A 55772-nucleotide genomic window follows, 5' to 3' on the forward strand; every position below is an offset into this window, starting at 1 on the left:
TGCGTTGAAAACTCTGCCCCACTCCCTCTACTTCAAAACGCGCCACTCTGCATGGGCCCTGTGGGGTGGCATGGCGCTCAGCGCCCTGGTGCTAGCTGGCTGTGCTGGCGACGGCGATAGCAACGGTGTCAACATCCAGGGCGTTGCCGCCACCGGTGCGGCCATGGCCAACGCCAGCGTGGTCGCCAAATGCACAGCGGGAACGGCATCGGGCAAAACAGCGGTCAACGGCAGCTATGCGCTGTTTGTGCCCAACGGTGCTTTCCCGTGTGCCATCGAAGTGTCGGATGGCAGCCGCAAGCTGCATTCGGTGGCGAACAGCAGCACACTCAGTGCGGTAGCCCATGCCACACCACTGACCGAGCAACTGGTGGGTCAACTGTCTGCCGACACGGCGGCATTTTTTGACGGCTACAGCGCCACTACCGCGGCCAGCCTGAGCCCCAGCACTCTCAAGGCAGCGCAGGATGCCGTGTTTGCGTCGCTGGCCGCCAATGGGCTGGCGGTGCCCAGCAGCCTGACCAATCTGCTGGAGGGCGCTCTGGTCGCCAAAACGAGTGCCCAAGCGGGCAACGACTACGACCAATTTCTGGACACCGTGGCCGCCAAGCCGGTCAACGTGAAAATGATTGCGCTGAACGATTTCCACGGCAACATCGAACCCACGTCAGAAACCAATGGCGGCTCGGTGGTACTGCCCAATGGCGGCTCGGGTCAGCGGGTGGCGGTGGGCGGAGCCGCCTACCTGGCCACCGTGGTGAAGAACCTGAAGGCCAAGAACCCCAACAACATCATGGTGGGCGCGGGCGACATGGTGGGTGCATCCCCATTTGCCTCCAGCATCACCCACGACGAAGCCAGCATCGACGTGCTGAACCAGATCGGGCTGGAAGTGACATCGGTGGGCAACCACGAGTTTGACCACGGCATCGCCGAGCTCAAGCGCCAACAAAACGGCGGCTGCTACCCGGCATCGGGCAGCGTGGGTGTGGTGGGCAAAGACACCTGCCTGATCGACGGCAAGTTCCCCGGAGCCAAGTTCAAATACCTGACGGCCAACGTGGTGGACACCGCCACCGGCAAGCCCATCTTGGCGGCCACTTACATCAAGCGCTTTGGTACCGTCAGCGTGGGATTCATTGGTCTGACGCTACAAGGCACATCGGCCCTGGTGGGCTCCACCGGCGTGGCCGGGCTGCGGTTTGACGAAGAATCGGCCACCATCAACCAGTACGCAGCCCAGCTCAAGGCCAACGGCATCACTGCCGTGGTGGTGCTGATCCACCAGGGTGGCCAAACCACCGCCACCACGGTCAACGACAAGACCTGCCCCGGCCTGAGCGGCGATATTCTGCCCATCATGGACAAGCTGAGCAGCAATGTGGACGTGGTGGTCAGCGGCCACACCCACCAGGAATATGTGTGCAACTACGCCGCCAAAGCCGCGGGTAAAAACATTTTGCTCACCTCCACCGGCTTTTACGGCGGTGCCGTGAGCGAAATCGACCTGACCCTGCAGCCCAGCAAGGGCATGGTGGCCTCGGTGGCCAACACGGTGCCGGTGATCCGTGCTGCCGGCAGCTACACGGTGGCGACCTCGAACAACACGGTCATCCCGACCGGGTTCACCGCCGTGGCCCGTGACACGGCCATCGACGCGCTGGTCACCAAGTACGTGGCCATCTCCAAGATTGCCGGTTCGCAAGCCGTGGGCAGCATCACTGCCAGCATTACCCGCGCTTTCTTGCCCAATAGCACCACCCGCGACGAAACCACCGAAGGTGCCATGGGCGACCTGCTGGCCGACACCTATCTGGCCGGTGTGCCCGGCGGCGCAGACTTTGCGCTGATGAACCCGGGCAGCGTGCGAGCCGATCTGGTCTATACCGGCACCGGTACCGTCACCTTCAGCGACCTGGCCACCATCGAACCCTTTGGCAACACGCTGGTGACGCTGAACCTGACCGGCGCGCAGATCGTGCGGCTGCTAGAGCAGCAATGGGAATCGCCCAACCACACCGCCAAAACCAACACCGCCACCGGTGCGGTAGGCCGCTTGCTGCTGCCGTCGCAGGGGCTGACCTATACCTACGACAACAACCAGCCCGCCGGTGCCGCCTCGGGCCAGGGCAACCGCATCGTGGCGGGCACCCTCAAGCTCCGTGGCGTGGCGATCGACCCGGCCAAGACCTACAAGATCGCGACCAACAGCTTCCTGGGCACTGGCACCGGTGGTGACAACTTCACGGTGATGGCCACCCAGGGCAGCAACATCCTGGACACCAAAGTGTTGGACCTGGATGCCTTCATTGCCTACATGGGAGCCCACTCGCCCGTAAGCCCGCCTGCCGCACGGATTACCCGGCTTAACTAGCAGGCCCTGCGGAATGCCCCGTCAAAAGCTTCTTGTGTGCGCCCTGCTGTGGGCCCTGCCCTGCCACGCCCTGTGGGCCCACGCTCTGACCGAAAAAGAGCGCCAAACCGTGGCCGACGGGGCCCAGCAAGCGCAAACCAGTTGCTACAAAACCATCTACCGCGACACCAACGCCTACAGCCAGTGCATGCGTGACCTGGTGGAGCCGGAAAAGCGCAGCTCCTACAAACGCCTGGGCGCGGAGTACTTTGCCTATGTGGGCGCAATGGCCTATGTACGGGTGAGCCAAGCGGGTGCCGAGCAGGCGGCGGTCGAGTTCTTGCAAAAATACCGCAGCACCCAAAAACGCTTGGGCGTGGAAGACGAGGCCTTGTGCGCCACCGTGCCGGGCAACTGCACGGTGCGCATCGCGCAAAGCAAGGCGATGGAGGCCGCACCGCCCAAGGCACCGGCCATGGGTGTGCAATGCCTGGGCGGCGTGTGCCGCATTGCGCCCAAAGAATAAGCGCCATGCTCTTGTTATAAAAAGCATAGCGCTATGTGTAGGCAGTACCTACGCTAGATGGCAATTTAATGCCTTAAATCAGCTTGACGCCGGTTTGGGCTTGCAGGTCTTCCAGGGTGACGCCGGGGGCCATTTCCACCACTTTCAGGCCAGCGGGAGTGACGTCCATCACGGCCAGGTCGGTGATGATGCGGTCCACCACGCCCACGCCGGTCAGCGGCAAGGTGCAGTTGGGCAGAATTTTCAGGTCGGTGGTGCCATCGCGCTTCTTGGCAACGTGCTCCATCAGCACGATGACGCGCTTCACACCCGCCACCAGGTCCATCGCGCCGCCCATGCCCTTAACCATCTTGCCGGGAATCATCCAGTTGGCCAGGTCGCCTTTTTCGCTGACCTGCATGGCTCCCAGAATGCTCAGGTTGACCTTGCCGCCACGGATCATGGCAAAGCTGTCGTGGCTGCCAAAAATGGACGAGCCAGGCAGCGTGGTCACGGTTTGCTTGCCCGCGTTGATCAGGTCGGCATCGACCTGGTCTTCGGTAGGGAACGGGCCGATGCCGAGCATGCCGTTTTCGCTTTGCAGCCACACCTCTTTGTCGGCGGGCACATGGTTGGCCACCAGCGTGGGGATGCCGATGCCCAGGTTCACATAAAAGCCGTCTTCCAGCTCCAGGGCCGCGCGGGCCGCCATTTGGTCTTGGTTCCAGGCCATATCAGGCTCCTTTCACGGGTTGGGTTGGGGATGCGGCCGACACGTCCACCTTGGGGACGGCCAACTCTTCGGTGCTAACTGCAGCAGCCAGTGCAATCACCGCCTGGGCTTCCACCTTGGCGGCAATCGGATCCACTGCAGCCGAGGCCGACAGGGTGCGCTTTTCAATCCGCTTTTCGGGGTTGGCATTGAGCACGATGCGGTGCACGTAAATGCCGGGCAGGTGCACCTGGTCGGGCACCATGCTGCCGGTCTCCACGATTTCTTCCACTTCCACAATACAGATCTTGCCCGCCATGGCGACGGCAGGGTTGAAGTTGCGGGCCGTCAGGCGGAACTGCAGGTTGCCGGACTTGTCGGCGCGGAAGGCTTTGACCAGCGACACCTCGGGCACCAAAGAGCGCTCCATCACATAGGTTTGGCCGTCGAATTCGCGCAGTTCCTTGCCCTCGGCCACCAGGGTGCCGACACCGGTTTTGGTGAAAAAGGCCGGAATGCCCGCGCCACCGGCGCGCAGCTTTTCGGCCAGCGTGCCCTGGGGGGTGAATTCGAGTTGCAGTTCACCCGCCAGGTACTGGCGCTCGAATTCTTTGTTTTCACCGACGTAGCTGGAGATCATTTTCTTGATCTGCCGCGTCTCCAGCAGCTTGCCCAGGCCAAAGCCGTCGACACCTGCATTGTTGGAGATCACCGTCAGGTCTTTCACGCCGGAATCGCGCAGTGCGTCGATCAGCGCTTCAGGGATGCCGCACAGGCCGAAACCGCCCACGGCCATGAGTTGGCCGTCTTGCACAACGCCTTCGAGTGCCTCGGCGGCAGAGGGGAAAATTTTGTTCACACAGTTCTCCGGTTAAAAGATCAAGCGCAACGATACTACCTATTCAGCTACGTAGTTTTTCGTAAAGGGTTTTTCCGATGGCAACCGCAACCGGGGTGGATTACGCACTGGCGTTTGCATTGGCGCCGGTGGGCCTGGTGGTGTCGCGCAACCGCGCCATTGTGGACTGCAACCAGCACCTGTGCGAGATGTTTGGGGCCGACCGCGACCAGCTCATCGGCCAGTCTTTCCAGGTGCTGTACCCCACCGCCGTGGAGTTTGAGCGCACGGGGGCCCGCATCGCGCTGACCATGGATGCCAAGGGCCATTACGCCGATGACCGCATCATGCAGCGCGTGGGCGGGCGGCTCCAGGGCGAGGCTTTCTGGTGCCACGTGATGGGCCGCGCCTTTGACCGCAACGCGCCACACGCCGCCGGGGTGTGGAGCTTTGAAGACCTGTCTTCGCGCCGCCCGGTGCAGGCCGCCTTGACCCCGCGCGAGCGCGAGGTGGCCGCCCACGTGATGACCGGCCTGACCTCGAAAGAAATCGCCAAACTGCTGGGCATCAGCCACCGCACGGTGGAAATCTACCGGGCGGGGCTGATGCGCAAGTACAAAGCCTCTACCACCGCCGATTTGGCGCAGCGCTTGCTGGGTGGGTAGATTTAAGAAAAATCGGCCTCTAGCGTATATTCCACCTGTGCAAGCAGCTATACAATACATAGCAAATCAATCTCTGAGATTTTTATGAGCAGCCTGGGCCTGACGCGCGACAAGATCTATAAAACCGTGGCCCGCCAGCTGCATGGCGTGGTGCCCTGCTGGGTGTGCGGTGAACACGTGCTGCCCGCCGCGGCCACGCTAGAGCACATCCAGCCCCTGAGCGAGGGCGGCAACAGCCACGTGAAGAACCTGGCCATCAGCCACGATGTGTGCAACAACCAGCGCCATGCCACGGGCGTGGTGCCGGTATCGACCGCGCTGCCCGGAAAGGTGCAGCGGGGCTAGCGTACGCCGCCAAACACCCCGCGCGCCACGGATTTGCGGCCCAGCTTGACTTGTTCCATGGCGGCATCGGCGGCCTGGATGATCTGGTCTACGCTGCCGTTGCCGCCCAGCCGCAGCTGGATGCCAATGCTGGCCGTGCAGCGCACATGCAGCGCACCCACCGGGTAATCGCGCTCCAGCATGTCCCAGATTTTGTCGGCCACGGCGTTCACGTGGTGGGCCGCAGAGGGCTCCTTGCCGCCCAAGTCTTCCAGCAGCACCACGAATTCATCGCCACGCACCCGGGCCACGGTGTCGTTTTGCCGGATGGCGGCCATCAGCCGCACCGACACTTCTACCAGCACCTGGTCGCCCACCGTGCGGCCATGCACGCTGTTAACGGCTTTGAAGTTGTCCAGATCAACGTACAGCACCGCAAAGTAAGTGCGCTGCCGACCACTGTTGAGCTGTGCCCGCCAAATCCGGTCGCGCAGCAGCCGCCAGTTGGGCAGGCCGGTCAGGGCATCGTTGAACGCCATGGACTGGATCAGTTCGGCCGACACCTGCTGGCGCGTGGTGTCGCGCACTACCCGCGCCACGCCGGTCCGCCGCCCCTTGGCATCCACCAGGGCCACCAGGGCGATGGATACCGGCACCAGGTTGCCATTCTGGTGCAGGCGCACGGTATCCAGGGTCTGCACGGCGGTGCCCAAAGCCTCCAGCAGTGCGTCTTCCTCCCATTGGCGGTCGGGGGGGATGAGGCGCTGCAGCGTCTGCCCCAGCATTTGCTGGGCGGTGTAGCCAAACATGGCCTCGGCTTTGGGGCTCCAGCTGCGCACCGTACCGTCTGGGGCTTCAAAGCTGATGGCATCTGTGGAGGCCAGAAGCAGCGCATCCAGACGCTGCTGCAGGTGGCCGATGCGTCTGCGGTAGACGGCGTACAGGCCGCCCCCCACCAGCAAGGCGGTCAACAAAACCAGGGCTATGACAGAAGGCTGCAACTGCATGGAACCATCTTAGTGCCGATGCCGCCGTTTTGCCTACCGGCAGGGAATTACACCCAGTGCGGTTCACAGGCATCCCCGAATGGGTGCGCGGGGTGCCGAATCGACACCGAATAGGTGCACGGATCTTGTATATCAGTTGGCACAGTTTCTGCGTAATCCGTGGCAATGACCACCGCCGCCGACATCAGTACCCGCATCATCGAAGCCGTGATGGCGCAAAAACTCGCCCCCGGTGCGCGCCTGGGCGAGCAGCCGCTGGCCATGCTGTTCGACTGCAGCCGCACCATCGTGCGCGAGGCACTCACCCGGCTGGCCGCACGCGGCATCGTCACAGTCAGCGCGCGCCGCGGCTGGTACGTGATTGAGCCCTCGCAAGACGAAGCCCGCGAGGCATTTGAGGCCCGCCGGGTGATCGAAACCGGCCTGATCCGTAGCCTGCAAGGTATTGAAAAGCCCGCCCTGAAGCGTCTCAAACAACACCTGAAGGAAGAGCAGGCGGCCATCAAGGGCAATGACGTGGGCACGCGCAGCTTCCTGCTGGGCGACTTCCATGTGTGCCTGGCCGAATGCCTGGGCAACAGCCTGCTGGCCGACACGCTGCGCGACTTCACCGCCCGCACCACGCTGATCGCCATGCTCTACCAGTACTCGCACAACGCCGAACAGTCCTGCGAAGACCACGTGCAGATCGTCGCCGCCCTGGAAAAAGGCGACACCGCCCTGGCCGAAAAGCTCATGGCCGCCCACATTGGCACGGTGCAGCAGGCGCTGAGATTGCCGGTGGCCACCGACCCGCTGGCCCAACTGCGCGATGCCCTGGCCCCGGTAGGTGCCTCGGCCAAGGCAGCATCTGCGGCACAAGACTTGCGTACAAGATCCCGAAAAGCCAAGCCCTTATTGGGCACTGACACGGGCGCTGGCATTGAATCGCCCCCCGACGACCCATCCACTTACCTAGGAGCCCTGCTATGACACTCTCGTCCACACCGACCCGCCGCCACTTCCAATCTGGCCTGGCCGCCATCGCCCTGCTCGCCAGCCTGGGTGCCCACGCCCAGACTGCCTTGGACGACGTGCTGAAGGCCAAAAAGATCACCATCGCCATCCTCACCGACTTCCCTCCCTACGGCTTTGTCGGTACCGACCTGAAGCCCCAGGGCCTGGACATCGACATGGCCAACTACATCGCCACCAAGCTCGGCGTGGCGGTAGAACTGGCCCCCGTGACCAGCGCCAACCGCGTGGCCTACCTGCAGTCCAAAAAGGCCGACCTGGTGATCTCGTCGATAGGCAAAAACGCCGAACGCGAAAAAGTCATCGACTTCACTGTTGCCTACTCGCCCTTCTTCCAGGCGGTGTTTGCCGCCAAGACCATGAGCATCAAAAGCTTTGCCGATCTGGCAGGCAAGTCGGTGGGCGTGACCCGCGGCGCGATCGAAGACCAGGAGCTGACCAAGCTGGCCCCGTCGGGCACCGACATCAAGCGCTTTGAAGACAACAACGTCACCGTCTCGTCCTTCGTCTCCGGCCAGGTGCAGGTGATTGCCACCGGCGCGTCGGTGGCGGGCAACCTGATGGCCAAGAACCCGCAATTGGGTGCCGAATACAAGCTGCTGCTGAAAGATTCGCCCAACTTCATCGGCGTGGCCAAGGGCGAAGACGCACTGCGCGCCAAGGTCAACGAAATCATCATCGCCGCCAAAAAATCCGGCGATATCGACAAGATGGCCGTCCGCTGGCTGGGCCGCCCCGCTGGCAATTTGCCTGAATAAACCCACCGCCCACCGGAGCTGAGCCATGCGCATCGCATTCGACTTCTACGCCGTACTGGAGCAGTGGCCGCTGCTGGCCAAGGGCATTGTCTGGACGCTGGGCCTGACGCTGATCGCCACGGTGATCGGCGCGGTGCTGGGTATCTCCTGCGCCTGGGTGCGCAGCCAGAATACGCGGGCTCCGCTGTGGCTGCAGGCGCTGGTGGGCGCGTGTGTGGAGCTGATCCGCAACACGCCGTTCATCGTGCAACTGTTCTTCATCTTCTTCGGCCTGCCCGCACTGGGCTTCAAGCTGTCGCCCGAGGTGGCCTCCATCCTGGCCATGGTGATCAACCTGGGGGCCTATGCCACCGAGATCATCCGCGCCGGCATCGATGCCACGCCCAAGGGCCAGATCGAAGCCGCCTCCAGCCTGGCGCTGAGCCAGATGCAGATCTTCACCCGGGTGGTGCTGCCGCCCGCCTTGAAGAAGGTCTGGCCCGCGCTGGTCAGCCAGATCATCATCGTCATGCTGGGCTCGGCGGTGTGCGGGCAAATCTCTACCGAAGAGCTGAGCTACGCCGCCAACCTGATCCAAAGCTGCAATTTCCGCGCGTTCGAGGCCTTCATCATCGCCACCGGCATTTACCTGGCGCTGTCGATGTCGGTGCGCAAGCTGCTGAACTGGCTGGGTCCGCGTTTTGTCTACGGTCGCTAAGGACGCACACCATGGTTGATTTCGCCATTTGGGATATTTTTCGCAACCTGCTGCTGGCGGCACGCTGGACGATAGGCTTGTCGCTGATGGCATTCATCGGCGGCGGCATCGTCGGCGTACTGCTGCTGGTGGCTCGTCTGAGCCAGGTGCGCGGCACCGAGACGTTTGTGGTCGCCTACGTGCAGGTGTTCCAGGGCACGCCGCTGCTGATGCAGTTATTTTTGGCGTACTTTGGCATTGCGCTATTCGGCATCAACACCAGCGCCTGGGTGGCGGCGGCTGCCGCGCTCACGCTGTACACCAGCGCGTTTTTGACCGAGATCTGGCGCGGCTGCGTGGCCTCCATCCCCAAGGGGCAGTGGGAGGCCTCGGAAAGCCTGGCGCTGAACTTCGGTGAGCGGCTGCGCTACGTGGTGCTGCCCCAGGCCGTCAAGATCGCCATCGCGCCCACCGTAGTCTTCCTAGTGTAGGTAATCAAGGGCACGGCGCTGGCCTCGGTGATCGGTTTCATCGAGCTCACCAAGGCCGGCACCATGATCGCCAACGCAACTTTCAAGCCCTTCGTGGTCTATAGCTGCGTTGCTTTGATGTACTTCGCCCTGTGTTTCCCGGTCAGTTTTTACGCCAAATTGTTAGAGAGGAAGATGCATGCAGCCCGCCGCTAAACCCACTATGTCGCCCAGTACAGCACCCGCGATCGTCGAGATCAAAGGCCTGCGCAAGTCCTTCGGTACGAACGAGGTGCTCAAAGGCATCGACCTGCAGGTGCAGGCCGGTGAGGTCATTGCCATCATCGGCAAAAACGGCTCGGGCAAGAGCACGCTGCTGCGCTGCATCAACGGGCTGGAAGTGTTCCAGAGCGGCAGCCTCACGGTGGACAGCAAGCCACTGCTGCACGACAACGCCTTGGCCATGCGGGCGCTGCGCCAGCGCGTGGGCATGATTTTTCAGGGTTTCGACCTGTTCCCGCACCTGACGGTAGGCAAGAACGTGATGCTGGCCCCGCGCCTGGTCAAGCAGCAAGCCGACGATGCAGGCACGGCCCAGGCCAAGAAACTGCTGGCCCGCGTGGGTCTGGCCGAAAAATTTGATGCCTGGCCCGACCAGCTCTCGGGCGGGCAGTAGCAGCGGGTGGCGATTGCCCGCGCGCTAGCCATGGAGCCGGCCGTGCTGCTATGCGACGAAATCACCTCGGCACTCGACCCGGAACTGGTCGGCGAAGTGCTGCGCGTGGTGGAGGGCCTGGCCGACGAGGGCATGACCTTGCTGATGGTGACGCACGAAATGAGCTTTGCCCGCAAGGTGAGCAACCGTGTGATCTTTATGCATCAGGGCCGCGTGCACGAGATGGGCCCGCCGAACGAGCTGTTTGGCAACCCGCAAACGCCGGAACTCAAGCAATTCTTGTCTTCACTGACCGATTAAGCGATTGCTCTTTTATTGATAGCTACTAGCGTAGGCGCTGCCTGCACTAGTAGCTATTTTTACTTAAAAATGCTTAGGCGTATTCGCGCTGAGGTTCGCGCTTGACTTCCAGTTTTGCGTCGTCTTCCTTCTGGATTTGCAGCATCGCGGCTTCCAGCTTGCGGTAAGTGGCCACAAACAAATCCTGGCAGGTGACACGGTGGCCGGTGGAGCTGCGGTCGGCTTCGGTAGAGATCAAGGCCGCGACGATGGTAGCGGTGGGTTGCATAAGTTCGATTCTCATGGCGGATCCTTTCAAAATTAATAATTACATTTAACGCACAAGCCATTTCAATCCTATTTGGGGCGCATGGCAATCGGGTACACACTAGGGTGGCGGCCATCCGCCGTTTCTTTACCTCTGCGACACACCGAAATTGCTACACGATATCTTCACCCGGCAGTGGATTACGCTGCACAGTGCGCTGGTCTTGCTCGGCCTAGGCATCTACATCACCGGCTCCCACACACTCAAGCAGCGCCGCCACCCATCGGCCGCCATCGCCTGGACGATTTCCCTGGTGCTGCTGCCGTACATCGCCCTACCGTTGTACCTGGTGTTTGGCCGCCGCAAGCTGGCCAGCACCCGCCGGGTGCTGAAACCGGTGACCCACACCAGCCCGCAACCAGCTACGGCCCAGGAGCATCTGGCCACCGCCCTGGGCCTGGGTGCGGCCGCCACATTCGAATCACTGGCAATCCACCAGAACGGCCATGAGGCCCGGCACAGCCTGCAAAAGCTGATTGCCGAAGCCCGGCACACATTGGACATCTGCACCTTTATTTTGGGACGGGATGTGCTGGGTGATGCCATCACGGCGCAGCTGCTGCAGCGTACCCGCCAGGGCCTGAAAATTCGCCTGCTACTGGACGGCATCGGCATCTATCTCGGCGGCCACCCGAACCTGAAACGCCTGCGCGCTGCAGGCATCCAGGTGACCTTGTTCGTACCGCCCTTCCGCTCGCCCCTGCGGGGCCGTACCAATCTGCGCAACCACCGCAAAATGGCCGTGGCCGACGGCATCTGGCTCTGGTGCGGCGGCCGCAACCTGGCCGCCGAATACTTTGAAGGCGACACGGTGTCGGTGTTGAAAAAGCCGGTCTGGATCGACCTGAGTTTTGACCTGCAAGGCGACTTGGCTCGGCACGCCCAGCAGCGATTCGAGCAGGATTGGACCTTTGCCACCACCGGCAAAGCCGCCATCGCCCCACCTTGGGTCGCGCCCGACAGCCCCACCGCGGGCCAGCGCGCCCGGCTGGTGCCCAGCGGCCCGGACCAGGCCGACGACACCTTCTACACCCTGCTGGTGTCGGGCTGCTTCACCGCGCAGACCCGCATCCTGGCCGTTACGCCTTACTTTGTGCCCGACCAAAGCCTGCTGATGGCCCTGACCCTGGCGGCACGGCGCGGTGTGGCGGTAAATCTGGTGCTACCGCGCCAGTCCAACCACCGCCTGGCCGACATCGCCCGCCATGCCGCCCTGCGCGAGCTGGTGACTGCCGGAGCCCACATCTGGCTGCTGCCCACCATGGTCCACGCCAAAGCAGTGCTGATCGACCATGACCTGGCGTTGGTGGGCTCGGCCAACCTGGATGAGCGCAGCCTGTTCTTGAACTACGAGCTGATGGTGGCCTTCTACGACCGGCCGGTGGTGCAGCAATTTGCCGACTGGATCGGGCAACTCCAAAGCCGCGCCCTGCCCTACCAACCCAAGCCGCCCAGCCTGCGGCGGGAGCTGGTCGAGGGCTTGGTGCGGTGGGTGGCTTTTCAGCTGTGATCCAAAATGTGCTAGGGCTGCAAGAGACTTGTCAACTGCTTAAATAACAAGCAGCGCAAGGTTTACCCTTATAGATCAAGGGTTTACCCTCTCTATTCTGGCCAATTACAGAGTTATCCCCAAAGTTATCCAGTGCAACCGGGGAGAACTTTTACAGCCAGTTACAGGCGTTGGCGCAGTGCTTCGTACAGGCACACGCCACTGGCCACCGATACGTTCAAGCTCTCTACCGCGCCGTGCATGGGAATGCCGACCAGCTCGTCGCAGGTCTTGCGGGTGAGTTGGCGCATGCCGTCGCCTTCGTTGCCCAGCACCAGCGCCACCGGGACCTTCAGGTCCACCTGGTACAGGGTTTTGGGAGCGTTGTCGCTGGTGCCTATGCACCAGATGCTTCGTTCTTTGAGTTCACCCAGGGTGCGCGCCAGGTTGGTGACCATGAAGTACGGCACCGTCTCGGCCGCGCCGCTGGCCACTTTGGCTACCGTAGCGTTGATGCCTGCGGCATGGTCCTTGGGGGCAATCACCGCGTGGGCACCGGCACCGTCGGCCACGCGCAGGCAGGCACCCAGGTTGTGCGGGTCGGTCACGCCATCGAGTACCAGCAGCAGTGCGGGTTCGGTCAAGCTGTCGAGCAGATCGTCGAGCGAATGCACTTGCGGAATGTGCTCCACCCGCGCCGCCACGCCCTGGTGGCCATGGCTGCCGCACAGCTTGGCCAGGCGCATGCTGTCGCCCTCGATCAGGCGGGCACCGGCCTCGTTGGCTTTTTCCAGGAACTGGCGCATACGCGCATCGCGCCGGGTGGGCTCGTAATAGATTTCGATGATGGATTGCGGCGCGGTTTTCAGGCGCACGCCCACGGCATGGAAGCCGAAGAGAACTTTAGGGGAAGACATGGGGAGATTATCGACGCTGGCGCGCCCCCTGCGTCACACTATTCTTTTGATAGCTCTTGGTGTAGGCAGTACATGCGCTAGAAGCCTATTTCTTATAAATTTCAGGCGTGGGCGATCTGGCCTGCTTCGATGGTGATGCGGCGTTCGCACTGGGCGGCAATGCCACGGTCGTGGGTCACCAACACCAAAGTTGTGCCCTGTTCGCGGTTCAGCTCGAACATCAACTCCATCACCTTTTCGCCGGTGGCAAAGTCCAGGCTGCCGGTGGGCTCGTCGGCCAGCAGCACAGCGGGCTGAACCACGAAGGCCCGCGCCAGAGCCACACGCTGCTGCTCGCCGCCGCTGAGCAGCTTGGGGTAGTGGCCCAGGCGTGCCCCCAGGCCCACGCGCTCTAGCATCTCTGTGGCGGCTTTGCGGGCATCCTTGCGGGCGGCCAGCTCCAGCGGCAGCATCACGTTCTCCAGCGCGGTCAGGTTGCCCATCAGCTGGAAGCTCTGGAACACAAAGCCCATCTTTTGCGCCCGTACTGCGGCACGCTGGTCTTCGGTCAAAGCAAAAATATCCTGCCCGGCCACGCGCACCGTGCCCTGGGTGGGCGTGTCCAGCCCGGCAATGATGGACAGCAGCGTGCTTTTGCCCGAACCCGACGCGCCAACGATGGCCACAGTCTCCCTGGGCGCGAGTGAGAAATCGATATCGCGCAAAATAGCCAGAGACCCGGTGGAATCCGTGACGGATTTGGAGATGTGTTCAACCGCAATGACGGCACCGGTGGACAGAGTTGGCATGAAAGGCTTTGAGTTTTGAAACGTAGACACTTTATCGCGCTAGCGACCCTGGTCCTGGCCGTAGGGGCATCGGCCGCCCAAACACCCTCCATTTTGGTGGTGGGCGACAGCCTGAGCGCCGAATACGGCCTGGCCCGCGGCACCGGCTGGGTGGCCTTATTAGAAAAACGCCTGGCCGACGAAAAAATCACCGCCACGGTGCATAACGCCAGCATCAGCGGCGATACCACGCCCGGTGGCCGCGCGCGCCTGCCCGCCCTGCTGACCAGCGTGAAGCCCAGCGTGGTGGTGATTGAGTTGGGCGGCAACGATGCCTTGCGCGGCCTGCCCTTGCAGGGCACCGAAGACAATTTGCGCACCATGACCGAAGCAGCCCAAAAAGCCGGGGCCAAGGTGCTGCTGGTGGGCATGCAGGTGCCGCCCAATTACGGACGCGACTATGCCGACCGCTTCAGTGGCCTGTTTGCCAAGGTTGCCAAGGGGGAGAAAGCCGCGCTGGTGCCGTTTCTGCTGAAAGGCGTTGCGGATGTGCCGGATGCGGTAAACCTGTTCCAGCCGGACCGCATCCACCCCAAGGCGGAAGCGCATCCTACGTTGCTGAACAACGTGTGGCCGGAGCTGAAGAAGCTGTTGAAGTAATCAGGATCCCGGTGATCAGGATTCGGTAGGTGCCTCGGGCGGTTGGCCGTCTACAGGGGTGCTGCCATCCTCGGGCGCATGCTCGTCGTGCTTGCGTTCGCTTTTGGATTTGAGCTTATCCTCTTTCTTCTTCTTCTTGGCCAGCTCTTTTTGGCGCTTTTCGTATCCGTAATTAGGTGTTGCCAAGGTCTTCTTCTTTCAAATAATGAAGAGACACTTTAACAGCTTGCAACCATCTGTTGAAGCGCTTGCGCCAAGTCGGCTTGCAGATCCACCACCGACTCCAATCCCACCGCAAAGCGCACCAAGGTACCTTGCGCAATGCCCGATGGCCACTTCTTGCGCATGCTGGCCAGCTCGTACGGCACTACCAGGCTCATGGGGCCGCCCCAGCTGTAGCCGATCTTGAAAAGCTGCAGGGCATCGCAAAACGCATCGACCTGCGCCACCGTGTACTTGGCATCCAGCACCACACTGAACAAGCCTGCCGCCGCATCCGTACGGCACAGCGTGCGCCAGTGGGCGTGCCCCGGCGAGTCAGGCAAAGCCGGGTGCAGCACCTGCGCAAATGCGGGTTGTTGCATACACCACTGCGCCAACGTACGGGTGGCGGCATCGTGCGCGTGGTAGCGCAGCGCCATGCTGGACAGGGAGCGTAGAACCAGCTCTGCATCATTGGCCCCCACGGCCAGCCCGAGGTGCATGTGGGTGCGCTGGATCTTGCGGTGCAAGGCCGGGTCGCGGGTGATGACGCTGCCCATCAGCACGTCACCGCCGCCACTGGGGTATTTGGTCAGGGCGTGGGCCGAAATATCTACGCCTAACGCCGGGCTGGTGCCGGGCAGCAGATCGAACGGGTTAAAGGCCAGGCCTGCGCCCCAGGTATTGTCGAGTGCGCAGACCACACCGCGGTCGTGGCAGATGCGCACCAGGGCGGGCAAATCAGGGAACTCCAGCGTGACCGAACCGGCGGCTTCAACCCAGACCAGCCGCGTGGTATCGGTGATTTTGGCGGCCAGATCGGCCGGATCCATCGCGTCGTACACCTGGGTGGTGATACCCCAGCGCGCCAACTGCCCATCGGCAAACGATTTGTTGGGGCCATAGACGTTGTCGGGCACCAGCATGCTGTCGCCGGTCTTGAGCAGGGCCAGGGCCACATTGGCAATCGCCGAGAGCCCGCTGGGCACCAGAACGCAGTATTTTCCGCCCTCTATGGTGCACAGGCGCTCTTCCAGCTGGTAGGTGGTGGGCGTGCCGTGCAGGCCGTAGGTATAAGCGGATTTGTCCTTCCAGTCGCGTTCGCGCATGGCGGCAACGCTAGGGAAAATGACGGTAGAGGCTTTGAACACCCCCGGCTGCGGGGCCGCAAAATCAGCCGGTGGTTGGTACGGGTGATGGATGAGTTGGGTGGTCAGGTCAGGCAAGCTACATCTCCGTCAAACGTGCATCAAAGCTTCCACTTTTCCATCAATTGTTCTGGGCGCAAGGCATCGTAGCCTTCGAAAGGCTGGTGGATCCACGGGTTGGTAGGCAAAAACTCCACCGAGTAGTCGGGGGTGAATACCGATACTGCCTTGGTCCAGACCACGGCGCTGCGCAGCTCGGTGATGGGCGGGTAGTTGGTTTTGAGCTGCTCAATCACCGAACGCAGGGTGTGGCCGGTATCGGCCAGATCGTCCACCAGCAGCACTTTGCCGGCAATCTCTCCCTTGGGCGTGGTGATGAAACGGGCGATGTCCAGCGTGCCCTGCTGCTTGCCGGCATCTGCGCGGTAAGAGCTGGTGGACATGATGGCCAGCGGCTTGTCGAAGATGCGCGACAGCACGTCGCCAGGGCGCAAACCACCACGCGCCAGGCACAGGATGGTGTCGAACTGCCAACCTGACTGGTGCACTTTGAGCGCCAGTTTTTCGATCAGGTTGTGGTACTCGTCATAACTCACGTACAGGTGCTTACCGTCTTCTGTCAACATGGGAACTACTCCTGAAACTATAGCTACTCGCATAGGCACTAATTGCGGTGAGTGCCTATTTTTTATAAATTTAACTTACGCTTGGTAAGGGTGCTTCAGCAGGATCGTGTGGTCACGGTCCGGGCTGGTGGACACCATCGCGATGGGCACGCCGGTCACCTGCTCGATGCGGCTGAGGTAGCGCTTGGCGTTAACCGGCAGCTTCTCGTAATCCGTCACACCAACCGTGGAGTCGGTCCAGCCGTCGATGGCTTCGTACACCGGCACGCAGCGGGCAATGTCGTCCGCGCCCATGGGCAGGATGTCGATGAGTTCGCCGTCCAGCATGTAGCCGGTGCAGAGTTGCAGCACGTCAATGCCGTCCAGCACGTCCAGCTTGGTGATGCACAGACCGCTCAGGCCATTGACCTGGGCGCTGCGCTTGAGCAAGGCCGCATCGAACCAGCCACAACGGCGACTGCGGCCGGTGGTCACACCTTTTTCTGCGCCGATGGTGCTCATGTGGTAGCCAGGGGTGCCGGGCTTTTCCCATTCAAGTTCGGTGGGAAACGGGCCGCCGCCAACGCGGGTGCAGTAGGCCTTGGTGATACCCAGGATGTAGTGCAGCATGCCCGGGCCCACGCCGGAGCCTGCCGCCGCGTTACCGGCCACGCAGTTGCTGGAGGTGACGTACGGGTAGGTGCCATGGTCCACGTCGAGCAACGTACCCTGCGCGCCTTCAAACAACAGGTTGGCACCGGCGGCATGGGCATCGTTGAGCTCACGCGACACGTCGGCCATCATGGGCTTGAGCAGCTCGGCGTGGCGCATGGACTCGGCGTAGACCGTGTCGAAGTCGATAGCCGGGGCGTGCAGGAACTGGGTCAGCACGAAGTTGTGCAGCTCCAGCAGTTCGCGCAGCTTGTTGGCAAAGCGCTCGGGGTATTTCAAATCTTGCACGCGCAGTGCGCGGCGGGCGATTTTGTCCTCATAAGCCGGGCCAATGCCGCGGCCAGTGGTGCCGATCTTCTCGGTGCCACCCTTTTCGCGCAGGCATTCCCGGGCTATGTCGATGGCCGCGTGGAACGGCAAAATCAACGGGCAGGCTTCGCTGATGCGCAGGCGCGAGCGCACTTCCACACCGGCTTTTTCCAGGCCTTCGATTTCTTCGAACAGCTTGGCCGCCGACAGCACCACGCCGTTGCCGATGTAGCACTTCACACCCGCACGCATGATGCCGCTGGGGATCAGGTGCAAAGCCGTTTTCACGCCGTTGATGACCAGCGTGTGGCCGGCATTGTGGCCGCCCTGGAAGCGCACCACGCCCTGGGCGCTCTCGGTGAGCCAATCGACCAGCTTGCCTTTGCCTTCATCGCCCCACTGCGTGCCAACGACGACGACATTGCGACCTTTGGTCACTGCGGCTAAATTGTTTTGGGTGTTCATCTCAGAAATTTTCTTAAATAGCTTGCACGATCCACTGGCCCGCAGCTGGGATCAGCATGCGGTCGCAATGGAATTCATCAACTTCACTTTCGTGGCCAGGCAGTATGCAGACCACGGTTTCGCCCTGCGCCCGCAGCGCGGCAATGGCACCACGCAAATCTGCCGCATGGCCCCAGGGTGCACGGATCGCCGCACGCAGCGGGCGTGCGCCCACCGCGCCCACGACCTGCTTCAGGTCCAGACTAAAACCCACTGCCGGGCGGTTGCGGCCAAATACCGCACCCACTTCGTCATAACGGCCGCCGCGGACCAGGGCGTCGCTGGCACCTTGCGCATAAATCGCAAAGCGGGCACCGCTGTAGTAGGCATACCCACGCAGATCAGCCAAATCAAATGTGACCGGTGTGTCCTCTAGCTGCGCCGACAACCATTGCAGGTCGCGCAGAGCATCCTGGATGGCCGGCAAGGCAGGCAGCACGCGCTGAGCGGTCTGCAAGATGCTGGCATCGCCATAGAGCTGCACCAAAGCCAGCACGCCATCGCGCGAAGCTTTGGGAAAATCCTGGCACAGGCTGGCGAGTTCGGTCGCATCCTTGTTGGCCAGCGCGGCATGCACGCGGGCCAAATGTTCGGGTGAGAGCGCCAGATCGGCCAGCAGCGCCCGCGCTATACGGGCATCGCCCATATCCACAGCCAGACCCTGCACATTGGCGGCCCGCAGGCAATCCAGCGACAGCTGCAGGATTTCCAGGTCGGCTTCCAGCCCAGCATGGCCGTAAATTTCGGCCCCCAGTTGCAACGGCTCGCGAGTAGCATGCGGACGGTCGGGCCGGGTGTGCACCACCGGGCCGCAGTAGCACAGGCGCGTGACACCCCGACGGTTCAACAAATGGGCATCGATGCGGGCCACCTGCGGTGTGGTGTCGGCCCGCAAGCCCATCATGCGACCCGAAAGCTGGTCTACCAATTTGAAAGTTTGCAGGTCCAGCGCTTCGCCGGTGCCAGTGAGCAAGGATTCCAGGTGCTCCAAGAGCGGCGGCATGACCAGTTCATAGCCATAGCCACGGGCGGCATCGAGCAGGGCGCGACGCAGTTCTTCGATGTGCCGAGCCTCGGAAGGCAGAACATCGGCAATGTGATCCGGGAGGACCCAAGCAGACATGGAGTTTTGGGAGGCTGTTAAAAAAGAGATTTTACCGGGCTGAAACACTGGGTTTCAAAACCATGACAGGTTTTGACCAACATCGCCCCGAAATACCGCAGAACCGGCTCCGCAGGAGCGCCGGTATTACCCTCTTTAAAAGGGTTAGTGCTGCCAAATGCAATGGGCAACCCTAAGGATGTTCGTCAGCTCACCAGCCAGAGGAGCAATAGGCCGGCGACGATGCTACACAAGCCAAAAAAGCGCAGTTGGCCATCTTGCAAGGCTAACATTTGCTGGAACACGCGCCGCCAGCCGCCCGGCGACAGAAGTGGCAACAGCCCTTCTATCACCAGCACCAGAGCCAGCGCAGCCCAAAGGCTATTGCCTGCGTCTTCCAAGATTACTTCTTAGCCGGTGCGGCAACCGTATTACCGGTGCTGCCGCTGCCACGCATGGCTTTGAAGAAGTCAGAAGATGGGTCGAGCACCATCACATCGCTCTTCTTGCTGAAGCTGGATTTGTAGGCATCCAGGCTGCGGTAGAACTGCGCAAAACTCGCATCCTTGCCAAACGAATCGGCGTACAGGCGGGAAGCCTCGGCATCACCCTCGCCCTTGATTTTTTGCGCATCGCGGTAGGCGTTGGCAATCGTCACTTCGCGTTGCTTGTCGGCATCAGCTCGGATTTTTTCGCCTTCGGCTGCGCCCGTGGAGCGCAACTCGTTGGCCACGCGCTTGCGTTCGGCTTCCATGCGGCGGTATACCGATTCGGTGATGGCCTCCACGTAGTCCACGCGGGTGATGCGCACGTCCACCACATCCACGCCCCAGGGTTTGGCACCCTGCACGGCTTCCAGCACTTCACGTTTCACATCGGCCATTAAAACTTCGCGCTTGAGCGACAGCAGGTCTTTCACCGTGTGCTTGTTGACTTCCTCTTGGAAGGCATTGCGAACCACGCGGTTGAGCTGGTTGGCACCGGCGTTTTCATCCAGACCCACGTTACGAATGTAGTCCGACGGAGCTGTGATGCGCCAGCGTACATACCAGTCGATCACCACACGTTGCTTTTCTGCCGTCAACACGGGCTCGGCATCGGTGCTGTCCAGCGTCAGCAGGCGTTTGTCGAGGTAGCTGACGTTTTGGAACGGCGGCGGCAGCTTGAAGTTCAAGCCCGGCTCGGTGATCACGTCCTTGATCTGGCCCAACGCATAGACCACACCAAACTGGCGCTGGTCCACCACAAACAACATTGAGCTCAGCAGTGCCAGCACCACTAGCAAGGAAGATCCAATAAAACCAATTCTGTTCAAAACATTCTCCTAGCGTACGTCGCGGTCGCGCGAGCGCGAAATATCGCGCGAACGGGCATCGTTAGACAAAGAAATAGGTGCAGCAGGTACCACCGGTACGGCGGTAGTTGCGTCAGCAGGGACCGTTGCAGTCGCCCCCGTCTGGCCCGACATCTGCATGATTTTGTCGAGTGGCAAATACAGCAGGTTAGAACCTTGGCGCGAGTCCACCAGCACCTTGGTCACGTTGCCGTAAACCTGCTGCATGGTGTCCAGGTACATCCGGTCGCGGGTGACCTGCGGAGCTTTTTGGTATTCGGTCAGTACCGAGCGGAATCGCTGTGCGTCACCATCGGCCTGGGCCACGATGCGGGCCTTGTAGGCTTCGGATTCTTCTTTCAGGCGCGAAGCGGAGCCCACGGCACGGGGCACCACGTCATTGGCGTAGGCTTGCGCGTCATTTTTGGCGCGCTCACGCTCTTGGCCAGCTTTGAGCACATCGTCAAACGCAGCTTGCACCTGTTCAGGTGGACGCACACCGCTTTGCTGCATATTGATGCCGACCACTTCGATACCGACGTTGTAGCGGTCCAGAATGGTTTGCATCAAGGTGCGCACGCGGGGGCCGATCTGGTCGCGCTCATCGGCCAGTGCCGAGTCCATCTTCATCTTGCCGACCACTTCGCGCACTGCGGTTTCGGCCGCTTGCACGACCGCACCGGTGGGGTCCTTGCTTTCAAACAAGAAAGCGCGGGCATTGCTCAAGCGGTATTGCACGGCAAATTTGATCTCGACGATGTTTTCATCTTCGGTCAGCATGGCCGATTCGCGCAGGCCGGTGGCCTTAATGATGGAGTCACGCCCCACATCGACGGAGCGGATCTGCGTCACAAACACCAGTTCGTGGCGCTGAATCGGGTACGGCAGGCGCCAGTTAAAACCGGCACCCACGGTCGATTTGTACTTGCCAAACTGGGTAATCACCGCCTGCTGGCCTTCTTGCACGATGAAGAAGCCTGTGCCCAGCCAGATCAACACCACCACGGCAGCGATCAGGCCTACGCCGATACCGGCGCTCTTCAAGTCGGGTTGAAAGCCGCCACCAGAGCCGCCATTGCCACCGCCGTTGTTGCTGTTATTCGGACGTTGACCGCCCTTGGCACCGCCAAACAGGCCACCCAGTTTGCGGTTGAAATCACGCCACAGCTCGTCCAGATCGGGTGGACCCTGGTTCGGACCCTGGCCTTTGTTGGGCGTATTTTTAGCAGGTTCATCCGGTTTGGGTGCACCGTCGGCTTCTGACTTGTCGTCGCCACGGCCCCAGCGGGGATCGTTCAGATTGAACATGCCCCGGATGCGGCCCGGCAAAGCGGCCAGGTTAAAAGTCCGTAAGTTGAGATTCATTCGCGCAAGTCTCTTGGTTGTCATTCGTCTATTGTGCCCAATCGGGCAGCATCCTCATTCCATTCAGGGTATTGGGTTGCTGCATCCGCGATAGGTATTTTGGCGATCGCCAGCTCCGCCAGCTTCAGACGCAGCGCGGGCAACCCCTCGCCGCTCTGGGCACTTAAAAATATCCGAGGGACCGGCTGACCGTCCACCTCAAACATGTCTTGCAGTTGGAGCGGCCAACGGGCTTTATCAAGTGCATCCAGCTTGTTAAACACCAGCAACTGGGGCACATCGGCTGCACCAATCTCGCGCAGCACCAGGGCGACCTCGGCCATCTGCTCGGGAAAATTCGGGTTGGACGCGTCCACCACGTGCAGCGACAGATCGGCATCGGCGGCCTCTTGCAGCGTGGCGCGGAAGGCATCCACCAAACCGTGCGGCAGATCGCGGATGAAACCCACGGTGTCCGACAACGATACCGAACGCCCGGCCTCGCCCAGATAGAGCTGGCGGGTGGTGGTATCCAACGTGGCAAACAACTGGTCGGCGGTGTAGGTACGGGCCTTCACCAAGGCATTGAATAGCGTGGACTTGCCCGCGTTGGTGTAGCCCACCAGCGAAATGGTGAACGCCTCGCGGCGGGCACGTTGGCGGCGCTGGGTGCTGCGCTGCTTCACCACTTTGGCCAACCGCTCTTTGGTGCGTTTGATGGATTCACCCAGCATGCGGCGATCCAGCTCGATTTGTTTTTCGCCGGGGCCACCGCGCATGCCGATACCGCCGCTTTGCCGTTCCAGATGCGACCAGCGGCGCACCAACCGGGTGCTCAGGTACTGCAGCCGCGCCAGCTCAACCTGCAATTTGCCTTCGTGGCTGCGGGCGCGCTGGGCGAAGATGGTCAGGATCAGCATGGTCCGGTCGTTAACCGGCAATTCGCAATGGCGTTCCAGGTTGCGCTGCTGGGCGGGGCTGAGGCTTTGGTCGAACAAAATCTCGGTCGCGCCGTGCATTTGCGCCAACAGTTTGATTTCGTCGGCCTTGCCGCTTCCGACAAACAGGGCCGCATCGGGTGCCTGGCGCTTGCAGGTGATGCGGGCCACGACGCGCATGCCAGCGGTATCCGCCAGCAAGCCTAGCTCTTCGAGCTCTTTGTCAAAATGGGGAGTGCCTAGATCAACGCCGACCAGAACGGCCAACGGCATGTCAGGAGTATCAGCAGAACTCAAATCGGGATGTAGGTAAGGAAAAGAGGCTGTGGTGGGCCGGACACCGAAACAGGCACCCAGCCACCAAGAGGATGAACCGCGGATTAAGCCGCTGGCTCTGCTGCCGTCGTGTCGTCTGCAGCCGAGAAATTGACTGCGCGACCGGGGACGATGGTAGAGATAGCGTGCTTGTAGACCATTTGGGTCACGGTATTGCGCAACAGCACAACGTACTGGTCAAAAGACTCAATCTGGCCTTGGAGCTTGATGCCGTTGACGAGGTAAATCGACACGGGTACATGCTCACGGCGCAAGGTATTGAGAAATGGGTCTTGAAGAAGCTGCCCTTTATTGCTCACGATATTCTCCGTGTTGTGAAGATGTTAAAGAAGATATGGACCTTACCACAGGGTTACCCGCAAGCGCCCCAAAATAAGGGAAGCCCCCATTGAATTGCGGAGACTTGGCTGTGCTGTATCAGTCGTCTTTGTCGGAATAGGGATTGGCCGCCGACTTCATCTGGATACGCAGCGGTGTGCCCGTCAGGTTAAAAGCCTTGCGGAAGCGCCCTTCCAGGAAGCGCTTGTACGCCTCGGTCACATGCTCCAGCGAATTGCCGTGGATGATGATGATGGGCGGGTTCATGCCGCCCTGGTGGGCGTAGCGCAGTTTGGGGCGGAACATACCGGCGCGCTGCGGGCTCTGGAAAGCCGTGGCCTCCAGCAGCAAACGCGTCAACACTGGGGTGGACATCTTGCACATGGCCGCTTGGTGGGCTTGCAGAATCGAGGTCCACAGCGGGCCCAGGCCCTGGCGCTTGATGGCCGAAATAAAGTGCATGGAAGCAAACTTCAAGAAAGCCAAGCGCGTCTCGATGGAGCGCATCACCAACTGGCGCTGGTAGGCATCGATTGCATCCCATTTGTTGATCGCCAGCACCACCGAGCGGCCGCTTTCCAGGATGTAGCCCGCAATGTGGGCATCTTGGTCGGTCACGCCTTGGGTGGCGTCAATCAGCAGCAGCACCACGTGGCAAGTCTCAATGGCCTGCAGGGTCTTGACCACCGAGAATTTCTCAATGGCTTCAAAAACTTTGCCCTTGCGGCGCAAACCGGCGGTATCGATCAGCTCAAACTTGTGGCCGTTGCGCTCGAAGGGCACGCTGATGGCATCGCGGGTGGTACCAGGCATATCGAACGCAACCAGGCGCTCTTCGCCCAGCCAAGTATTGATCAGGGTGGACTTGCCCACATTGGGGCGGCCGGCCACGGCCAGTTTGGTCACGCCAATGTCTTCGGCTTCGACCTCTTCGTCCGGGTCGGCCAGGTTCAAGGGGGCCAGCGCCAGATCGACCAAGTCGCGGATACCTTGCCCGTGCGCGGCCGAAATCGGGTACACCGCGCCCAGACCCAGTTCGTAGAACTCGATCAACTGGTGGCCTTCGGTCATGCCCTCGGCCTTGTTGGCCGTCAAAATGCAGGGCTTGCCCAGGCGGCGCAGGTACTTGGCGATGTCGTAATCTTGCGCAGACAGGCCACCCCGGGCATCGACCACAAAAATCACCACATCGGCTTCGGCCACGGCCTGGCGGGTCTGCTTGGCCATCTCTTTGTAGATGCCGCTGTCCGCATCGGGCTCGAAGCCGCCGGTATCGATGACGATGTATTCGTGCTTGCCCTGGCGGCCATTGCCGTAGTGGCGGTCGCGGGTCAAACCGGCGAAGTCCGCCACGATCGCATCACGCGTCTTGGTCAGGCGGTTAAAAAGGGTGGATTTGCCCACATTGGGGCGACCGACTAAGGCCAAAACTGGTTTCATAGGATGGCGCAGATCGGCTGACGCAAATAGTTATTCAGGCTGGAAGCCAAAAACACCGCCGTTGTGGGTCACCACAACAACCGTGTTGCCCGCAAGCACGGGATCGGCCGCGATGGCAGAGCCGTCGGTGGACACACGGGTCAACGCTGACCCGTCTTCGCGGGACAGGAAATGTACCAGACCCGTGCCATCGCCCACCACCACCGAGCGGCCCACGGCCAACGGTGCCGACAAAGTACGGTAGCGCAGACGCTCCGACGACCACAGACGCTCGCCGTCCGCACGGCTCCAGGCCAGCACATTGCCATCGTTTTCGGTGCCAAAGACCGCAGTGTCGTTGCCACCCACGCCTTCGGAGGCCAACGCGGGCTTAGTCCACAGCAATCGGCCCGTCAGTGCATCTACGCAGCCTACCGCCGACTGGAACGCGCGGGCGCAAACCACATTGCCGACGCGGCTGACGCTGCCGACCAAATCCACTAGGCGCTCGACTTCGTTGGTGCCACGCGGCGCGGCAATAGCGGCTTCCCAGCGGGTGCTGCCATTGGCCGGGTTCATGCCGACCAAGCGGCCCGACATCCCTGCCACCAGGCTATCGCCGACCGCCAGCAAGACGCTGGACTGGCCCAGCACCAGGGCCTCGCCCGTACGCTGCTGGTTCCATAATTTGCGACCGGTCTGGCCATCAAAAGCGACCACCGAACGGTCTGCCGCCAGCAAAAACACGCGCCCCCCGGCTACCAGCGGTGCGGTATAGGTTTGTGCGCCCAGGCGCTGGCGCCATAGCACGCGGCCGGCTTCCAGTGCGACGACTTCATTCTCGCGGGTGACGACGGCGGTGACTTTGCCGTCGCTGCCTACGCCTGCTGACAGGGGTGCCCCCACCGAGGCACGCCACAATTCGCGACCAGTCGCGCCATCCAGCGCCAGTACCGTGCCGTTGTTGCTGGCCACGGCCACCGTGCTGCCGCTGACACCTACCGTCAGCGGGAAACTGACATCGCCCAACTTGGCGTTCCAGGCCTGGCGCACGCCTAGCAAGGCCACGTTAGCAGGCAGATCGACCGGTTTAGGCTTGTCTGGCGTACTGGAACATGCAGCCAAAGCCGCTACCAAAAAACTAGCTACTGATGCACGCAGAACATGCGCTGGAAGCACTTTTTTCATTATTTTTTGATTTCTACAGTGACGGGACTGGCGGCGCTAACCACAGGAGCAGCAGGACGGGGATCGATCCCCAGGCTGTTAAGTTTGATTTCGACGATGCGGCGGTAGTCGTCCAGCGCGTCCAGGCCGGTGTAGGCGGCTTTGTACTGGGCAATCGCCTCGGCTTTGTTGCCTTGCAGGGCGAACACGTCGCCTTTGCGGTCGGCCACCAGGGGCTCGAATTCTTTGGGGAAACTACCCGACAACTGCTTCATCGCTTCGTCATACGACTTGGATTCGAGCAGCACGCTGGCCAGACGCAGGCGCGCCACAGGCTGGTAGCCGTCTTCGGACGACTGTTCGGCCACCCAGGTCAGGGCTGCTTTGCTGGCATCCACATTGCCTTTGTCAAACAGGGTTTTGGCGGCGAGCAGACCGGCTTGCTGGGCAAAGGTGGTGCGGCCGAACTTGTCCTTCATGTCGGCGAAGGCGCGCTCAATTTTGGCGGTATCCCCGGCCTTGGCGGCGCGGTCTACCTCGTCATACAGGGCGGCGGCCTGGGCGGATTGGCTGCGCTGCCAGTATTGATAGCCGTTCCAGCCCGCAAAACCGGCCAGCACCACGATGAGTGACCAGGTGATGAGGTTGCCAAAGCGGTTCCAGAAAGCTTTGAGTTCGTCAAGCTGTTCTTGTTCTTCAAGGTCGAGGTGGTTTGCCATAGGGTTCTGTAGTCGAATTTACGATTGTAGGGTGGTGGCCCAAGCGGCCACGTCGGCCTCACTGCCAAGACGCTGGGTGGTTTGTACACCGCTGCCGTCGCGCAGGGATTTCACCAGCACCAGGTTTTGTGCCAGTTCGTCGGCGCCAAAAATCAACGCGTACCGGGCCCCGCTGCTGTCGGCCTTTTTGAGTTGCGACTTCATGCTGCCCATGCCCTCTGAGGCACCGGCGTGCATCTGCACCTGCACACCGGCACGGCGCAAGGTTTGGATGGTTTGCATGGCTACGGCCAAGGCAGCAGCATCGGGCACCACGGCGTAGGCATCGGCCACCAGCGCGGGCAGCTCCGCGCCCTGCTCCTTGATGAGTTCCAGCACGCGCTCGATGCCCATGCCCCAGCCGACCGCCGGGGTCGGTTTGCCACCCAACAGCTCGAACAGGCCGTCGTAGCGCCCTCCTCCGCACAGCGTGCCCTGGGCACCCAGCTCGTCGGTGATGAACTCGAACACGGTGTGGCTGTAGTAGTCCAGGCCACGCACCAAGCGCGGGTTGATGGTCCACTGCACGCCGCAGGCGGTGAGCAGGCTTTGCACGGTGTCCAGGTGCTTGCGCGAGGCATCGCCCAGATAGCTAAGCAGCTGCGGTGCGTCTTGCACCATGGCTTGCATGGCGGGGTTCTTGGTGTCCAGAATGCGCAGCGGATTGGTCAGCAGGCGGCGCTGGGCATCGGCATCCAGCAGCTCGCGGTGCTGCTCAAAGTACGTGATCAAGGCGGCGCGGTGGGCCTGGCGCTCGGCGGGTACGCCCAGGCTGTTGAGCTCGACCCGCACATTGCGCAGGCCCAGACCGGCCAGCAGCTCGTGGGCCAGCAGCATCAGCTCGGCATCGACCTCGGGCCCGGCAAAGCCCAGGGCTTCGGCACCCAGCTGGTAAAACTGGCGGTAGCGGCCACGCTGGGGCCGCTCGTGGCGGAACATCGGACCCATGTAGTACAGGCGCTTGCCACCGTCGTAGGTAAGGTTGTGCTGGATGGCAGCGCGCACCACGCCGGGGGTGTTCTCGGGGCGCAGGGTGAGCTGCTCCCCGTTCAGTCGGTCTTCGAAGGAGTACATCTCCTTTTCGACAATGTCGGTGGTTTCGCCGGTGCCGCGCACAAACAAAGCAGTGGGTTCGACGATGGGCGTGCGGACCATGCGGTAGGCCGAGCGCGCCATCTGCGTGCGGACCTTGTCCTCCAGCCATTCCCAACGTGCAGAGTCGGGCGGCAGTATGTCGTTCATGCCTTTAACGGCACTGATTTTGTCAGCCATACATCCCATTCACTATTATTTTTATAGCTATAAGCGCATATGAAATATACGCCAGAGGCCGATTTAATACTTAATTTCCACCTAGGCCAGCGCAGGGCTGCCAAAGCGTTTGGCGATGTAGTTTTCTACGATCACCTGGAATTCCTGGGCGATTTTGTCGCCCCGCAAAATGACGCTTTTCTCGCCGTCGATATAGACCGGCGCAGCGGGCGCCTCACCGGTGCCAGGCAGGCTGATACCGATGTCGGCATGCTTGCTCTCGCCGGGGCCGTTGACGATGCAGCCCATCACCGCGACCTTCATGGCCTCGACGCCGGGGTACTGCTCGCGCCAGACGGGCATCTGCGCGCGCAGAAAGTCGTCGATCTGCTTGGTCAGCTCCTGGAAGGTGGTGCTGGTGGTACGGCCACAGCCGGGGCAGGCGGTGACACTAGGCACAAAGCTGCGCAGGCCCAGCGACTGCAGAATTTCAGAAGCTACCACCACCTCTTGCGTGCGGGCCTCGCCGGGCTGGGGCGTGAGCGAGACTCGGATGGTGTCGCCAATGCCTTCTTGCAGCAGCACCGCCAGCGCGGCGCTGGAGGCCACCGTGCCCTTGGTGCCCATGCCTGCTTCGGTCAGACCCAGGTGCAGGGCGTAGCGGCAGCGTTGGGCCAGGGCGCGGTAGACCGAAATCAGGTCCTGCACACCGCTGACCTTGCACGACAAAATGATTTGCTCGGGCGGCAGGCCCATGGATTCGGCCAGCCGGGCGGATTCGATGGCCGAGGTGATCAGCGCCTGGTACATCACCGGCTTGGCATCCCAGGGCACCGCACGGCGGCTGTTTTCGTCCATCAGATTGGCCAGCAGTTGCTGGTCCAGGCTGCCCCAGTTCACGCCAATGCGCACGGCTTTTTTCCAGCGCACGGCGGCTTCGATCATCTGGCCGAACTGGCGGTCGCGCTTGTCGCCCTTGCCCACGTTACCGGGGTTGATGCGGTATTTGGACAAGGCTTCGGCGCAGGCCGGGAAGTCGGTCAGCAGGCGGTGGCCGTTGTAGTGGAAGTCGCCGACCAGGGGCACGTCGATGCCCATGCGGTCGAGCTGTTCACGGATATAGGGCACAGCCTGGGCGGCTTCGGGGGTGTTGACGGTGATGCGCACCATCTCCGAGCCCGCCAGCGCCAGCTCTTTGACCTGGATGGCAGTGCCGATGGCATCCACCGTATCGGTATTGGTCATGGACTGCACCCGCACCGGCGCATCGCCACCCACGGTCACATCTCGGTCGCCCCAGCGCACATGGGCCTGATAGGTGTTGCGCACGCGGGGTGCAGCAGCGTCGATCGGGGTAGAAAAGTCCAGATCTGAGTGCATCACTTCACCTCGAAACGGGCGACACGGTCTTTGGGGAAAGCCGCCATGTCATAAGGCTGGCCGCGCACCTGCAACTGCACGGCATCCACACGGCCCACCACCACGGCCATGGGGAAGGGGCCGGTCACTTCCACGGTGTCACCGGCCTTGAGGGTGCGGCCCACGCCGACCACGCCTTTGGCATCGGTCACCTTGACCCAGGACTCGGCCTGGGCGGTCAGCACCACGGCCTGGGTTGCAGACGCAGCAACCACTGCCGCAGGCGCAATCACCGGCTCCACCGGCAAACTGACGGGCACGGGTTCCGATGCGTCGGCCATCGGCACGGGGACCACTGGGGTTTCCGTCGCCTCGGCACCGGGAGCCAACACGGTCGCTACGTCTTTGGGGGCATCGGAGGATTTGGGCCACAGCACCACCGCCACCGCGGCGACGAGCAAGGCGGCTACCACCAATACCGATGGGTTCAGCATTTGCCCGCGAAGCGATATACGCGGGCCCGATTCCGTGGGGCGGTACGGCGTGTTGATGGACGGAGCCTCGGCACCCAAACGGGACACGCCGGTGGCCGGAAAGTGCGCCAGCACCGGAGCGGGGTCGATTTTGAGGGTGCGGCAAATGCTGGCGGCCAGCGCCCGCGCAAAAGTCAGGTCGGGCAGCAGGTCGATGCGCCCTGCTTCCAGCGCTTCCAGCTTGTTCACCGGCACCTTCAACGACACGGCCAAGGCGGCAACGTGCAGGCCGGTGGCTTCGCGCGCCTTGCGCAGCAAATTGCCAGCCTCTACAGCGGAAGCAGCGGTATCCGGCACCGGGTTCAACGCAATTCCATCTTGCCCCACTGGCTCACTCATCAAATGCCCCTCTGTCATAAGCGGCCAACTCACGCGATTGGCCAAAACGTTTTTTCAATTGATCCACCAGCTGCAGCATGGCTTCGCGGTTTTCCATGCGGCGCTCGACCTTGATGCCGAGCCACAGGGACTCGGCGTTGGCCAGCTCGGAATTATTCAAACGGCGGATGTAGAACTGCGCCCGCAACCACTCGCCACGCTGAAACAGCAGGGTCGACAGGTTGTAGGCAATGATGGGGTTGCCCGCGTCCAACTCGTAAGCGCGGGCCAAGTTGCGCTCGGCCTCGGGTAGCAGGCCGGCGCGCTGCTGGCACAGGCCCTCGGCCATCCAGGTCTTGGACCGCGCACCGTAAGTGGGGTTGGCCAGCGCTTGCTCGAACATCTGGATCGACTCTGGGTACCGGCCTTGCTGGCACATCAACCAGCCGTAGTTGTGCAAGGTATTGGGTTCGCGGGGATTGGTGGCCAGGGCGCGGCGAAAGCTATCTTCGGCTAGACGTAAGTCATTCAGCCGCATGTAGATCAGGCCGCGCAGGTTGTAGGCATCAGAGAAGGACGGGTCGATCACCAATGCCTGCTTCAGCTCGTCCAGGGCCACCGTGGTCTGCCCTTGCTCGAAATAGGCCACGGCGAGCTGCATGCGGGTGCGGGCACGCTTGCGGGCCTCAGGCTCGTCTGAATCGGTGAGCAATTCGCCCTGCGCCACCGGCACGGGGGCGGCTCGGGGTGAGGGCGTGGTCACCGTGCTGCTATTGGAGGTGCTGGTAGTCGTCGTGGTGGTGGTACAGGCCTGGAGGCCGACCAGCAGAGAAAGACCCGCCAACAACCGAACCAGCACCGCAGTGCACAGGATTTTTTGCATGCCTCAAGCCCCCTTAACGTGATGGTTGGATGCGTCTGCCACGGCCGGAACCTGGGCCATCATCACCACCCGTTGCTGCGCCATGCGCTTGACTACCTGGGTGCGGTCTTTTACATCGCCTGCGAGCTGTCCACAGGCGGCATCGATATCGTCACCCCGGGTCTTGCGCACCGTGGTGATGATGCCTGCATCGCTGAGCATCTTGGCAAACGCCGTGACCCGGGCCATGGGCGAGCGCAGCAGACCGGATGCCGGAAAGGGGTTGAAGGGAATCAGGTTGAACTTGCACCACACGCCGGGCTGACGGTACTGTTGCACCAGGGCAATCAGCTGCTGGGCGTGCTCGGGCTGGTCGTTCACGCCGTCCAGCATGCAGTACTCAAAAGTGATGAAGTCGCGCGGCGCGTGCGCCAGGTAGCGGTTGCAAGACTCCAGCAGCTCGGCCAGCGGGTACTTTTTGTTAAGCGGCACCAGGTTGTCGCGCAGCGCATCATTGGGTGCGTGCAGCGACACAGCCAGGGCGACCGGGCAATCCAGACCCAGCCGGTCGATCATCGGCACCACGCCCGAGGTGGACACCGTGACCCGGCGGCGCGACAGGCCATAGCCATGGTCGTCCAGCATGACCTTCAGGGCCGGCACCAGGGCGTTGTAATTTTGCAAGGGCTCGCCCATGCCCATCATCACCACATTGGAGATGACGCGTTCAGAGGTGTTGAGGTGCTTGCGCAGGAAATGCTCGGCAAACCAGAGCTGCGCAACGATTTCACCGGTGGTGAGGTTGCGGCTGAAGCCTTGGTGTCCGGTAGAGCAAAAGCGGCAGCCTACGGCACAGCCCGCCTGGGACGATACACACAGGGTGCCCCGGTCACTTTCGGGAATAAATACGGCTTCAACGGCATTGCCGTCACCCACATCGAACAGCCACTTGATCGTGCCATCGGTGGATGCGTGTTGGCTGATGAGCGGCAGGCCCTGCACATGCGCGCTGGTGGCCAGCTTGTTGCGCAAGGACTTGGCCAGATCGCTCATCTGCTCGAAATCAGTGGCCCCACGTTGGTGGATCCAGCGGAACAGCTGGGTGGCGCGGAAGCGCTTTTCACCGAGCCGTTCGCAAAACGCGGCCAAGCCGTCGAGGTCAAAGTCGAGCAGGTTGGCCGTCATTGCATAAAGCGCTAATTACTTAGCGGCAAAAACATTCAGGCCGGCGAAGAAGAAAGCGATTTCTTCCTTGGCGGTTTCAGCAGCGTCAGAGCCGTGCACGGCGTTGGCATCGATGCTGTCAGCGAAGTCGGCGCGGATAGTGCCAGCGTCGGCCTTCTTGGGGTCGGTAGCGCCCATCAGGTCACGGTTCTTCAGAATGGCGTTTTCGCCTTCCAGAGCCTGGATCATCACGGGGCCGGAGATCATGAACTCGACCAGGTCCTTGAAGAAAGGACGGGCAGCGTGCACAGCGTAGAACGCTTCAGCCTCAAGGCGCGATAGGTGAGCCATACGTGCAGCAATGACCTTCAAGCCTGCAGCTTCAAAACGGGCGTAAATCTGGCCGATGACGTTCTTGGCAACGGCGTCGGGCTTGATGATGGAGAGTGTGCGTTCGATAGCCATAATTTTTCCTAAATTCAGAAATTGGGTTTTATTGAAATTTTGCCAACTAAGCAAAGCCTGCGAGTTTAACCCGGCAGCATGTCCTCTTTACGAATAGGCCGCCGTGGTGTAGGCGATTGCGATGCTTGGCGAGACAATTAGCGGCTACGGCCACCGCTGCGGCCACCATTACCTCCGCTACCGCCATTACCACTGCCGCCACGCCGTGGTCCGCCCTGGTTGGGTTCCTTGCGTTGGCGTACCAGGCTGTCGGCACCGATGTAGCCCAACGAGGTCTTCATCGGGTCGGGCTGGCCGCTCGGGTCTTTGCGCACCGGGCCACGCCCCTTGCCGCCCATCTGGTTGGTCATCAGCGGGTTGGGTGCCGCAGGGGCATTGGCACCCGAGGGACGCGGGCCCCGGCCACCGGTGTTGCGGCCACCACGCGTACGGTTTGGCGCTTCACGTTTATCCAGGGGATTGGGCGGACGGTGGCTGGGCGCGCGGGCCTGGCGGGGCACTTCGTCGAATTCGCCTGCCGGGGCCTTGTTGGCCGCCCGGACAAGGGCCTGGATGTCGCGCTCGTCCAGTTCCATCCAGCCACCGCGCTTGAGGCCGCGTGGCAACAGCATGGCACCATAGCGGATACGGATGAGTCGGCTCACGGCGTGGCCCACGGCTTCCAGCATGCGGCGGACTTCGCGGTTGCGACCTTCGGAGATGGTGACGCGGTACCAGCAATTGGAACCCTCGCCACCCCCTTCTTCGATGCTGCCGAACGAGGCCATGCCGTCGTCCAGCTTGACACCGTCGAGCAGGCGTTGTTTTTCTTCCTTGTTCAAAGCGCCCAGCACGCGCACCGCGTATTCCCGCTCCAGGCCAAAACGCGGGTGCATCAACTGGTTGGCCAGTTCGCCCGAGCTGGTAAACAGCAGTAGGCCTTCGGTATTCAAATCCAACCGCCCCACCGACTGCCACTTGCCCTGGTGCAGCTTGGGCAGACGGCGGAACACGGTGGGCCGGTTTTGCGGGTCGTCATTGGTCACCACTTCGCCGACGGGCTTGTGGTACGCAATCACGCGGGCTGGTGGCGGCTCGATGCGAAACCGCACCGGCTTGCCGTTGACCTTGACCGAGTCGCCGAACTGCACCCGCTGGCCGATATGGGCGGGCTCGTTGTTAACCGAAATACGGCCCTCCAGGATAAGCTGCTCCATCTCCAGGCGCGAACCCATACCGGCCTGGGCCAGTACCTTGTGCAGCTTGGGGCTTTCGGCCTGGGGCAGCAGAACCCGCTTGGCAGGTGTTAGGTCCGGCACCTCTTCGTCGGCATCGAACTGGCCAGACACCACATCCAGAAAGCGGTTGCCCTCCTCGGCCGTCAAGAGGGGGATGGGCAGCGGCGTAGATTCTTCAGGGATGTTCATGGGGTATCTCGGTTATCGGGGCATCCACCGTCTCGGCAGGGCCCTCAGGGGAAATTGGGGAAATCGGAGCAAGCTCCACCAGGGTGGGCTCATCGTTACGGGTCAGTGATGCCAATAACTCGGCGCGCTGCACAGGGTCATCGGCCACCGGCAGTTGGTCCAGCGACGACAGGCCTAAGTCATCCAGAAATTGCCGGGTCGTGGCAAACAAGGCTGGGCGGCCCACAGTTTCGCGGTGGCCAATCACTTCGATCCAGCCTCGATCTTCCAACTGCTTGATGATCATGGCGCTGATGGTGACACCGCGAATTTCCTCCATGTCACCCCGTGTGGCGGGTTGACGGTAGGCAATGATGGCCAAAGTCTCCAGCGTGGCACGACTGTAGCGCGGGGGTTTTTCAGGATACAGGCGGTCCAGGTACTCGCGCATTTCAGGCCGGCTCTGGAATCGCCAGCCACTAGCCACCTGCACCAACTCGACACTGCGCTGGGTCCAGTCGTTTTGCAGGTCCAGCAACAGCGCCTTCACGGTATCGGCACCTAGCGCATCTTCAAACAGCACGCGCATATCGCGTACAGACAAGGGCTGCTGCGCGCAAATTAGCGCAGCTTCGAGGACGCGCTTGGCCTCTGCCGTGTTCATGGTGTATCAATATTCCGGGAAAACGTGCCTAGGACGGCACAAAATCGACAGCGTGGGTTTCAAATTGCAGCCAGCCCTCTGCTCTGTGCAAAGGGTGTCGCAAAAACCGGCGAGCGTCAGAACTACTGCCTGAGCTTCAAAACGCTTTTAGCCATTGTAACTGAGACCCCATGCGGCCAACGCACTGCGCATATCTTCGGGTAACGGTGCGTGGAACTTTAGTGCCTCTCCGGTGATGGGATGCACGAATGCCAACTGCGTCGCATGCAAAGCTTGCCGTACCAGGCCCGCCGCATTAGTTCCACCATATACGCCATCACCCACCAAGGGATGCCCGGCAGAAGCCATGTGCACCCGTATCTGGTGGGTGCGACCGGTGTGCAGCGTGCAACGCACAAAGCAACCCTGGTCGAAGTTATGCAGTAAAGCAATATCGGTCCGGGCAGTTTTACCGCCCTGCACTGCCAGATCCACGACCGCCATGCGCAAACGGTTGCGTGGGTCACGGCCAATCGGAAGCTCGACGGTGCGGTGGGCGGAACCAGCCCAGGGCTTGTGCGCCAAGGCCAGGTATTGGCGACTAACCTCACGCGCTGCAATCAGGGCCACGAGGGCATCCATAGAGGCACGGGTGCGCGCCACCACCATCAAGCCGCTGGTGTCTTTGTCCAGACGGTGGACGATACCCGCCCGAGGCAGCATCTGGGCCTGCACATCCCGCGCCAGCAGCCCGTTAAGCAAGGTGCCGCTCCAGTTGCCCGGCGCAGGGTGCACCACCAGCCCGGCGGGCTTGTGAATGACCCGCAGGTGCTCGTCTTCAAACACCACGTCGAGCGCCATCGCTTCTGGCTTGAAAGCCTGACTTTGCAAGGTGGGACGTAACTCGATCGTGCCGACCTCGCCGGCCCGCACCTTGGCCGACGGCTTGGTGGCCGGCCGCCCTTGCAAGGTGACGGCACCCGACTCGATCAGTTGCTGCAAATAGCTGCGCGAGAACTCGGGCACCAGGTCGACCAGCGCCCGGTCCAACCGCCCGCCGTGCTGGGCCTCGGTGATGGTGAGGGGGCGCAACTCGCTCTCCAAAACAGAATCGAGGCCGGATTCCGCGATGTCTGGAGCGTTTTCGGCAAGCTCTTCGCCTGCAGGGTCGGTCGATATAATCAAATCGCTTAGTTTCAAGAAAGTAGCCTGAGATGTTTCGTTCTAGATTATCGGTGTTCCCTAGCCTCTTGACAGTTGGTCTTGTGGCAGTCTTATCCGCCTGCGCTACGGTGGAAGCAGACAAAACCGTTGGCTGGAGCCCTAATAAAATTTATTCGGAGGCCAAGGACGAGATGAATTCCGGGGCTTACGACAAGGCCGTAAGCCTGTTTGAGAAGCTCGAAGGCCGTGCTGCAGGTACGCCACTGGCCCAACAAGCGCAGCTGGAAAAAGCCTACGCCTATTACAAAACCGGCGACAAAGCCCAGGCGCTGGCAACACTCGACCGCTTTATCAAGCTCCATCCAGCCAGTTCTGCGCTGGATTACGCGCTGTACCTCAAAGGCATCATCAACTTCAACGAGGACTTGGGTTTGTTTTCGTTCCTGAGCCGACAAGACCTGTCTGAACGCGACCAAAAAGCTGCCAAGGAGTCGTTTGAGTCCTTCAAAGAGTTGAGCACACGCTTCCCAGACTCGCGCTACACGCCGGATGCGCGCCAGCGCATGGTCTACATCGTGAACTCTTTGGGCCAGTACGAGGTGCACGTAGCGCGCTACTACTACAGCCGTGGCGCCTATGTGGCTGCCATCAACCGCGCCCAGGCCACACTAGCCGACTACAGCAATGTGCCCGCAGTCGAAGAGGCTTTGTACATCATGGTGAAGTCTTACGATGCCTTAGGGATGGCGCAACTGCGTGACGACACCCAGCGGGTACTAGCCATGAACTACCCCAACAGCCAGTACACCGCCAGTGGCTTCAAGGCTAAGGATTCGCCTTGGTGGAAGGTATGGTAGTCGAGCAAAGCGCTTCCAGCGCTTCCTGAAATTCGGCTTCGGTTTTCAATGTCCGCATGGGCGGCAGCGCTGCCCGAATGCGTTTGCCATAGCCCATACCCACCAGCCGGGTGTCGCACACTACCAGCACACCCCGGTCAGACTCATGCCGTATCAGGCGCCCCGCACCCTGTTTTAATGCCACAGCGGCCTCAGGTACAAAATAATCCATAAACGGGCTACCGCCTTCCGCTTCAATGCGCTGGATGCGTGCCTCGACCACCGGGTCATTTGGCACTGGAAACGGCAACTTGTCGATGATGACCAGCTGCAGCATTTCGCCAGGGACATCCACGCCCTCCCAAAATGAGGCCGATGCCACCAGCACGCAACCTGGCAGGCCGTTTGCGCCCCCCTGGCGCAAACGCTCCATCAAACGACGCTTGGGCCATTGGCCTTGCACCAGTACCTCGATATCTGCGCTACCTGCAAATGCGACTTGCAAACTAGCACCAATGGTCCGCAAGGCGCGTAGCGACGTGGTCAACACCATCGTGCGCCCACCCAGTTGCCGAGCAGCTACAGCGGCTAATGCTGCAACCTGCGCGCTGTGCGAGGGATCGCTAGGTTTGGGCAGATGGCGCGGCACATACAGCGCGGCTTGTGTGGCGTAGTCAAACGGGCTCTCGACTCTTAGACACGTGGCATCCTGCAAGCCACAGCGCTCGGTAAACCAGGCTAGGCGCGCATCGTCACCCAAAGTTGCAGAGGTGAATACCCACGACTTGGCCATCGCGCCCTCGGAGGGTGCCAACAATCGGGTTTGCACCGCGTGGGCAATGTCCAGCGGCGACTCGGTCAAGCGCAACTGTTGGCCCACATCCAGCCAGCGCACCGATGCCGGTTCGCACGCTTCGGCAAACTGTTGCACGCGTTCAGCTAAACCCACGGCACGGGCATGCAGGCGCACGAAATCGGGGGCCAGCTCGGTCACGGTGTCCAGCGCCGCCATCGCCTGCCGCAAGGCCGCCACCACGTCGGCCATGGCATCGCTCCACAAGGCCTCAGGCACCCCATCGGGTGCCGTGCCGGACCAGCGCAGTTTGCTGCCCGCGGGCAGCTTGCCGACCACCAGGCGCAGCTCGCGCACGGCCCACTCCAGCGTCAACACCACCTGTTGCCAGTCCACCAGACCGCGTGCCTGCTGCAAACCCGCCGCCAGCATGTCGCGAGCAAAGTCCAGCCATTGGCCGGTGCTGAGGTGGGTGCCCAGAAACTGCACCCCGGTTTCATTGAGCTGGTGCGCCTCGTCAAAGATGGCGATACGTGCCGTAGGCAGCAGTTCGGCCATACCCGACTCACGCACTGCCAAGTCGGCAAAAAACACATGGTGGTTCAGCACCACCACGTCGGCCGCCAGGGCCTCGCGCCGCGCCAGGTTGACATGGCAAGCACGAAATTGCGGGCATTGCGCGCCCAGACAATTTTCGCGGGTGGAGGTGACCAGCGGCACTAGGGACGAACGCTCATCCAGATCCGACAGCTCCGCTAGGTCCCCGCTGCGGGTGGCCTGCGCCCATTGCTCGATATCGGCCAAGGTTTGCAACACGGGCCGCTCGAAAGCATGCTGGTCCGAGCGGGCTTGGCCCAGGCGGTGCAGGCACAAATAACTGCCCCGCCCTTTCAGCAAAGCAGTGCGCAGCGGCAAACCCAGGGCTTTCAACAAACTCGGCAAGTCACGGCCAAAAAGCTGGTCTTGCAGGGTTTTGGTGGCGGTAGATAGCAGCACTCGCTCGCCGCTGAGCAGCGCCGGGACCAGGTAGGCAAAGGTTTTGCCCACCCCGGTGCCCGCCTCGACCACCAGTACACCGCCCTCTTCTATGGTGCGGCCAATCGCCAACGCCATGTCCAGTTGCCCTTGCCGGGGTTGGAAGTGTGCGGCCGTTCGAGCCAGCGCGCCCTGCGGCGCAAACGCCTCGCGCACCTGGCTTTGCAGACCCATCAGGCTGGCTCTTTGGGGTCTAGGGCCATTTCCAGGCGCGAAATCTTGTCGCGCAGGGCCAGACGGCGCTTTTTCAGGCGCTGCAGCATCAGCTCGTCCAGCGGCTTGTGCTCGACCAGGTAGTCGATCGTGGCATCCAAATCGGCGTGCTCCATGCGTAGCTCGATCAGTTGGCGTTCAGGGGAATGGAGATTGGCAGTCAAGGCAGTGGTCTAGGTAAAGAGGCAAGCCACAGGGGATAAACTGGGGTTTGCCATTATGAGCCGCGACTTTTGCGCCAACCACCAGCGAAGCATTGCACCATGACCCCAGGTTTCAAGATTACGGCTTCAACCTGCCTGCACAAGGGAGACCGCGACTACCAGCAGGACCAACTGGCACTGATCAGCCATGCGCGCGTCAACGGCTGCATTCTGGGCGTGGTGGCCGACGGTATGGGCGGACGCAGCGGCGGGCGCAAGGCCTCTGACCAAGTGATGATGACGGCCAAGCAACTGTTTGAACGCTTTGACCCCTACACCGACGATGCGCCCAGCATGCTCAAACACATCATCGAAGAAGCCCACCTGGTCATCAAGCTCACCGCCATCTCGGCCGAAGAAGAACCCCACAGCACGGCGGCGCTGTTCGTCATCCAGCCCTCAGGTCAATGCTTCTGGGCCCACACCGGTGACTCGCGGATATACCACTACCACCAAACCCAATTGGTAAGGCGCACGCTGGACCATTCCTATGTACAAACGCTGGTGGAGCGCGGCGAGATCACACCCGAAGAAGCCAACAGTCACCCCGACTCCAACATCTTGCTGGGCTGCGTGGGTACCGAGGCCGACCCGCCGGTAGACATCCATACCCTGTCGCAGGTGCGCCCCGGCGATGTCATCATGGCCTGTAGCGACGGCGTGTGGCATTACTTTTCCGAGAGTGAGCTCGGCGAAGTGCTGTGCAGCATGCCGCCGAAGGAAGCGACCGTGTTGCTGATGGAAACAGCCCGCACCCGGGCACGCGGTACTGGCGACAACCTGTCCATGATCGTCATCCACATCGGAGCGCTATAAGTTCAATGCGCAACGCAACGCGTGGCAGAAAATGCCCCGCCGTTGAGCGTCATCGCGATCGGACTTATGTCGCTCAATGCCGTGGGCGGCACGAAACCCAACGCAGTACGCGATGCACGGCTATCACCCCAGTCAACTTGGTTATTGGAAACGATGCCTGTTGCGCTGTTCAACCGGGAACCCATGATCAGCATGCCGCTGCCTTGGCGGTAGTACACCACCGCTCCCTCAGGCGTGTTGCAGTCATAGCGACGCAGTTCATCCGATCCGGTGTACAGCGGTAATTCAGCGTATGCCAAGCCCAATAAGGCGGCACCCGCCAGAACGCCTCCGACCATTTGTAGGCTACGCCGGGTCCAGTGCAGTCTGTTTTTGGGCAATCCCGCTGGCGGGCTTGAGATGGTGATTTGGGCCACCTTTGCAACACGCGGTACCGGGATCACGACCGCCTTCTGAGGACGTAACACAGCCAGCGCTTGCTTTCGCCCTGAAATAATGCGGCTTTCGGCAAAAACAAAAGCGGCCGTCAATAACGGCACCACATCCGCCAGCAATGGTGCCTGCGCCAAGACCCACCCAGACACTGCGGGGTCGCCCACGGCGATATCCCCGGCAAACCAGCCCATCACCACTCCACCGGCCAGCACCCACTGCGGATAACGGCCAAGCAGGGCCATGACAAACATGCTGCCGTACATCAGCAGGGGCACGCTCAGCATCAACCCTATCGCCAACACCCCCATACTGCCCTGCGATACGGCCACCAGCCCGACTACGTTGTCGATGCCCATTACCAGATCGGCGAGCAGGATGACACCGATGACCGGCCAGAATCCTGCAGCCTTCAGGCGTGGGTCCAAAGACTCCTCGACAGCTTCGTCCACTACCAAAAGTTTGATCGCAATACCGACCAGCGCCATACCCCCGACCAGCTTCACATAGGGCACAACCAATAACAACCCAGCCATGGTGCCCAGCAGCAGACGCAAAACAATGGCGCACACCGTGCCAAACAGCAAGGCCTGTCGCCGCTGGGGAGCGGGTAAAAACTGACACGCCATGGCAATCACCACCGCGTTGTCGCCACTCAGCAACAGATCGACGAAGGCGCTCTTCAGCGCCAGATCGGCGTAGTGAAAAAAACTCTCCGGGTTCATGGCTAGTGCAATACGCCTCTACTTTCCAGCTGTAGTCGGCAGGCCAGGGCCGAATTTCAGGTTGCGAAGGAACTCGGTATCTGGCGACAGCACGATGGTCGGACCCGCGTCGGCCAGGGCCTGACGGTAAGTCTGCAAGGACCGGTACAGCCGGTAAAACGGAGGGTCTTTCTGGAACGCACTGGCCAATATGTCGCTGGCTTGCGCATCGGCCTCGCCACGGATAATTTTGGACTGCTGCTGCGCCTCAGACAAAATCACCGTGCGCTCCCGGTCGGCCTTGGCCTGGATTTCCTGCGCCCATTCAAACCCCTGGGCGCGCAGTTCTTTGGCTTCGCGCTGGCGCTCGGACTTCATGCGGTTGTAGATCGCCTGGCTGGTCTCCAGCGGCAGGTCGGCACGGTGAAAGCGCACTTCCGACACTTCAATCCCCAAGGAGAGGGCTTTTTCCTGCACCTCTTTCTGGATATGTTCCACGATGCGGGTGCGCTCTTCGGACAACAACGAGCGCAACATCACCTGCCCCAATTCCTTGCGCAAGGATGAACTCACCAGTTGCGTCAACTGCGGATTCGCCTGTTCCAGCGTGCGCAGCGACTGGTAGAAGCGCAGCGGGTCGTCGATGCGGTAGCGGGTGTAGGTTTGCACCTCCAGCCGCTTTTGGTCACCCAAAATCACCTGCTCGGCCGGTGGCTCCAGCGTCAGCAGACGCTTATCGTAGGTCACCACCGAATCCATCAGCGGCAGCTTGAAACCCAGGCCTGGGGTGGACACCACAGCAATCGGCTTGCCCACCCGCACCATCAAGGCCTGCTGCGTCTCGCTGATCGAATAAGTAGAGGCCGAGACCAGCCACAGCAAAAGCAAAGTAGCCAGCACCAGTACCGTACGGGTTCGGGACAACCGGGCACTCACTTGGCCACCTCCGCCGCTCGGAGCTTGTCTTTCTCGGCCAAGGGCATATAGGGCACCACGCCTGACACGCCTTTGCCCGAGGTGTCGATGATGACCTTGCTGGCCTTCTTCAGCACCTCGTCCACACTCTCCAGATACAGGCGCCACGCCGTCACATCTTTGGCCTTGGCATAGCTTTGGTACACCGATAAAAAGCTTTGCGCCTCGCCGTGGGCCAGGTTCACCACCTGGCTTTTGTAGGCCTCGGCTTCTTGCTGGATATGCGATGCCTCACCGCGCGCGTGCGGAATTATGTCGTTGGAATACGCATCGGCCTCGTTGCGGGCCCGCTCTTGGTCGGCACGGGCGCGCTGCACGTCGTTGAATTCGTCAATTACTGCGGCAGGTGGGTCTACCCGCTGCAACTGCACCTGGGTGATCAAAATGCCCGAGTTTTGCTTGTCCAGCAGGTTTTGCAGCAGTTCGCGCGTCTGGTCGCCGATTTGCTGGCGCTTGTCAGACATGGCCGCCTGGATGGGTGTGCGGCCAATGATCTCGCGCAGCGCGCTCTCGGCCACGATCTTCACCGCTGCCTCGGGGTTGTTGACGCGGAACAAAAACTGCCCGGCATCCTTGATGCGCCAGAACACCGCGCACTCGGCTTCCACGATATTTTCGTCCCCGGTCAGCATCTGGCGCACATGGGAATCCTCGCCCTCCTTGGCCGCAGTGCTATCGCCCAGCTGCAGCTGGTTCACTTGCGTGACCTTGGGCAGCAAAATTATCTCTACAGGGTAAGGCCAGTGGTAATGCAAACCTGGGCCGGTGGTCTCGGTATATTTACCGAAACGCAGCACCACGCCCTGCTCGTCTGGCTGCACCTTGTAAATACCAGCATTGACCCAGCCAACCAAGACCAAGCCGCCCAGCAAGAACAGGCCCTTGTCGCGCAATCCGAACAGGTGCAGGTAGTACCTAACCCACTGCAACCAGGCATAGGGCTTGGTTTTGGGCGGTGGCGCAGCGTCTTCAGCCGACAAAAAACACGACCATGGACGCAAGCAGGCAATAGATACCAAAAAGATACCAACGCTCATGCGCCAGCCAGCTGGAAAGCCAGCGCAAAGCCAGCAAGCCCGACACAAAGCTCATCGCCATACCCAACAGGCTGGGCACCAGCAGGTGCAGCACGCTGGCACCGGCACCACTGGCCAGAGGCATCTTTAAAAAGCGATAGCCTTCCTTCACGATCACGGCTGGGGTCAGCACCACGGCCAGTGCAAAGCTGAACGCTTCTGCCCGCACCCGCGCCACTCCCAGAGCGAGGCCGGTTGAAATGGTGGCACCCGAACGCGACAGACCACGAAACGGCAGGCAAATGCCCTGCACCGCCCCCACCACGCCCGCACTGCGCACGGTCAGTGGGCCACCGGTGTCGCCTTTGCGCGTGTTGCCAAAAGCCGAGTACAAAATTAACAACCCGGTAACGGCCAACCCAGCGGCCATGATCTGCGGATTGCCAAACAGGTGTTCGATCTCAAAGGCCGGGTTGTTCGCGGCATACAGGTGTTTGATGATTTGCAATAGCGTCAGACCGACGATGCCGGTCAACACGGTGGCCACCACCAGATGGAGGCCGTTGGTCCGCAAGGCCCGGGCCGATGCGAAGTAGGTACTGCGCCAGGTGCGCCAAAAGTACACGATCACCGCGAACATCGTGCCCGTGTGCAGCATCACCAGCAAGAGCGTCATTTCGGGAGAGGTGGGGTCCAGACCCATCAACTTCTCCGCCATGATGACGTGGGCCGAGCTGGACACCGGAAGCAGTTCGCAGATACCTTGCACAAACGCAAGGACCAGCACATTCAATAAGGTCATGGGGGTGGGTGGCAGAGAAATACTACGGCAGACGCAGCGAACGAGACCCTGGCAGAGTCCCTGGAATTTTCCGAATTCTAGAGGTGGTTTTCGTCTGTAAAGCAATCTTTACTGCGGCCATGTCAGCGCATACAGGCGAAAAAAAGCACCTAGCTGCTGGCGCTAAGTGCTTTGATTTGATTTGGTGGGCGATGCAAGTTTCGAACTTGCGACCCCTGCAGTGTGAATGCAGTGCTCTACCCCTGAGCTAATCGCCCTGATATTCGTTAGATTACGACTTGTTAATCGCTATCAGGTTAGCTTCGAATTATACAACATCTTTTTCAAGGATTCGCCAAACCGTCTTGCCGCCGCTCGATTTATCGAGTTGTTTCAGCAAGTCCTGGTGGGCAGTGGCTTCTTCTTCGCTGATGTGCAGCACGGGCAGCACAAAGCCGCTCAGGTCCATCTGCGGCACAGTGGCGACGGTGGTGTCTTCATCGCCCACATCAATCAGCAGCGCATCTTGGCCGCGCGTGAGGTTGATGTAGACCTGCGACAGCAGCTCGGCATCCAGCAAAGCGCCGTGCACGTCGCGGCCCGAACGGTCCACTTCCAGCCGGTCGCACAGGGCATCGAGCGAATTGCGCTTGCCCGGGTAGAGCTCCTTGGCCATGGCCAAGGTGTCGATCACGCCGCTGACAAAATGCTTCAGCGGCGGCTTGCCCAAGCGCTCCAGCTCTTTGTTAAGAAAGCCAACGTCGAACGCCGCGTTGTGGATGACCAGCTCGGCATCCTGGCAGTAGGCCAAAAACGCGTCCACGATCTCGGCGAACTTGGGCTTGTCGCGCAAGAATTCGGTGGTGATGCCGTGCACCCGCAGCGCGTCTTCGTGGCTGTCGCGCTCGGGGTTGATGTAGTGGTGGAAATGGTGGCCGGTGAGCTTGCGGTTGAGCAGCTCGACGCAGCCAATTTCCAGCACGCGGTCGCCGCCCGCCGCCGACAGGCCGGTGGTTTCGGTATCCAGAATGATTTGGCGCATAACTATCTTTTTAATAGCTGCTAGTGCAGGCAGTACCTGCGCTAGCGGCCGTTTTTATCAATGAAGTTCTTTGGCGTGGTTCACTGTGTATTTGGGGATTTCCACGGTCACGTTTTGCTGGCTCAGGAACGCCTGGCAGCCCAAACGCGACTGCGGCTCCAGGCCCCAGGCGCGGTCCAACAGGTCTTCTTCATTTTCGTCGAGCTCGCCCAGTGACTGGAAGCCCTCGCGCACAATAACGTGGCAGGTAGTGCAGGCACAACTCATGTCGCAGGCGTGCTCGATGTTGATGTGGTTGTCCAGCATGGCTTCGCAGATCGAGGTGCCCGCGGGCGCGCTGATCTCGGCACCTTGCGGGCAGTATTCGGGGTGGGGCAGGATTTTGATGATGGGCATGTCAGAGGGTCTCGATGTTCTTGCCGGACAGGGCGTGCTGGATACCCCGGTTCATGCGGGCAGCGGCGAAGGCTTCGGTGCCGTCGGCCAGTTTTTTGGTGGCGGCTTCGACCAGCTTGGCATCGGTGAGCAGCTTGGCTTGGACCAGTTCGGCTCGCAGCGCCTCCACTAAGGCCCGCTCGGCATCCGACAGCAAATCGCCGTCGGCCGCCAGCGCGCTTTGGGTGGCCAGCAGCATGCGGTCGGCATCCACGCGGGCCTCGACTAGGGCACGAGCCTGCATGTCTTGGGCGGCAGTATGGAAGCTGTCTTGCAGCATCTGGGCGATCTGCTCGTCGCTCAGGCCGTAGCTGGGCTTGACGGTGATGTGTGCTTCCACGCCGCTGCCCTGCTCTTTCGCGGCCACGCTGAGCAGGCCGTCGGCATCCACCGTGAATGTGACGCGGATGCGCGCTGCGCCTGCGGCCATAGGCGGAATGCCGCGCAGCTCGAAGCGGGCCAGGCTGCGGCAGTCGGCCACCAGATCGCGCTCGCCCTGCACCACGTGCAAGGCCAGGGCCGTCTGGCCGTCCTGGTAGGTGGTGAAATCCTGCGCCATCGCGGTGGGAATGGTCTGGTTGCGCGGCACGATGCGCTCGACCAAGCCGCCCATGGTCTCAATGCCCAGCGACAGCGGAATTACGTCCAGCAGCAGCAAGTCCCCTGCCCCGCTGTTGCCCGCCAACTGGTTGGCCTGGATGGCAGCCCCCAGAGCGACGACTTCGTCCGGGTTCAGGTTGGTGAGCGGCGCACGGCTAAAGAAGTCGGCCACGGCGCGCTGGATCTGCGGCATGCGGGTGGAGCCGCCGACCATCACCGTGCCCTGCACTTCGTCCACGGTCAACTTAGCATCGCGCAGCGCCTTCCGCACGGCGGCCATGGTCCGGGCGGTGAGGTGAGCGGTAGCTGCTTCAAAGTCGGATTTTTTAACGTCAAATCCAATGCTAGCACTGGACAGATTTGCACGAATAGCTACTAAATTCGTAGCAGACAGGGCTTCCTTGCAGGCGCGGGCTGCGGCATTCAAAGCCACTTTGTCGGATGCAGTGACCGCCTGCTGGCCAGTTTGGGCCAACACCCAGTCGGCCAGTGCGCGGTCGTAGTCGTCGCCGCCCAGGGCCGCGTCGCCGCCGGTGGCAATCACCTCGAACACGCCCTGGCTCAGGCGCAGGATGCTGATGTCGAAGGTTCCGCCGCCCAGGTCGTACACCGCATAAATACCTTCACTGCCGTTGTCCAGCCCGTAGGCGATGGCCGCGGCCGTGGGCTCGTTGATCAGGCGCAGCACATTCAAACCGGCGAGTTGCGCCGCGTCCTTCGTGGCCTGGCGCTGGGCATCGTCGAAGTAGGCAGGCACGGTGATGACCGCGCCGTACACGTCGTCCAGAAAGCTGTCTTCGGCCCGGAAACGCAGGGTCGCCAGGATCTCGGCACTGACCTCCACTGGAGACTTTTCGCCATGCGCGGTCTGCAGGCCGACCATGCCGGGCTTGTCAATGAACACGTAGGGCAGCTTTTCGCGCTGGGCGATGTCGGCTAGGCCGCGGCCCATGAAACGCTTGACGGAGGCAATGGTGTTTTCGGGGTCGCTGGCCTGGGCGGCCAAGGCGTCATGGCCGATCTGGCGTTTGTCGCCCGCCAGGTAGCGCACCACGCTGGGCAGAATCACGCGGCCCTGGTCGTCGGGCAGACAGACGGCTTCGCCGCTAAGCACGGTGGCGACCAGCGAGTGGGTGGTGCCGAGGTCGATGCCGACGGCATGGCGACGCTGGTGCGGGTCGGGCGACTGGCCGGGTTCGGAAATTTGAAGAAGCGCCATGGAATTTTTCAGTTAATCGCGAATTGTCACAGGGAGTCGATGGCATCGTCCACGTCGCGGGCAAAGCGCTCGATGAACATCAGGGCGCGGACCTGCTGGGCGGCGGCGGCGTAGTCATGGACGACGTCCAGCAGCCGAGCGCATTGGGCTAGGCCATCACGGCGCGCTTGCAGCACTTCGGTGTTCAAAGCCTCCAGTGCGGCGGCGCTGCTGGCATCGTCCAGAGCCTCGCGCCACTCCATCTGCTGCACCAAGAATGCGGTGGGCATGGCGGTGTTGTTTTCGGCTTGGATGGGCGCGCCATGGAGCTCGCACAGGTAGGCTGCGCGCTTGAGCGGGTCTTTCAGCCGCGCCCAGGCTTCGTTGATGCGCACTGACCACTGCATGGCCACGCGCTGCACCGCGCCGGCCTGGGCAGCAAAGCGGTCCGGGTGCGCTTCGCGTTGCAAGGCCTGCCAGCGGGTCTGCATGGCGGCGTGGTCCTGCGTGAACTGCACGGGGATTTCAAACAGCTCGAAGTCGTTGGATTGGAGGTTCATACATGCCAAGAAAAAACCGCCGGGGCTAGCAGGCTGCTCAGCTCGGGCGGTTAGTGTTCGGAGCGCTGCCGTTAGATTCGGAAGCTCTCTCCGCAGCCACATTTATCGCGCTCGTTGGGGTTTTCGAACTTAAAGCCTTCGTTCAGGCCTTCGCGCACAAAGTCGAGCTGCGTACCGTCGATGTAGACCAGGCTTTTCGGATCGACCAGCACCTTCACGCCGTGGCCTTCGAAGATCACGTCTTCGGGGGCGAACTCGTCTACGTACTCCAGCTTGTAGGCCAGGCCCGAGCAACCCGTGGTTTTGACGCCCAGGCGAACGCCCACACCCTTGCCACGTTTGGCCAAGTAGCGGGTGACGTGCCGGGCAGCGGCCTCAGTCAGCGTGACAGCCATGTTCAGTGGACCTGGGCAGCCGCCGCAGCGTGTTTTTGCTTGTAGTCATTGACCGCAGCCTTGATGGCATCTTCGGCCAGGATGGAGCAGTGGATCTTGACCGGGGGCAACGCCAACTCTTCGGCGATCTGGCTGTTTTTCAGCGCAGCCGCTTCGTCCAGGGTTTTGCCCTTGACCCATTCGGTAACCAGCGAGCTGGACGCGATAGCCGAGCCGCAACCGTAGGTCTTGAAACGTGCATCTTCGATCACGCCGGTGACGGGGTTGACCTTGATCTGCAACTTCATCACGTCGCCGCAAGCCGGTGCGCCGACCATGCCGGTACCTACGCTGTCGTCGCCTTTTTCAAACGAGCCGACGTTGCGGGGGTTTTCATAGTGGTCAACCACTTTTTCAGAATAAGCCATGGTGTTTTACCTCTTCAATTCAAATCAATGTGCGGACCATTGGATGGTGCTGATATCGATACCATCTTGGTACATTTCCCACAAAGGGCTCAGGTCGCGCAGCTTGGCCACGTTGACCTTGATGGTATCGACCGCGTAGTCGATGTCGGCTTCGGTGGTCCAGCGGCCAATAGTCATGCGCAGGCTGCTGTGGGCCAGCTCATCGCTGCGGCCCAGGGCGCGCAACACGTAACTGGGTTCCAGGCTCGCGGATGTGCACGCCGAACCGCTGGAAACCGCCAAGCCCTTGATGCCCATGATCAGCGACTCGCCTTCGACGTAGTTGAAACTCATGTTCAGGTTGTGCGGCACGCGTTGCGTTTCATGGCCGTTAATGAACACCTGTTCCACATCTTTCAAACCGGCCAACATGCGGTCGTGCAATGCTTGGATACGGACGTTTTCCACTGCCATTTCTTCCTTGGCGATGCGGTAAGCCTCGCCCATGCCGACGATCTGGTGCGTGGGCAAGGTGCCAGAGCGCATGCCGCGCTCGTGGCCACCGCCGTGCATTTGCGCTTCCAGGCGGATGCGTGGCTTGCGGCGCACGAACAGCGCGCCTATGCCTTTAGGGCCGTAGGTTTTGTGCGAGGTCAGGCTCATCAGATCGACGGGCATTTTCGACAAATCGAATTCGACGCGACCCGTGGCTTGCGCGGCATCCGAGTGGAAGATCACCCCCTTTTCGCGGCAGATGGCACCGATGGCGGCGATGTCCTGGATCACGCCGATTTCGTTGTTCACGAACATCACGCTGGCCAGGATGGTGTCGGGGCGGATGGCCGCCTTGAAGGCGTCCAAATCGACCAAGCCATCGGCCTGCACGTCCAGGTAGGTGACTTCAAAACCTTGGCGCTCCAGTTCGCGGCAGGTATCAAGCACGGCTTTGTGCTCGGTCTTGACTGTGATGATGTGCTTACCCTTGGTTTTGTAGAAATGCGCTGCGCCCTTGAGTGCCAGGTTGTTGGATTCGGTGGCACCCGAAGTCCAGACGATTTCACGCGGATCGGCACCGATCAAGGCAGCCACCTGTTCGCGGGCTTTTTCCACGGCGGCTTCGGCCTCCCAGCCCCATGCATGGCTGCGCGACGCGGGGTTGCCGAAGTGTTCGCGCAACCAGGGAATCATGGCATCCACCACCCGCTCATCGCAAGGGTTGGTGGCGCTGTAATCCATGTAAATGGGGAAGTGTGGGGTATCCATTGGCTAGCTCTCAAAAACTTTTGGTGATGGCTGGCTTTTAAAAAAGCGCTGTTAAAAAATCAGGATTTGGCAAAGACATTGCCGAGGGCGAACACCGAATTCGGTCCGGTGATGCGCATGGGCTTAACCACCGGCATGCTGGAAATAGCACGCTTGACCATGGGCTTGCTTTCGATCTGCACGCCCTTGGCAAGTTGCTCGTCCACCAGCTTTTGCAAGCTCACGGAGTCCAGAAATTCGACCATGCGGGTGTTCAGCGAGGCCCATAGGTCGTGCGTCATGCAACGGCCAGCTTCGCCCAGACAGTTTTCCTTACCGCCACACTGGGTCGCGTCCATCGGCTCATCTACCGACACAATGATGTCGGCCACGGTGATGTCGGTGGCTTTACGGCCCAGGGTGTAGCCGCCGCCGGGTCCGCGGGTGGACTCGACCAGCTCATGGCGGCGCAGTTTGCCGAACAGTTGCTCTAGGTACGAGAGAGAAATTTGTTGCCGTTGGCTGATGGCCGCGAGCGTGACGGGGCCGTTATTCTGGCGCAGGGCCAGATCAATCATGGCAGTGACCGCAAAACGGCCTTTAGTGGTGAGACGCATCGCAAGCTCCTGTTTTAGTGGGCCTTGGGGCGCACGGTTGCCGTGCGCCTCTTGTAGGCAGTACTGGGGTTACACATGGAACTAAAACCGGGTTTAGACAGTCTTACCTCCGCTTCCTCCAGCGTGCTTCCGTGTGTAAATCACGGTAGCCACCCTCAACTTCTGGTTTTTCTTTATTGACAATAGTCATTATAGCAGAGAAACCTATCGAATTCGTCGGGTAACTATACCGTCCAGTCTTATTTTAGAACGATTAGTTTCCCACGGCAATATTGTCGTGCCCTGATGCCCCAAATGCCTGGGTCTTGAGTACCGCCAACTGGTCGCGCACGCGGGCGGCTTTTTCGAATTCGAGGTTGCGGGCGTGCTCCAGCATCAGCTTTTCCAGCCGCTTGATTTCGCGCGCGATGTCTTTTTCGCCCATGTCCTCCACCTTAGCGCGCTGGATCGCGTCTTGCGCCAGCTTCTCGGCTTCGCGGCCTGATTTCTCGCTGTACACGCCGTCGATCAAATCTTTCACCTGTTTGACGATACTGCGCGGAGTAATGCCCTGCTCCAGGTTGTGAGCGATCTGCTTGGTGCGACGGCGCTCGGTCTCGTCGATGGCTTTGCGCATCGATTCGGTAACCTTGTCGGCGTACAGAATGGCCCGGCCATTCAGGTTGCGGGCGGCGCGGCCTATGGTTTGGATCAGCGAGCGCTCGGAGCGCAAAAAACCTTCCTTGTCAGCATCCAGAATCGCCACCAGCGACACCTCGGGCACGTCCAGCCCTTCGCGCAGCAGGTTGATGCCGACCAGCACGTCGAAGGTACCCAGGCGCAGATCGCGCAAGATTTCCACGCGTTCCACCGTGTCCACATCGCTGTGCAAGTAACGCACTTTCACGCCGTTTTCCGTCAGGTAGTCGGTCAATTGCTCAGCCATGCGCTTGGTCAGCGTGGTAATAAAGACGCGCTCGCTTTTTTCGACGCGGATGCGGATTTCTTGCAGCACATCGTCCACCTGGTGGGTGGCGGGGCGCACTTCCACCTGCGGATCGACCAGGCCGGTGGGGCGCACCAGTTGCTCTACCACCTGGCCGGTGTGTTCTTTTTCCCAGTTGCCGGGCGTGGCCGAGACGAACACCGCCTGGCGCATCTTGGTCTCGAATTCTTCGAACTTCAGCGGCCGGTTGTCCAGCGCGCTGGGCAGGCGAAAACCGTATTCGACCAGCGTGGTCTTGCGCGCCCTATCGCCGTTGTACATGCCGCCAAACTGGCCGATAAGGATGTGGCTTTCGTCCAGAAACATCAGCGCGTCTTTGGGCAGGTAGTCAGTGAGCGTGGACGGCGGCATGCCCGGCAGCGCGGCGCTGAGGTGGCGGGTGTAGTTCTCGATGCCCTTGCAGTGGCCGATCTCGGTAAGCATTTCCAGGTCAAAGCGGGTGCGCTGCTCCAGCCTCTGGGCTTCGACCAGCTTGCCCATGCCGACCAGCTCTTTCAGCCGGTCGCTCAGCTCCATCTTGATGGTTTCCACGGCAGCCAGCACCTTGTCGCGCGGGGTCACGTAATGGCTGCTGGGGTAGACGGTGAAGCGCGGAATCTTCTGGCGGATGCGGCCGGTGAGCGGGTCGAACAGCTGCAGGCTGTCGATCTCGTCATCAAACAGTTCGATGCGGATAGCCAGCTCGGAATGCTCGGCCGGAAACACGTCGATGGTGTCGCCGCGCACCCGGAACTTGCCGCGGCTGAATTCCATGTCGTTGCGCTGGTACTGCATGCGGATGAGCTGGGCAATCACGTCGCGCTGGCCCATTTTGTCGCCATGGCGCAGCGTCATCACCATCTGGTGGTAAGCCTCGGGCTGGCCGATACCGTAGATGGCCGACACGGTGGCCACGATGATGACATCGCGCCGCTCCAGCACGCTCTTGGTACAGCTCAGGCGCATCTGCTCGATGTGCTCGTTGATGGCGCTGTCTTTCTCGATGAACAGGTCGCGCTGCGGCACATAGGCCTCGGGCTGGTAGTAGTCGTAGTAGCTGACGAAATACTCCACCGCGTTCTTGGGAAAGAACTCGCGGAACTCGCTGTACAGCTGCGCCGCCAGGGTTTTGTTGGGCGCAAAAATGATGGCCGGGCGACCCAGCCGGGCGATCACATTGGCCATGGTGAAGGTTTTGCCGGAACCGGTCACACCCAGCAGGGTCTGGAACACCTCGCCATCATTTATGCCTTCCACCAGTTGGCGGATCGCCTCGGGCTGGTCGCCTGCGGGCGGATACGGCATGAACAGCTCGAACGGCGAGCCGGGGAAGCTGACGAACTCGCCCTCGGGCTGCTCGGGGGAGGTAGACGGGTATAGAGAGACGATTTCGGTCATGGGCAAAGATTCCAGAGCGACGGAAAACCCAACACTGTATAGGAATACAGGCTTACTTGCGCGGCTGCAGGGTTAAACCAATCAAACGCGACACCACGGCGGCCAAATAGATAACCCCGGTAAACATCTCCAGGCTGGCCAGTGAGCGCGCATGCGGGGTGATGGGAATCACATCGCCAATGCCGGTGCTGGACAGCAGCGCAAAGCTCAAAAACATCAGCTCCGTCCAGGTGCGCGGCTGGTCGGCGTTCACCGCGGCGGCAAAGCAGCCAGGTTGCAGCGCCTGGGCCAGCACAAACAGATAGGTAAACGCCCAAGCCAGCAGGGTAAAGGTAGCACCTGCCGCAAACAGCTCGTCGGTGGTAGCGCGCTGGTCTTCCAGCATGTACCGGATGAGGCTGAACGCGGCGTAAAAGTAAAACATCGCCTCCAGCCCGGCCGACCAAGGCAGCAGCTGCGGCATGCCGTACAGAGCTTGCAGCGCCAGCAACACAATCGACGGCAGCGCAATGCACACGCTGACCCAGGCCAGGCCCGGCGTGCTGCGCACCATGCGGGTGGTGACGGCCAGCACCACAATGCCAAACGCGCCAAAACCAATGCGGCCCGCGTCGGTGTTTTCAATAAACGGGTACAGCACCAGCCCCAGCAACTGCACCAGCAGCAAAATGGCAGACGGGTGGCGGCGGGTAGTGGCATAAAGGCGAAGGTAGCGCATGGGGCAGATTCTCCCGCACCGCACCAGCCGCATGAAAATACATGCCAAATCGGTCTCTAGCGTATATACAACCTACGCCAGTAGCTATTAAAACAATAGTATCCGACACAATGTCATACAGGGCCGACTGCCACGGCAGCTAAAATTCGAAACTGCCCGTAAACGCGGGCAAGCCGCTATTGACAACCCCCAAAGGATTTTTCCATGTCACTGTTTACCGCCGTCGAAATGGCACCGCGCGACCCGATTCTGGGCCTGAACGAGCAATTCAATGCCGACTCCAACCCCAACAAGGTCAACCTGGGCGTGGGCGTGTACTTCGACGACAACGGCAAACTGCCCCTGCTGGCCTGCGTGCAAACCGTAGAAAAGCAAATGACCGACGCGCCCAAGCCCCGTGGCTACCTGCCGATCGACGGCGTGGCGGCCTACGACTCGGCCGTTAAAGGCCTGGTGTTTGGTGCCGAATCCGAACCCGTCACCTCTGGCCGTGCCGTCACCGTGCAAGGCATTGGTGGCACCGGCGGCCTGAAGATTGGTGCCGACTTTTTAAAGAAGCTCAGCCCCAACGCCAAGGTCATGATCAGCGACCCCAGCTGGGAAAACCACCGCGCCCTGTTCCAGAACGCCGGTTTCGAGGTCGAAAGCTATACCTACTACGACGCGGCCGCCCGTGGCGTGAACTTCGACGGTATGCTGGCCTCGCTGAACGCCGCCGTGGCAGGCACCATCGTGGTCCTGCACGCCTGCTGCCACAACCCCACGGGTTACGACATCACCGCCGCCCAGTGGGACCAGGTGGTCGAAGTGGTCAAGGCCCGCAAGCTGACTCCCTTCCTGGACATGGCCTACCAGGGCTTTGGCTACGGCATCGAGCAAGACGGCGCGGTCATCGGCAAGTTTGTGGCCGCTGGCCTAAGCTTCTTCGTGTCCACCTCGTTCAGCAAGAGCTTCAGCCTGTACGGCGAACGCGTGGGCGCTTTGACAGTGCTGTGCGAATCCAAAGAAGAAGCCGGCCGCGTGCTGAGCCAGCTCAAGGTTTGCATCCGCACCAACTACAGCAACCCGCAAATTCACGGCGCTACTGTCGTGGCCACGGTGCTCAACACCCCTGAGCTGCGCGCCCAGTGGGAAGGCGAGCTGGGCGAAATGCGCGTGCGCATCAAGGCCATGCGCCAAAAGCTGGTCGATGGCCTGAAGGCTGCCGGTGTCCAGCAAGACATGTCGTTCATCACGAAGCAGATCGGCATGTTCAGCTACTCCGGCCTGAGCAAAGACCAGATGGTGCGCCTGCGCGAAGAATTCGGCGTGTACGGCACGGATACCGGCCGCATGTGCGTAGCCGCGCTGAACAGCAAGAACATCGACTACGTCTGCGCGTCGATTGCCAAGGTGGTCTAAAACCGCCCTGCTGATCGGGAGCGCAATTGCTCCCAAATAAATAGCTGCTAGCGCATGTTCTACCTGCGCTAGCAGCTTTTTTTATGCCTGAAATACAGCATGAATGCCGCCGTGGTTGAACAGCTGTAGTTCCGCCCGTGCGTGCTGCACCGCAGCATCGAACTTTGTTGACAGCCCAAACTAAGCCCTTCTAAAATAGTCTTTCATAATACCAAAGACACTTTGGACAGGAGACAAGACGTGGCAGGCATTCAACTGAACCGGGTCAGCAAGCACTACGGCAACGTGGTAGTGATGAGCGACCTTTCGCTGGACATCGCGCAGGACGAATTTCTGGTGTTCCTCGGCCCCTCGGGCTGCGGCAAATCCACCCTGCTGCGCATGATGGCGGGGCTGGAGCCGGTGACCAGCGGCAGCATCACCATCAACGGCAAGGACGTAACCGACCTGCCCCCGGGCCAGCGCGGCGTGGCCATGGTGTTCCAGCACTACGCCCTGTACCCGCACATGACGGTATACGACAACGTGGCTTTCGGCATGCGCAACATCGGCCTGGCCGAAGCTGAAATCAGCACCCGCATCACCGATGCCGCCCGCATGCTGGAGCTGGACGCCCTGCTGCAGCGCAAGCCCGGCCAGCTCTCGGGCGGGCAGCGCCAGCGGGTGGCGATTGGCCGGTCCATCGTCAAGAACCCCAGCGCGTTCTTGTTTGACGAACCGCTGTCCAACCTGGATGCATCCCTGCGCACCCGCACCCGGGTCGAGCTGGCGCGACTGCACCAGCGCCTGCAATCGACCATGGTCTTCGTCACCCACGACCAGGTCGAGGCCATGACGCTGGCCACCCGCATCGTGGTGATGAACAAAGGCTGCATCGAGCAGATCGGCGCACCCATGGACATCTACCGCCGCCCGGCCACGCGCTTTGTGGCGGGCTTTATCGGCCAGCCCGCGATGAACTTTTTAGACACCGAACGCGCGGCCCCGCAAGACGGGCGGCTGAGCCTGCGGATCGCCCACGGCAGCGTCTTCCAGACTGCTCTGCGGGACGCGGATGTGCCTGCGGGCCAACTGACGCTGGGCATCCGCGCCGAATCCATCACGCTGGACCCGCAAGGTGAACTGCCGGGCCGCGTGGACGTGGTGGAGCGCCTGGGCGACCGCACCCTGGTGCACGTGGGCCTGGCCGATGGCAGCAACGTGGTGGCCGAGGCGCACCGCGACAGCGGCGTGGCCCCCGGTGAAGCGGTAGCGCTGCGCATCGACAGCGCGCGCC

Annotated in this window: 57 protein-coding genes, 1 tRNA gene and 2 pseudogenes (1 of these 60 only partly in view); 15 read left to right on the forward strand and 45 right to left on the reverse strand. The window is 61.2% G+C overall.

Annotated elements, in window-relative coordinates; all coding sequences use genetic code 11:
- The first annotated feature begins 4 nt into the window (after nucleotides 1-4).
- Together Q0T48_RS08490 and Q0T48_RS08495 are read left to right on the forward strand one after the other, a co-directional pair.
- Nucleotides 5-2374, forward strand: a complete 2370-nt coding sequence (locus Q0T48_RS08490; RefSeq protein WP_295955057.1) for a bifunctional metallophosphatase/5'-nucleotidase — start codon at nucleotides 5-7, stop codon at nucleotides 2372-2374.
- A 13-nt stretch (nucleotides 2375-2387) separates the two neighbouring features.
- Entirely contained in the window at nucleotides 2388-2879 is a 492-nt protein-coding gene (locus tag Q0T48_RS08495; RefSeq protein ID WP_295955058.1) for a hypothetical protein, read from the forward strand.
- 73 nt (nucleotides 2880-2952) lie between these two features.
- Here the strand turns inward: Q0T48_RS08495 and Q0T48_RS08500 are convergent, their stop codons facing one another.
- Together Q0T48_RS08500 and Q0T48_RS08505 are read right to left on the reverse strand one after the other, a co-directional pair.
- Nucleotides 2953-3591: a CoA transferase subunit B gene (locus Q0T48_RS08500; RefSeq protein ID WP_295955061.1), complete on the reverse strand. Its 639-nt coding sequence runs from the start codon at nucleotides 3589-3591 to the stop codon at nucleotides 2953-2955.
- Between the two features lies 1 nt (nucleotide 3592).
- Nucleotides 3593-4429, reverse strand: a complete 837-nt coding sequence (locus Q0T48_RS08505; protein WP_295955065.1) for a CoA transferase subunit A — start codon at nucleotides 4427-4429, stop codon at nucleotides 3593-3595.
- A gap of 77 nt (nucleotides 4430-4506) precedes the next feature.
- Here Q0T48_RS08505 and Q0T48_RS08510 point away from each other — a divergent pair, with 77 nt between their 5' ends.
- Together Q0T48_RS08510 and Q0T48_RS08515 are read left to right on the forward strand one after the other, a co-directional pair.
- Nucleotides 4507-5073 carry a PAS and helix-turn-helix domain-containing protein gene (locus tag Q0T48_RS08510; RefSeq protein ID WP_295955068.1) on the forward strand — a complete coding sequence of 189 codons (567 nt, stop codon included), beginning with the start codon at nucleotides 4507-4509 and terminating at the stop codon, nucleotides 5071-5073.
- A gap of 84 nt (nucleotides 5074-5157) precedes the next feature.
- Complete coding sequence (locus Q0T48_RS08515) at nucleotides 5158-5418, forward strand: HNH endonuclease signature motif containing protein (RefSeq protein ID WP_295955071.1); 261 nt, start codon at nucleotides 5158-5160, stop codon at nucleotides 5416-5418.
- Here Q0T48_RS08515 and Q0T48_RS08520 read toward each other — a convergent pair.
- A complete protein-coding gene (locus Q0T48_RS08520; RefSeq protein WP_295955073.1) occupies nucleotides 5415-6404 on the reverse strand; it encodes a sensor domain-containing diguanylate cyclase in 990 nt (329 codons plus the stop codon). The genes Q0T48_RS08515 and Q0T48_RS08520 overlap by 4 nt on opposite strands.
- A 165-nt stretch (nucleotides 6405-6569) precedes the next feature.
- Between Q0T48_RS08520 and Q0T48_RS08525 the strand changes: the two genes are divergently transcribed.
- From Q0T48_RS08525 to Q0T48_RS08545, 5 genes and pseudogenes are all read left to right on the forward strand, one after another.
- Complete coding sequence (locus Q0T48_RS08525) at nucleotides 6570-7376, forward strand: GntR family transcriptional regulator (RefSeq protein ID WP_295955075.1); 807 nt, start codon at nucleotides 6570-6572, stop codon at nucleotides 7374-7376.
- The gene (locus tag Q0T48_RS08530; RefSeq protein WP_295955076.1) at nucleotides 7373-8176 is read left to right on the forward strand and encodes a transporter substrate-binding domain-containing protein; all 804 of its coding nucleotides are present in this window, start codon (nucleotides 7373-7375) and stop codon (nucleotides 8174-8176) included. The genes Q0T48_RS08525 and Q0T48_RS08530 overlap by 4 nt, the downstream gene beginning before the upstream one ends.
- A 25-nt stretch (nucleotides 8177-8201) precedes the next feature.
- Nucleotides 8202-8873: an amino acid ABC transporter permease gene (locus Q0T48_RS08535; RefSeq protein WP_295955079.1), complete on the forward strand. Its 672-nt coding sequence runs from the start codon at nucleotides 8202-8204 to the stop codon at nucleotides 8871-8873.
- 11 nt (nucleotides 8874-8884) lie between these two features.
- Nucleotides 8885-9538: pseudogene (locus Q0T48_RS08540) on the forward strand (amino acid ABC transporter permease).
- Nucleotides 9539-9545: 7 nt separating this feature from the next.
- Nucleotides 9546-10298: pseudogene (locus Q0T48_RS08545) on the forward strand (amino acid ABC transporter ATP-binding protein).
- A gap of 73 nt (nucleotides 10299-10371) precedes the next feature.
- On the opposite strand, the gene Q0T48_RS08550 reads toward Q0T48_RS08545, so the two are convergent.
- On the reverse strand, nucleotides 10372-10581 hold the full coding sequence (locus Q0T48_RS08550) for a hypothetical protein (RefSeq protein ID WP_295955082.1): 210 nt from the start codon (nucleotides 10579-10581) through the stop codon (nucleotides 10372-10374).
- Between the two features lie 133 nt (nucleotides 10582-10714).
- Between Q0T48_RS08550 and Q0T48_RS08555 the strand changes: the two genes are divergently transcribed.
- Nucleotides 10715-12115, forward strand: coding sequence for a phospholipase D-like domain-containing protein (locus Q0T48_RS08555; protein WP_295955085.1), 1401 nt, complete (start codon nucleotides 10715-10717; stop codon nucleotides 12113-12115).
- A 161-nt stretch (nucleotides 12116-12276) separates the two neighbouring features.
- Here Q0T48_RS08555 and rlmB read toward each other — a convergent pair whose 3' ends face one another.
- Both rlmB and Q0T48_RS08565 read right to left on the reverse strand, forming a co-directional pair.
- Entirely contained in the window at nucleotides 12277-13011 is a 735-nt protein-coding gene (gene rlmB, locus Q0T48_RS08560; protein ID WP_295955088.1) for a 23S rRNA (guanosine(2251)-2'-O)-methyltransferase RlmB, read from the reverse strand.
- Between the two features lie 101 nt (nucleotides 13012-13112).
- Nucleotides 13113-13799 carry an ABC transporter ATP-binding protein gene (locus tag Q0T48_RS08565; RefSeq protein WP_295955091.1) on the reverse strand — a complete coding sequence of 229 codons (687 nt, stop codon included), beginning with the start codon at nucleotides 13797-13799 and terminating at the stop codon, nucleotides 13113-13115.
- A 54-nt stretch (nucleotides 13800-13853) separates the two neighbouring features.
- On the opposite strand from Q0T48_RS08565, the gene Q0T48_RS08570 reads away from it, so the two are divergent.
- Nucleotides 13854-14438, forward strand: a complete 585-nt coding sequence (locus Q0T48_RS08570; protein WP_295955229.1) for an arylesterase — start codon at nucleotides 13854-13856, stop codon at nucleotides 14436-14438.
- Between the two features lie 15 nt (nucleotides 14439-14453).
- Here the strand turns inward: Q0T48_RS08570 and Q0T48_RS08575 are convergent, their stop codons facing one another.
- The 22 genes from Q0T48_RS08575 to Q0T48_RS08680 form a co-directional block, all read right to left on the reverse strand.
- Entirely contained in the window at nucleotides 14454-14624 is a 171-nt protein-coding gene (locus Q0T48_RS08575) for a hypothetical protein (protein WP_295955093.1), read from the reverse strand.
- Between the two features lie 32 nt (nucleotides 14625-14656).
- The gene (locus Q0T48_RS08580) at nucleotides 14657-15865 is read right to left on the reverse strand and encodes a PLP-dependent transferase (protein WP_295955094.1); all 1209 of its coding nucleotides are present in this window, start codon (nucleotides 15863-15865) and stop codon (nucleotides 14657-14659) included.
- Nucleotides 15866-15888: 23 nt separating this feature from the next.
- Nucleotides 15889-16413, reverse strand: coding sequence for a phosphoribosyltransferase (locus Q0T48_RS08585; protein ID WP_295955098.1), 525 nt, complete (start codon nucleotides 16411-16413; stop codon nucleotides 15889-15891).
- A 75-nt stretch (nucleotides 16414-16488) separates the two neighbouring features.
- Nucleotides 16489-17838: an adenylosuccinate synthase gene (locus Q0T48_RS08590; RefSeq protein WP_295955100.1), complete on the reverse strand. Its 1350-nt coding sequence runs from the start codon at nucleotides 17836-17838 to the stop codon at nucleotides 16489-16491.
- Between the two features lie 13 nt (nucleotides 17839-17851).
- Nucleotides 17852-19000: an ATP phosphoribosyltransferase regulatory subunit gene (locus Q0T48_RS08595; RefSeq protein WP_295955102.1), complete on the reverse strand. Its 1149-nt coding sequence runs from the start codon at nucleotides 18998-19000 to the stop codon at nucleotides 17852-17854.
- Nucleotides 19001-19185: 185 nt separating this feature from the next.
- Nucleotides 19186-19380, reverse strand: a complete 195-nt coding sequence (locus Q0T48_RS08600) for a DUF2065 domain-containing protein (RefSeq protein WP_295955105.1) — start codon at nucleotides 19378-19380, stop codon at nucleotides 19186-19188.
- Nucleotides 19381-19382: 2 nt separating this feature from the next.
- Nucleotides 19383-20294, reverse strand: a complete 912-nt coding sequence (hflC, locus tag Q0T48_RS08605) for a protease modulator HflC (RefSeq protein ID WP_295955108.1) — start codon at nucleotides 20292-20294, stop codon at nucleotides 19383-19385.
- Between the two features lie 9 nt (nucleotides 20295-20303).
- Nucleotides 20304-21677 carry an FtsH protease activity modulator HflK gene (hflK, locus tag Q0T48_RS08610; RefSeq protein WP_295955110.1) on the reverse strand — a complete coding sequence of 458 codons (1374 nt, stop codon included), beginning with the start codon at nucleotides 21675-21677 and terminating at the stop codon, nucleotides 20304-20306.
- 20 nt (nucleotides 21678-21697) lie between these two features.
- On the reverse strand, nucleotides 21698-22867 hold the full coding sequence (hflX, locus tag Q0T48_RS08615; protein ID WP_295955113.1) for a GTPase HflX: 1170 nt from the start codon (nucleotides 22865-22867) through the stop codon (nucleotides 21698-21700).
- Nucleotides 22868-22974: 107 nt separating this feature from the next.
- Nucleotides 22975-23229, reverse strand: a complete 255-nt coding sequence (hfq, locus tag Q0T48_RS08620; RefSeq protein WP_295955116.1) for an RNA chaperone Hfq — start codon at nucleotides 23227-23229, stop codon at nucleotides 22975-22977.
- 118 nt (nucleotides 23230-23347) lie between these two features.
- The gene (gene der / locus Q0T48_RS08625) at nucleotides 23348-24688 is read right to left on the reverse strand and encodes a ribosome biogenesis GTPase Der (RefSeq protein WP_295955118.1); all 1341 of its coding nucleotides are present in this window, start codon (nucleotides 24686-24688) and stop codon (nucleotides 23348-23350) included.
- Between the two features lie 30 nt (nucleotides 24689-24718).
- Nucleotides 24719-25855 (reverse strand): outer membrane protein assembly factor BamB, encoded by a 1137-nt coding sequence (gene bamB, locus Q0T48_RS08630; RefSeq protein ID WP_295955120.1) that lies wholly within the window; start codon nucleotides 25853-25855, stop codon nucleotides 24719-24721.
- Nucleotides 25855-26553 (reverse strand): tetratricopeptide repeat protein, encoded by a 699-nt coding sequence (locus Q0T48_RS08635; RefSeq protein WP_295955123.1) that lies wholly within the window; start codon nucleotides 26551-26553, stop codon nucleotides 25855-25857. Before Q0T48_RS08635 ends, bamB begins: the two co-directional genes overlap by 1 nt.
- An 18-nt stretch (nucleotides 26554-26571) precedes the next feature.
- A complete protein-coding gene (hisS, locus tag Q0T48_RS08640) occupies nucleotides 26572-27864 on the reverse strand; it encodes a histidine--tRNA ligase (RefSeq protein ID WP_295955124.1) in 1293 nt (430 codons plus the stop codon).
- 81 nt (nucleotides 27865-27945) lie between these two features.
- The gene (gene ispG, locus Q0T48_RS08645; RefSeq protein ID WP_295955127.1) at nucleotides 27946-29223 is read right to left on the reverse strand and encodes a flavodoxin-dependent (E)-4-hydroxy-3-methylbut-2-enyl-diphosphate synthase; all 1278 of its coding nucleotides are present in this window, start codon (nucleotides 29221-29223) and stop codon (nucleotides 27946-27948) included.
- A complete protein-coding gene (locus Q0T48_RS08650; RefSeq protein WP_295955129.1) occupies nucleotides 29223-30074 on the reverse strand; it encodes a helix-turn-helix domain-containing protein in 852 nt (283 codons plus the stop codon). The genes ispG and Q0T48_RS08650 overlap by 1 nt, the downstream gene beginning before the upstream one ends.
- Nucleotides 30067-30936 carry a type IV pilus biogenesis/stability protein PilW gene (pilW, locus tag Q0T48_RS08655; RefSeq protein WP_295955131.1) on the reverse strand — a complete coding sequence of 290 codons (870 nt, stop codon included), beginning with the start codon at nucleotides 30934-30936 and terminating at the stop codon, nucleotides 30067-30069. The genes Q0T48_RS08650 and pilW overlap by 8 nt, the downstream gene beginning before the upstream one ends.
- Nucleotides 30937-30939: 3 nt before the next feature.
- On the reverse strand, nucleotides 30940-32100 hold the full coding sequence (rlmN, locus tag Q0T48_RS08660) for a 23S rRNA (adenine(2503)-C(2))-methyltransferase RlmN (RefSeq protein ID WP_295955134.1): 1161 nt from the start codon (nucleotides 32098-32100) through the stop codon (nucleotides 30940-30942).
- Between the two features lie 15 nt (nucleotides 32101-32115).
- Entirely contained in the window at nucleotides 32116-32544 is a 429-nt protein-coding gene (gene ndk, locus Q0T48_RS08665; RefSeq protein ID WP_295955137.1) for a nucleoside-diphosphate kinase, read from the reverse strand.
- A gap of 137 nt (nucleotides 32545-32681) precedes the next feature.
- The gene (locus Q0T48_RS08670) at nucleotides 32682-33950 is read right to left on the reverse strand and encodes a pseudouridine synthase (RefSeq protein WP_295955140.1); all 1269 of its coding nucleotides are present in this window, start codon (nucleotides 33948-33950) and stop codon (nucleotides 32682-32684) included.
- Entirely contained in the window at nucleotides 33937-34593 is a 657-nt protein-coding gene (gene scpB, locus Q0T48_RS08675) for an SMC-Scp complex subunit ScpB (protein WP_295955143.1), read from the reverse strand. The genes Q0T48_RS08670 and scpB overlap by 14 nt, the downstream gene beginning before the upstream one ends.
- Nucleotides 34594-34740: 147 nt before the next feature.
- Entirely contained in the window at nucleotides 34741-35703 is a 963-nt protein-coding gene (locus tag Q0T48_RS08680) for an RluA family pseudouridine synthase (protein WP_295955232.1), read from the reverse strand.
- Between the two features lie 83 nt (nucleotides 35704-35786).
- Between Q0T48_RS08680 and Q0T48_RS08685 the strand changes: the two genes are divergently transcribed.
- Nucleotides 35787-36593: an outer membrane protein assembly factor BamD gene (locus Q0T48_RS08685; RefSeq protein ID WP_295955145.1), complete on the forward strand. Its 807-nt coding sequence runs from the start codon at nucleotides 35787-35789 to the stop codon at nucleotides 36591-36593.
- On the opposite strand, the gene Q0T48_RS08690 is transcribed toward Q0T48_RS08685, so the two are convergent.
- Together Q0T48_RS08690 and Q0T48_RS08695 are read right to left on the reverse strand one after the other, a co-directional pair.
- Nucleotides 36562-38574, reverse strand: a complete 2013-nt coding sequence (locus tag Q0T48_RS08690) for an ATP-dependent DNA helicase (protein WP_295955147.1) — start codon at nucleotides 38572-38574, stop codon at nucleotides 36562-36564. The genes Q0T48_RS08685 and Q0T48_RS08690 overlap by 32 nt on opposite strands.
- Nucleotides 38574-38777: a DUF465 domain-containing protein gene (locus Q0T48_RS08695; protein WP_295955150.1), complete on the reverse strand. Its 204-nt coding sequence runs from the start codon at nucleotides 38775-38777 to the stop codon at nucleotides 38574-38576. The genes Q0T48_RS08690 and Q0T48_RS08695 overlap by 1 nt, the downstream gene beginning before the upstream one ends.
- Nucleotides 38778-38876: 99 nt before the next feature.
- On the opposite strand from Q0T48_RS08695, the gene Q0T48_RS08700 reads away from it, so the two are divergent.
- Entirely contained in the window at nucleotides 38877-39632 is a 756-nt protein-coding gene (locus Q0T48_RS08700; RefSeq protein WP_295955153.1) for a protein phosphatase 2C domain-containing protein, read from the forward strand.
- A gap of 2 nt (nucleotides 39633-39634) precedes the next feature.
- Here Q0T48_RS08700 and Q0T48_RS08705 read toward each other — a convergent pair whose 3' ends face one another.
- The 15 genes from Q0T48_RS08705 to Q0T48_RS08775 form a co-directional block, all read right to left on the reverse strand.
- Entirely contained in the window at nucleotides 39635-40789 is a 1155-nt protein-coding gene (locus tag Q0T48_RS08705; RefSeq protein WP_295955155.1) for a YjbE family putative metal transport protein, read from the reverse strand.
- Nucleotides 40790-40807: 18 nt separating this feature from the next.
- Complete coding sequence (locus tag Q0T48_RS08710) at nucleotides 40808-41692, reverse strand: protease modulator HflC (RefSeq protein ID WP_295955158.1); 885 nt, start codon at nucleotides 41690-41692, stop codon at nucleotides 40808-40810.
- 8 nt (nucleotides 41693-41700) lie between these two features.
- On the reverse strand, nucleotides 41701-42723 hold the full coding sequence (hflK, locus tag Q0T48_RS08715; RefSeq protein ID WP_295955160.1) for an FtsH protease activity modulator HflK: 1023 nt from the start codon (nucleotides 42721-42723) through the stop codon (nucleotides 41701-41703).
- Complete coding sequence (locus Q0T48_RS08720; RefSeq protein WP_295955164.1) at nucleotides 42713-43561, reverse strand: undecaprenyl-diphosphate phosphatase; 849 nt, start codon at nucleotides 43559-43561, stop codon at nucleotides 42713-42715. The genes hflK (Q0T48_RS08715) and Q0T48_RS08720 overlap by 11 nt, the downstream gene beginning before the upstream one ends.
- 182 nt (nucleotides 43562-43743) lie before the next feature.
- Nucleotides 43744-43818 (reverse strand) — tRNA-Val (locus Q0T48_RS08725).
- A gap of 50 nt (nucleotides 43819-43868) precedes the next feature.
- On the reverse strand, nucleotides 43869-44582 hold the full coding sequence (gene dnaQ / locus Q0T48_RS08730; protein ID WP_295955166.1) for a DNA polymerase III subunit epsilon: 714 nt from the start codon (nucleotides 44580-44582) through the stop codon (nucleotides 43869-43871).
- A gap of 57 nt (nucleotides 44583-44639) precedes the next feature.
- A complete protein-coding gene (gene fdx, locus Q0T48_RS08735) occupies nucleotides 44640-44978 on the reverse strand; it encodes an ISC system 2Fe-2S type ferredoxin (RefSeq protein ID WP_295955169.1) in 339 nt (112 codons plus the stop codon).
- A 1-nt stretch (nucleotide 44979) separates the two neighbouring features.
- The gene (hscA, locus tag Q0T48_RS08740; protein ID WP_295955171.1) at nucleotides 44980-46836 is read right to left on the reverse strand and encodes a Fe-S protein assembly chaperone HscA; all 1857 of its coding nucleotides are present in this window, start codon (nucleotides 46834-46836) and stop codon (nucleotides 44980-44982) included.
- A 26-nt stretch (nucleotides 46837-46862) separates the two neighbouring features.
- Complete coding sequence (gene hscB / locus Q0T48_RS08745) at nucleotides 46863-47375, reverse strand: Fe-S protein assembly co-chaperone HscB (RefSeq protein ID WP_295955174.1); 513 nt, start codon at nucleotides 47373-47375, stop codon at nucleotides 46863-46865.
- 71 nt (nucleotides 47376-47446) lie between these two features.
- Nucleotides 47447-47770: an iron-sulfur cluster assembly protein IscA gene (iscA, locus tag Q0T48_RS08750; protein ID WP_295955176.1), complete on the reverse strand. Its 324-nt coding sequence runs from the start codon at nucleotides 47768-47770 to the stop codon at nucleotides 47447-47449.
- Between the two features lie 2 nt (nucleotides 47771-47772).
- Entirely contained in the window at nucleotides 47773-48177 is a 405-nt protein-coding gene (iscU, locus tag Q0T48_RS08755) for a Fe-S cluster assembly scaffold IscU (protein ID WP_295955178.1), read from the reverse strand.
- A 24-nt stretch (nucleotides 48178-48201) separates the two neighbouring features.
- On the reverse strand, nucleotides 48202-49419 hold the full coding sequence (locus Q0T48_RS08760; RefSeq protein WP_295955181.1) for an IscS subfamily cysteine desulfurase: 1218 nt from the start codon (nucleotides 49417-49419) through the stop codon (nucleotides 48202-48204).
- Nucleotides 49420-49478: 59 nt separating this feature from the next.
- Complete coding sequence (iscR, locus tag Q0T48_RS08765; protein WP_295955184.1) at nucleotides 49479-50015, reverse strand: Fe-S cluster assembly transcriptional regulator IscR; 537 nt, start codon at nucleotides 50013-50015, stop codon at nucleotides 49479-49481.
- 253 nt (nucleotides 50016-50268) lie between these two features.
- Nucleotides 50269-52377, reverse strand: coding sequence for an excinuclease ABC subunit UvrB (uvrB, locus tag Q0T48_RS08770; RefSeq protein ID WP_295955187.1), 2109 nt, complete (start codon nucleotides 52375-52377; stop codon nucleotides 50269-50271).
- Nucleotides 52378-52429: 52 nt separating this feature from the next.
- Nucleotides 52430-53095 (reverse strand): ion channel, encoded by a 666-nt coding sequence (locus Q0T48_RS08775; RefSeq protein ID WP_295955190.1) that lies wholly within the window; start codon nucleotides 53093-53095, stop codon nucleotides 52430-52432.
- 204 nt (nucleotides 53096-53299) lie between these two features.
- Between Q0T48_RS08775 and Q0T48_RS08780 the strand changes: the two genes are divergently transcribed.
- Both Q0T48_RS08780 and ugpC read left to right on the forward strand, forming a co-directional pair.
- Nucleotides 53300-54496, forward strand: a complete 1197-nt coding sequence (locus tag Q0T48_RS08780; RefSeq protein WP_295955193.1) for an amino acid aminotransferase — start codon at nucleotides 53300-53302, stop codon at nucleotides 54494-54496.
- Nucleotides 54497-54736: 240 nt separating this feature from the next.
- Nucleotides 54737-55772: the 5' portion of a sn-glycerol-3-phosphate ABC transporter ATP-binding protein UgpC gene (gene ugpC / locus Q0T48_RS08785; protein ID WP_295955195.1), read on the forward strand. It continues 47 nt past the right edge of the window; the window shows 1036 of its 1083 coding nt (coding positions 1-1036); the start codon lies at nucleotides 54737-54739; its stop codon lies off the right edge, out of view.

The organism is Rhodoferax sp., assembly GCF_025354435.1.
Taxonomy (GTDB): domain Bacteria; phylum Pseudomonadota; class Gammaproteobacteria; order Burkholderiales; family Burkholderiaceae_C; genus Rhodoferax_B.

What these genes read in the sequence shown, in the direction of transcription:
- rlmN (WP_295955134.1), bottom strand. Translation starts at nt 32,100, where the DNA reads ATGACGGCCAACCTGCTCGACTTTGACCTCGACGGCTTGGCCGCGTTT.
- bamB (WP_295955120.1), bottom strand. Translation starts at nt 25,855, where the DNA reads ATGAAAAAAGTGCTTCCAGCGCATGTTCTGCGTGCATCAGTAGCTAGT.
- hflX (WP_295955113.1), bottom strand. Translation starts at nt 22,867, where the DNA reads ATGCCGTTGGCCGTTCTGGTCGGCGTTGATCTAGGCACTCCCCATTTT.
- Q0T48_RS08650 (WP_295955129.1), bottom strand. Translation starts at nt 30,074, where the DNA reads ATGAGTGAGCCAGTGGGGCAAGATGGAATTGCGTTGAACCCGGTGCCG.
- Q0T48_RS08525 (WP_295955075.1), top strand. Translation starts at nt 6,570, where the DNA reads ATGACCACCGCCGCCGACATCAGTACCCGCATCATCGAAGCCGTGATG.
- hscB (WP_295955174.1), bottom strand. Translation starts at nt 47,375, where the DNA reads ATGAACCTCCAATCCAACGACTTCGAGCTGTTTGAAATCCCCGTGCAG.
- Q0T48_RS08595 (WP_295955102.1), bottom strand. Translation starts at nt 19,000, where the DNA reads ATGTCTGCTTGGGTCCTCCCGGATCACATTGCCGATGTTCTGCCTTCC.
- iscU (WP_295955178.1), bottom strand. Translation starts at nt 48,177, where the DNA reads ATGGCTTATTCTGAAAAAGTGGTTGACCACTATGAAAACCCCCGCAAC.
- Q0T48_RS08535 (WP_295955079.1), top strand. Translation starts at nt 8,202, where the DNA reads ATGCGCATCGCATTCGACTTCTACGCCGTACTGGAGCAGTGGCCGCTG.
- fdx (WP_295955169.1), bottom strand. Translation starts at nt 44,978, where the DNA reads ATGCCCATCATCAAAATCCTGCCCCACCCCGAATACTGCCCGCAAGGT.
- Q0T48_RS08565 (WP_295955091.1), bottom strand. Translation starts at nt 13,799, where the DNA reads ATGCCAACTCTGTCCACCGGTGCCGTCATTGCGGTTGAACACATCTCC.
- Q0T48_RS08720 (WP_295955164.1), bottom strand. Translation starts at nt 43,561, where the DNA reads ATGACCTTATTGAATGTGCTGGTCCTTGCGTTTGTGCAAGGTATCTGC.
- dnaQ (WP_295955166.1), bottom strand. Translation starts at nt 44,582, where the DNA reads ATGCGCCAAATCATTCTGGATACCGAAACCACCGGCCTGTCGGCGGCG.
- Q0T48_RS08550 (WP_295955082.1), bottom strand. Translation starts at nt 10,581, where the DNA reads ATGAGAATCGAACTTATGCAACCCACCGCTACCATCGTCGCGGCCTTG.
- Q0T48_RS08635 (WP_295955123.1), bottom strand. Translation starts at nt 26,553, where the DNA reads ATGGCAAACCACCTCGACCTTGAAGAACAAGAACAGCTTGACGAACTC.
- Q0T48_RS08705 (WP_295955155.1), bottom strand. Translation starts at nt 40,789, where the DNA reads ATGAACCCGGAGAGTTTTTTTCACTACGCCGATCTGGCGCTGAAGAGC.
- der (WP_295955118.1), bottom strand. Translation starts at nt 24,688, where the DNA reads ATGAAACCAGTTTTGGCCTTAGTCGGTCGCCCCAATGTGGGCAAATCC.
- Q0T48_RS08590 (WP_295955100.1), bottom strand. Translation starts at nt 17,838, where the DNA reads ATGAACACCCAAAACAATTTAGCCGCAGTGACCAAAGGTCGCAATGTC.
- iscA (WP_295955176.1), bottom strand. Translation starts at nt 47,770, where the DNA reads ATGGCTGTCACGCTGACTGAGGCCGCTGCCCGGCACGTCACCCGCTAC.
- scpB (WP_295955143.1), bottom strand. Translation starts at nt 34,593, where the DNA reads ATGAACACGGCAGAGGCCAAGCGCGTCCTCGAAGCTGCGCTAATTTGC.
- Q0T48_RS08495 (WP_295955058.1), top strand. Translation starts at nt 2,388, where the DNA reads ATGCCCCGTCAAAAGCTTCTTGTGTGCGCCCTGCTGTGGGCCCTGCCC.
- Q0T48_RS08775 (WP_295955190.1), bottom strand. Translation starts at nt 53,095, where the DNA reads ATGCGCTACCTTCGCCTTTATGCCACTACCCGCCGCCACCCGTCTGCC.
- ispG (WP_295955127.1), bottom strand. Translation starts at nt 29,223, where the DNA reads ATGCACTCAGATCTGGACTTTTCTACCCCGATCGACGCTGCTGCACCC.
- Q0T48_RS08670 (WP_295955140.1), bottom strand. Translation starts at nt 33,950, where the DNA reads ATGAACATCCCTGAAGAATCTACGCCGCTGCCCATCCCCCTCTTGACG.
- Q0T48_RS08515 (WP_295955071.1), top strand. Translation starts at nt 5,158, where the DNA reads ATGAGCAGCCTGGGCCTGACGCGCGACAAGATCTATAAAACCGTGGCC.
- Q0T48_RS08780 (WP_295955193.1), top strand. Translation starts at nt 53,300, where the DNA reads ATGTCACTGTTTACCGCCGTCGAAATGGCACCGCGCGACCCGATTCTG.
- pilW (WP_295955131.1), bottom strand. Translation starts at nt 30,936, where the DNA reads ATGCAAAAAATCCTGTGCACTGCGGTGCTGGTTCGGTTGTTGGCGGGT.
- hisS (WP_295955124.1), bottom strand. Translation starts at nt 27,864, where the DNA reads ATGGCTGACAAAATCAGTGCCGTTAAAGGCATGAACGACATACTGCCG.
- uvrB (WP_295955187.1), bottom strand. Translation starts at nt 52,377, where the DNA reads ATGACCGAAATCGTCTCTCTATACCCGTCTACCTCCCCCGAGCAGCCC.
- iscR (WP_295955184.1), bottom strand. Translation starts at nt 50,015, where the DNA reads ATGCGTCTCACCACTAAAGGCCGTTTTGCGGTCACTGCCATGATTGAT.
- Q0T48_RS08520 (WP_295955073.1), bottom strand. Translation starts at nt 6,404, where the DNA reads ATGCAGTTGCAGCCTTCTGTCATAGCCCTGGTTTTGTTGACCGCCTTG.
- ndk (WP_295955137.1), bottom strand. Translation starts at nt 32,544, where the DNA reads ATGGCTATCGAACGCACACTCTCCATCATCAAGCCCGACGCCGTTGCC.
- hflK (WP_295955110.1), bottom strand. Translation starts at nt 21,677, where the DNA reads ATGAATCTCAACTTACGGACTTTTAACCTGGCCGCTTTGCCGGGCCGC.
- rlmB (WP_295955088.1), bottom strand. Translation starts at nt 13,011, where the DNA reads ATGTCTTCCCCTAAAGTTCTCTTCGGCTTCCATGCCGTGGGCGTGCGC.
- hscA (WP_295955171.1), bottom strand. Translation starts at nt 46,836, where the DNA reads ATGGCGCTTCTTCAAATTTCCGAACCCGGCCAGTCGCCCGACCCGCAC.
- Q0T48_RS08685 (WP_295955145.1), top strand. Translation starts at nt 35,787, where the DNA reads ATGTTTCGTTCTAGATTATCGGTGTTCCCTAGCCTCTTGACAGTTGGT.
- Q0T48_RS08760 (WP_295955181.1), bottom strand. Translation starts at nt 49,419, where the DNA reads ATGGATACCCCACACTTCCCCATTTACATGGATTACAGCGCCACCAAC.
- Q0T48_RS08510 (WP_295955068.1), top strand. Translation starts at nt 4,507, where the DNA reads ATGGCAACCGCAACCGGGGTGGATTACGCACTGGCGTTTGCATTGGCG.
- Q0T48_RS08700 (WP_295955153.1), top strand. Translation starts at nt 38,877, where the DNA reads ATGACCCCAGGTTTCAAGATTACGGCTTCAACCTGCCTGCACAAGGGA.
- Q0T48_RS08690 (WP_295955147.1), bottom strand. Translation starts at nt 38,574, where the DNA reads ATGGGTCTGCAAAGCCAGGTGCGCGAGGCGTTTGCGCCGCAGGGCGCG.
- Q0T48_RS08530 (WP_295955076.1), top strand. Translation starts at nt 7,373, where the DNA reads ATGACACTCTCGTCCACACCGACCCGCCGCCACTTCCAATCTGGCCTG.
- Q0T48_RS08500 (WP_295955061.1), bottom strand. Translation starts at nt 3,591, where the DNA reads ATGGCCTGGAACCAAGACCAAATGGCGGCCCGCGCGGCCCTGGAGCTG.
- Q0T48_RS08585 (WP_295955098.1), bottom strand. Translation starts at nt 16,413, where the DNA reads ATGTTGACAGAAGACGGTAAGCACCTGTACGTGAGTTATGACGAGTAC.